This is a genomic window from Mangrovimonas aestuarii (genome assembly GCF_028767185.1).
GTDB classification, from domain to species: domain Bacteria; phylum Bacteroidota; class Bacteroidia; order Flavobacteriales; family Flavobacteriaceae; genus Mangrovimonas_B; species Mangrovimonas_B aestuarii.
Window position 1 is genome coordinate 230,687 of the sequence record NZ_JARACK010000004.1, and the last position, 57,671, is coordinate 288,357.

Sequence of the window (57,671 nt, forward strand, 5' to 3'; positions counted from 1 at the left end):
CGGTATCATACCTTTTAAGGCACGTTGTGCTAAGTTTCCGTGTCCTACTTCACGACGTGATGTACCACGAATTGGTCGTGCTTCACCTGTTGAAAAAGGAGGGAAGTTATAGTGTAAATAGAAACGCTCTTCTCCTTCAAAAGAAGGCATATCGATTTGATTAGCTTCACGAGAAGTTCCTAATGTTACTGTCGCCAATGCTTGGGTTTCCCCGCGGGTAAAGATAGCAGAGCCGTGTGTAGATGGCAGGTAATCTACCTCACACCAAATCGGTCTAATTTCGTCGGTCTTACGTCCGTCTAAGCGCAACCCTTCGTTTAAGGTTAAATCGCGTACCGCTGCTTTTTCGGCTTTGCTGTAATATTTAGAGATTAACCCGCCCAGGTCTTCTAGTTCTTCTTCAGAGAAGGTTGCGATAATTTCCTCTTTAATTTCAGCAAATGCAGCGCCGCGTTCGTGTTTTGAAGAGCCTGATTTTGCAACGGCATACACTTTATCGTAGGCCATATCGTGAATTTTTTGAGCTAAATCAGCATCTTCGCGTTCTGGCTCATATTCACGGGTTTCTTTTTTTCCAAAAGCTTCAGCCAATCTTAACTGAGCAGCACATTGTACTTTTATAGCTTCGTGTGCAAACTTGATGGCTTCGGTCATTTCTTCTTCAGAAATCTCATCCATTTCACCTTCTACCATCATAACCGAGTCTGCAGATGCTCCAATCATCATATCGATGTCTGATTCTTCTAATTGGGCACGAGTAGGGTTGATGATAAACTCTCCATTAATACGACCAACTCTGGCTTCAGAAATGGCACATTCAAAAGGGAAGTCTGATAGCTGAATAGCCGCAGAAGCTGCTAATCCAGCCATTGCATCTGGCATCACATCTTCGTCATGCGACATTAATTGAATCATCACCTGGGTTTCACTATGATAATCTTTTGGGAATAATGGACGCAAAACTCGGTCTACAAGACGCATCGTTAATACTTCTCCATCGCTTGGTCTTGCTTCTCTTTTGAAGAACCCACCCGGGTAACGTCCTGCGGCAGCAAATTTCTCACGGTAATCTACCGTTAATGGTAAGAAATCAACATCACTTTGTTTATAGTTGGAAACGACTGTACATAATAACATACATTTTCCTGATTGTACTACAACCGAGCCGTGTGCCTGTTTGGCCAATTTACCGGTTTCGATGGAAATTTGTCTACCATCACCAAGGTCGATGACCTCTTTAAAAACTTGTGGAATCATAAATTTTTTGTTCTAATTAAACATTGGTTTCCGTCTTACCAGACGGACAGGGTTGTGTTGTTGTGTAGTTGTTGTTTTGTACCAATGAAAAACTATGGAAAGCTCTTTTTTTTGTATAGATAGTTGTTAGTTGGTTAGTTCAGTGAAAAGTAGTGATTTTGTAGCGTTAAAACAAAAAACCACGCCAAAAGGCGTGGTTTTTCTTGAGATTATTTTCTCAATCCTAATTCTTTTACAATTGCACGGTATCTCATGATATCCTTTTTCATAAGGTAATCAAGTAAAGAACGACGCTTACCTACCAATTTTACCAATGAACGCTCAGTGTTGAAATCCTTACGGTTTTTCTTTAAGTGCCCAGTCAGGTGATTGATACGGTGAGTGAATAATGCAATTTGTCCTTCAGCAGACCCGGTATCGTTTTTTCCTTTTCCGTGTTTTGCGAAGATTTCTTCTTTAACCTCTTTAGTTAAATACATGCCAATATTGTTTTAATGATTTTTATGTATTTGAAAGTCTTTCTTTCAAGCGGCAAATATAGTGATTTTTGGTTACTTAGTATTTGGTTGTTTGATTTATTATGTTTTTTGCCATAAGCCGTTTTATTGTAAAGTTGTTAAGGTATAAAATTGTTAAGTTGAGATTAGTGAAAAGTTGAATGGTTGATTTGAGACATTATTTAATTCATCTGTTCTTTTAAAGAGGGACTGCTTTTTATTTTTGATGCTGGTTATAATATCAGCTGAAGGGATTTGTTAAGGAAGACGATTAGTTGTAAAGTTGGTAAGTTTTTATTGTTGAGTTTATGGTTTATATAAAAAATGTCATTTTCCCCAACCCTAAAGGGAGTGACATTTTTTTATTGTTGAATAGGTGGGATATTGATATATGCAATAAGCTTTTTTAATGTAAAGTTGTTAAGGTGTAAAATTTTTAAGATGTGATTGTTGGGTTGTAAATAGAATGATTAAGGGTGTATGGCTCTACAATTCAGGTGTGCAATTTTTGTCGAAAGTTTTCGTTGTATATTTGCACAAAACTTAAAACCCCCAAAGAATGAAAAAAAATCTATTTAAAGCAAGTATGGTTTCAGCTATATTCGCTTTTTCGCTAGCTTTTACTGGCTGTAGTAAGGAAGACACTTTATCCGAACAAAATCAGAATCAAGAGCAGAACATGGTCGAGGTAGTTTTGGCTGCGCAGATGGATCAAATAACTACGAGTATTGAAGACTTGATTATTGAAACCTACCAGAATCAAGAAAGTGAAACTTCCAGGCAAAACACAGAAAACCAGGTAATGAACTCAGATTGCATGTCAATTTCTGCAGTTATCCAAGCGGGGTTCAAACAGGTGACCATTGATTTTGGAAATGAAGGGTGTTCTATAAATGGATATGTTTATAAAGGAAAGATAATCATGACCTACGATCCAGACCTTGAGGCCATGGAAGACAGTATAAATTATACCCTCGAGGACTTTTACTTTGATGGGATTAACATTGATGGGAGTAGCAATATTTTAAGGCAATTATCCAATGAAAATGGTAATCCTCAATTTACACATACTGTAGATTTAACGGTAAGTTGGCCAAATGGTATGCAAGCCACACGTGATGGACAGGTTGTAAGAGAATGGGTGGAAGGTTTTGCAAGTGGTAGTTTTCAAGACAATGTATTTGAAGTTACTGGTTACTGGGATGCAAACTTCGTAAATGGAAATTCGCATACTTATGAAGTGCTTACTCCTCTTAGGAGAGAAGCTACTTGTTGGTACTTTGTGAGTGGAACACTTGATGTAGAACGCCCAAATTTTGGAGGTGTACTTGATTATGGAAGCGGAGAATGTGATAATCAAGCAGTTTTTACCTTAAACAGTGGTGTTGACGTTAATGTAACTTTGTAAAAGTTAACCTTTAAATTGAGTTGAAAACAAAAAGGGTGTTCGTATATGGAACACCCTTTTTGTTTTTAAAAATTATTTTATTCTATTACCAATCTTTTGGTTTGAATAACTTTAGATCCGTTTTTCAAACTTACTAAATAAACTCCAGCTTTTCCTGATAGATCCATTTGAATGGACGATTCACCTTGGTATACTGCCTTACTCATTATGTGTCTTCCAAGTAAATCATGGATTTCAATATTGTCTACTTTTGATTGAGGCTGAAAGTCAACAAAGAATTTTCCACCAGAAGGGTTCGGATATAAATGCATGTTGTTTGAGAATCCTATGTGCTCTTCAATGCTTAAATTATTTTCGGCAGGTAAGTTTGCATAAGAAATTAAATAGGAATTTACAATCAAGTGAGGGTTGAAGCCTTCATTGCAATTGTCGCAAGTTACTCCTGTTATACAGTCTGGGTTGTTTGGATGACAATAGTCGTTGTAGGATTCATCGAATACATAATCTAAATCGATACTGTTGCTATTAATAAAAGCAGTCATATCAAAATCGAAATACTGTGCAATGGTTCCTGGGCACCATCCAGCTCTATTGTATTGCCAAGTTCCAGCTTGTGGGCTGCAGTTATCTGGGTTAGGGTTACAAATAACCCAATTGTTTTGAGTGAAGGTTTGTTGTCCATTTACCCAAATATGGTGGGTATTATTGCTAAATTCTGCTGCGTTGCTTGTGTTCATGGCTCCCCATCCATGTCCAGTAGATACTAGTTTTATTTTTGCGGTTTGAGTGCCTTCAGAAAACGTTAGGTTGAAATCTTCTGTAGGTTGTAAGTTGGCCATATCTCCGAACTGATAGGTTTGGTTCCAAAGCTTTTTTACTGTACTGTAAGGGTAGTTAGGAGTGCCAGCTTGGTAATTTAACTGAAGCGTATATAAAAAGCCATTACCTGTAGTTCCCAGGTTTACCCTGAATTTTGTTCGTCCGCTTAACAGAGACATGAAATCGGTAAGGTCTATTTGGTGCTGGCAGCTAACACCATATGGGGTAATATATCTAATGATATTGTACCATTCACCATCTTTTCCTAAAACTTCAATTGAGGAAACTCTATCCCAAGGGTCGCACCCTCCATTGGGGCAATCAATAAATAAGGTAGCGGTAATTTGGTTAAAAGCACCAGTATAACTTGGTAAATCTGTTTCTACGGTTACAGATGGTACATCTGCATACACCCAAACATCGTCTGTAGCCAATACAGTTTGTGTTGTAGCGTTTTGGTTTAAGTTAAAAGTAGTGGTTTGATTCCCTGCAGCCCCAAAATTGTTAGTTGATGTAACAACTAAATTATGGCTTCCCCATGATGTAGGAGTCCACCAGCCTGTATAGTGGCCATTTCCATAATTTGTTAATTCAACATTTTCACCGTCAACTGAAGCAGATACACTTTCTATGGAGAATACATCTGTGTATTCAATACCTACTTTAAATGCAATTTGAATGGGAGTTAAGGAAGAGGCATATGCTGTTCCTGCTAATGGATGTAACGTTTCTGTTTGGGCTAAATTTAAGTTAGGGTCTACAACCGGAAAGGTCACAAATACATCGGGAGCTGGCAGATAATTTTCATCTCCTGATTGGCTAGCCTTAACCGTTACCTCACCAGCTAAACCAGTTAGAGTTACAATATTTCCATTAACAGTGGCAGGGCCTGAAATAATCTCGTAGCTAATGGGCAAGTTAGAGTTAACTGTTGCCTGAAGCGAAAAAGGATCATCTGTTGTAATTTTTGTTCCAACAAGAGGAAAGTCGATGGCTTGAAAATTACTATCCAAAATTCCACTGAAGTTTGAAGTGCTTCCTGTTAAGGCAAAGTTGTTTAAATCGGCATTCTTGTTAGCGGTGTTACTAAAATCCAATAATTGGGAAATACCGCTGTTGTTACCATCGGGTGTACCTTGGTTAAACTTATAATAAAGTTCTAGATTCGCTTCGTCTCCATTGAGTTCGTTGTTCATCATATTTTGGATTTCCGATTGCGTTAAAGCCTTACTCCACAATGAAACTTCGTCTGATCTTCCTTGAAGCAGAAAATTATACCCAGCTAAAATACACTTACCAATAGTGAAGGGTCTGTTTGTAGATGAAAAGGTACCAGAAGCTGTACTACTACCAATAGAAACTCCGTTAAGGAATATCTCTACTGTATTTTGGTTAAATACCCAAGCAAAATGTTGCCATTGTCCTGCCTGAATGATGCCCTCAGCGGTAGTAACTTGATGTAGCCCAGTGGTAGTTACCAATCTACATTGAAGTTTACCGTTACCTAATTGAATGAGGTACATTTCTCCACTACCCGTTCCCCCACCGCGAATACTCATCATGCCTTGACCGTAGCCTAGGACATCTGAGTAAAACCAGCCAGCCATGGAAATAGTATTATTGCCATTTACAAACTGGGCACCATTAGGTAATGAAACATAATCGTCTACACCATCGAAATGCAAATATTGATTTGATTGAGAAAACCCTAAAAGCGTTGTAAGCGATAGGGTTACTAGTATTAGTACTCTTTTTTTGATATGAATATTTTTCATATTGTTTTGGTTATGGTTTTTGTTATTAAAAAAGAGACCAAATATAGATTGTCCAATACACTCTAGGATTTTGTTAACTGTTGTTAACAACAAAAAAAGGGAGTCTTGTGGACTCCCTTTTGATAATTTTTTAAGTAATACTGCTTAAGCTCTTATCGGTTGATTCATGATCAAGTCGATGTAAAGGTTTACTTTGTTTTTAAGGTCTTTTCTATGAGTGATAAAATCAAGGAAGCCATGCTCTAGCAGGAATTCTGCTGTCTGGAAACCTTCAGGAAGTTCCTGACCTGTAGTATCTCTTACCACACGTGGTCCGGCAAAACCAATCAATGCTCCTGGTTCACTAATATTGATGTCGCCCAACATTGCAAACGAAGCGGTAGTACCTCCTGTTGTTGGATCGGTACAAAGGGAGATATAAGGTAGTTTAGCTTCTGCCAACTGAGCCAGTTTAACAGAAGTTTTAGCTAACTGCATCAACGAAAGAGCAGCCTCCATCATACGAGCACCTCCAGATTTGGAGATAATCATAAAAGGGAGTTTATTTTTTAAGGCATAGTCGGCAGCACGAGCTATTTTTTCACCAACTACGCTACCCATAGATCCTCCAATAAAGGCAAAGTCCATACAGGCAACAACTAAATCCTGACCTTTGGATTTACCAACGGCAGTACGAACAGCATCTTTAAGTTTTGTTTTTTCCTGAGCAGCTTTTAAGCGCACTGGATATTTTTTAGTGTCTTCAAACTTCAACGGGTCTTTTGAAGTAAGGTTTTCATCCAACTCGGTAAATTCGTTGTTGTCGAACAATATTTCAAAATATTCCTTACTTCCTATACGTACGTGATAACCATCTTCTGGGCTTACATAAAAATTACGTTCCAGCTCGTCGGTATCAACGATTTTTCCAGTTGGAGTTTTATACCACAATCCTTTAGGAGTGTCTTTTTTCTCCTCGGTGGTTGTGGTTATTCCTTTTGTTTTTCTTTTAAACCAAGCCATAGTCTTGTTTTTCTTTAAATAGTACTCAGTGATTTACCAAGTAATAAAGTCATGTTTTATTTGGAGGGCAAATATAGTTATAATGTGTTTACATTATTTAAATCTTCAAAAGCCTTTTTTAAGCGCTCAACAAAAGCCAATTCTCCTTTACGCAACCAAACTCTTGGGTCGTAGTGCTTTTTGTTTGGCACATCCTCACCTTCTGGGTTGCCAATTTGCGATTCTAAGTAAGGTGCCATATTCTTAAAATAATCGCGAACTCCGGTCATAAAAGCATATTGCATATCGGTATCGATATTCATTTTAATTACACCATAACCAATGGCTTCACGAATTTCTTCAACTGAAGACCCTGAACCACCATGGAATACAAAATCGATGTGATTATTACCTACGCCATATTTCTCTGAAATATACTCTTGAGAATTTTTTAGGATTTTAGGAGTCAATTTTACATTTCCTGGTTTGTATACTCCGTGTACATTTCCAAACGCTGCAGCAATTGTGAATTGGTCACTTACTTTGCTTAATTCTTCATAAGCATAAGCTACTTCTTCAGGTTGGGTGTACAATTTAGAATCGTCAACATCTGTGTTGTCTACCCCATCTTCCTCACCACCGGTGATTCCTAATTCTATTTCTAAGGTCATACCCATTTTGCTCATACGCTCAAGGTATTTTTTACAGATTTCAATGTTCTCTTCCAAGGGTTCTTCAGAAAGGTCGATCATGTGAGAACTATATAAAGGCTTACCTGTTTCTTTATAAAATTGTTCACCAGCATCTAAAAGACCGTCTATCCAAGGTAATAATTTTTTCGCACAATGGTCTGTATGAAGGATTACAGGAACACCATAAGCTTCTGCCATTAGGTGTACGTGTTTAGCTCCTGCAACACAACCAGCAATAGCTGCTTTTTGGTTTTCATTACTTAATCCTTTACCGGCATTGAAAACACCACCTCCGTTAGAAAACTGAATGATAACAGGTGCATTAAGTGCTGCTGCAGTTTCCAATACACCATTGATACTGCTAGAGCCAACAACGTTTACTGCAGGTAATGCAAATTGTTTTTCTTTAGCTAGTTTGAAAATTTCTTGGACCTCACGCCCTGTCGCCACTCCTGGTTTTATATTGTGCGCCATGTTTTTCTTTATTAGGTTGTTTAGGAGAACAAAAATAAGAAAATAATACGGCTTAGAAAGGGTAATTGATACCGATATTATAAACCGCACTTCCAAAGTTATAATCATTAAACCAGCGATCGTTTATAGGGTAGGTAGGATCGTAGGTTTTAAAACCGATATCAAAGCGGAATACAACAAACCCAAAGTCGTATCGGAGTCCAAAGCCAGATCCCAATGCAATATCTTCCAATGATTTTAAACTGGTAAATGTAGAGGCTTCGTCTGTAATGTTGTCGAGGACATTCCAAATATTGCCAGCATCAACAAAAAAAGCACCGTTGAGGTCTCCAAGCAGATTAAATCGTGTCTCAAGATTGAACGCAATTTTTAAGTTGGCTTCATTAAAGTCGTTATACGAACGGGTTCTACCGGGGCCAAGGCTATAGGCTGTCCAAGCTCTATTGTCGTTTGTCCCTCCAGCAAAGAAACTCTTTGAAAAAGGAATGTTATCTGAGTTTCCGTAGGGTATGGCAATCCCAAAAAAGGAACGAAAAGCAAGTACACGTTTACCGCCGAGATCCCAGTGTTTAATGTAGTCCAGTTCGGTTTTAACATATTGTGAGAAAGGAACATTCAATAATTCGTATTTGCCATTTTCGTTTTTTTGCTCATTCAGTAATTTAAAACCAGAGGATAACAAATTCCCTGCTAGTTCCAGCTTAAGTCGCAGATTGTAAAAGTTCTCGTCAAAAAAACTTCTACGACTATCTTTAAAGTAGGTAAAACTTGATGATACGATAAGGTTATTTTCGGTAAGGCGTTGTTCTCGTTCGTCAATGTCGTTAACCGTTTCTATTTGATCTTCAGTCATGCCCGGTGGAGGGTTATCGCTTAAAACAGTATTTATAAACTGGTTTGTTCCGTTGGGAATACCAAGATTTTCATCAGGCCCGATATATCCAATGTCCTTTGCAACATTGTTCAAGGATTGATAGGAGCTTTGATAAACATTAAAATAATTATCAGGGTTAAGGTTTCTAACATACTGGATGTTAAATAAATCCAGTCGATTGGTGATTCGTCTAGAAGGTTGCCATTTATAATTGAAAGTCCCGGTGATGGTTTGTTTGTCAAGACCAACATTGGTCTGGCTGGTTACCCCCATACTTATTCTAGTGGAGGGAAGCATGTATTTAGGTATAAGCTTGTCTGTTTTTACAGGGAATAAAAGACGAGGAATGTTTAAGGATAAATCGGCACCGAGTTCGCGTATGTCAAAAAAAGGATCTTCATCACTTTTGGTGTCTTTGGATGCACCAATAGATCCGTAAAGCGATAGTTGTAAAGTTTCTGCCCCTTTAAAAACATTCCTTGACAATACACTTGGACTAAATGAAATACCCAAAGCTTGAATGTTGCTTTGAGAGACCTCTGAGGTTAAGTTTAAGTTGAATTTTTCCAGCGGACTTAGGTAAATATTAACCGTAAGTGTGACATCTGTGTTTTCAATGTATTCAATGTTTGGGTATTTGAATGTTTTTAACTCACTTAAATGGCGATATGTTCTTGTGCGATCAATATCCCGGAATATTTTACCAGGACTAATGAAAACAGCATTGGTTATAGCTTTGGGTTTGTATTTTAATTTATCTACGGTATATATATTGTAACCATCATAATTAATCGTATCTCTAATGGTTGCGTTGCGATTTTCATGTGAGAAGTCTGGGTAAATGTTAACTTCTTTTACGGTATAAATTTTAAAGTCGACATGAGACGTTGAGTCCAGTGTTTTTATCGTGCGATCCTGAATTCTAATTTCGACATTGGCCTTTTTTGTTTTACCAATGGTATCTACACTAAAGCGTATGTATTCCTGACTGAAATGAAATACACCGTTATTTCTAAAAGAAGTGGTTAACCTTTCACGTTCTTTTTCAAAATTGGTTGAACGATATTGTTCTCCAGATTTTATGAGGGATTTCTTTATTGTTTTTTGATATAATGAGTCGATAATGGGGCTTTTAATCTGGGTTGAAATGGTATCTAGCTTGTAAGCTGCTCCCGTGTTTACATTGTATATTACGTTAGCCTTTTTATGTGCAACAGAGTCTATTGAATATTCTACTTGAGCATCGAACCATCCGTTGTTGAAAAAAAATGCTTTGAGGCGGTTGGCCGATTTTTCAGCTTTGTTATCATCAATAATAACTGGAGCCTCACCTTTTTCTTTCAGCCATTGATTGAACTTTATTTTCGATTGAATTAGCCGTTGGTGTTGTTTTTTTGACAAAAAAGCCTCTGTACGCTTTAAATGTTTAGGGTTGTGTTCCATCCTTTCTTTAAGTATGGAATCAATGTTAGGTCTTGCCGAATTATATACATGAAGTTTTATTGGTATTCCAAGTAGGGTTTTGTTGGGATGTTGTATAATAATATTATTAACACTGTCCTTTTTGTTAACGGTATTGTTTACGTAAAGCGTGTTTTTAGTTAGCAATTCTTGATCATTGCTAACCCTTTTTACAGAATTACAGGACGTGTAAAGTCCTGTAATTATCATAAATAATACTATTTTTGAGAGCTGATTTTTCAAATACGGCCTATTATTCAAATCAAAAATACATTTTTTGAATGTTATCAAAAAATCAAATAAAACATATCGTTCGGCTAAAACAAAAAAAGTACAGACAGCAGGAAGGACTGTTTGTGGCTGAAGGAGTTAAGGTAATTGAAGAGTTGCTAGAATCCTCATTGGAACTTGTTCATATCTATTCAGTTAAGCATCTTAATTATGATGAACAAAAGGAAACATTGATAAGTGAGGCTGAGCTCAAGAAAATCAGTTTTCTCACAACTCCCAATCAAGCATTAGCAGTTTTTAAGATTCCAACATTAAAAGGGGTAGATTTAAGTGAGTTGGTAGTGGCTCTTGACGATGTTAGGGATCCCGGTAATTTAGGGACAATTATAAGACTCTGCGATTGGTTTGGAATAAAGGATTTGATTTGTAGTAAGGCTACAGTAGATTGTTATAATCCTAAGGTAATACAGGCTACAATGGGGTCTATAGCGAGGGTGAACATTTCTTATTTGGATCTCGAAAGTTTTCTTAAGGATGTGAATGTGCCTGTTTTTGGTGCATTTATGGAAGGTGATAATGTTTATGGACAGTCTTTGCCCAGAAAAGGAGTGCTTGTTATGGGAAATGAAGCCAATGGTATTTCTGAGGGTGTTGAAGAAACAGTAACAAGCAAGTTGACTATTCCCAGGTTTGGACAATTACAAGCCACAGAGAGTTTAAATGTAGCTACGGCAACAGCCATTTTGTTAAGCGAGTTTAAACGGCGCTCTATTGAAATGTAAAATTGATGAAAACACCACGTGTTTTCATGCTTTCCACATTACTTGTCCAAGGGCTGTTAGCTTGGCTATCTTGAACAATTTCGTTGTTAAAAGCAAAGATTCCTCTAATGGAAGGCGTGAATTTGAAGTAGTATAAGTAAAAATCTATACCAAATCCTATTTCATAGAAGTACATGTTTTTCACAGTACGGAATTGTCCATTGAAATTGTCTTCAGGGTTCTTTTCGTTACTAGACAAGTTAATAGCAGTAGAAACACCTCCAACCACAAATGGTTTGAAGTTGTTTAATCGCTTAGTAGAGAATTTCACCAAAAAGGGGAGATGTATATAAGTAGATTTAACTTCTCGTTCTAAGTCTGAATCATTGAAATCCATTCCATCAAAATACGAAGGGTCGTAATTTAAAGTTCTGGTAGTAATGCAAAGTCCAGGTTCAATGCGAAAGTCGATATAATCATTAAGGCGCATGTCGCCAATTAGACCTACATTAAACCCCAAGGTTTTGGTTACGAGTATGTCTGGTTTGTCTGCATTGTAGTCAAAGTTAAAATCATAACTATTAAAACCAAGGTAGTATCCCCAGCTTAGGAACTTTTTGTCGAAGTTTTGGTTGTTTTGAACACGTTCTTTGCTAAACAATTGGGCAGACGCCGAATGGGAAACCAAAAGAAAGGTTATAAAAGCAATGATGTAGTGTTTCATAATTACGATTTAGATGATGTGTAAATAGTTGCAACACCAAAGGTCTGCGGCCTATCTTCAACATTTATAAACCCAATTTTACGTAAAATATTGTTTAGTTCCTCACCATAAGGAAAAACATTGGCTGATTCACTAAGGTAGTTGTAAGCGTCTCTATCTTTTGAGAACATACGCCCAATAGTTGGCAGTATGTATTTAGTATATATACCGTATCCTTGTTTAAAAGGTGTTTTGGTTGGAACGGAAGTTTCTAAAATTGAAAAAATGCCTCCTGGTTTAAGGATTCTAAGGATTTCAGTTAATCCTTTTTCAAGGTTTTCGAAATTACGCACCCCAAAGGCAACTGTTATGGCGTCGAAAGTATTGTCTTCAAACGGCATATCTTCAGAATCACCCAATACCATTTCAATACGATTCTCAAGGCCTTTCTTTTTTACTTTTTCTTTTCCCACATTAAGCATTCCAGGGCTAATATCAAGACCTGTAATTTTTTCAGCTTGAGTTGATTCTGCCAGAGTTATGGCCAAATCACCTGTTCCAGTCGCAATATCAAGAATGGTTTTTGGTTTGGTTTGTTCTACCAGTGCGACCACTTTATTACGCCATTTAATATCTATGCCAAATGAGATGACACGGTTTAGACCATCGTAGTCTGAAGAGATGGTGTCGAACATTTTGGTTACCTGTTCTTTTTTGCCTAAATCGCTGTCCTTATATGGGGTTATCTTGCTCAATGCTTAATTTTTTGGCAAATATACGCTATTGCCAGAGGATTAAGAAACTTGAAAACAAATAATTATATGGTATAAATCAGTAGGCAAAGTTTATTTTTGGAGTATATTTGTTACTCTTTTTATGATAAAACATCCATGAAAATAATTATTGCTGGTGCTGGTGAAGTGGGATTTCATCTTGCAAAATTATTGTCTTATGAATCCCAGGAAATCACATTGATTGATACCGATAAAGAAAGTTTGACATATGCCGAAAATCATTTGGATATTAAGGTGATTAAGGGGGATGCTACATCTATATCAATCTTAAAGGAGGGGCGCGTTGAAAACAGTGATTTGTTAATAGCGGTAACCTCTTCCGAGACTACGAACATTACTGTATGTGTACTCGCTAAACAATTGGGGGCTAAGCGAACTATTGCCCGCATATCCAATACAGAGTTTATCCACCATAAGGAGCAAGTTGGTTTTACTGGTTTTGGCATTGATGAATTGATTTCTCCGGAATCGTTAGCGGCTTCCGAAATAGAATTGTTGTTGGACCAATCTGCTTTTACCGACAGCTATGAATTTGAAGACGGAGCTCTTACTATGGTTGGGTTAAACCTTTCCAGAACGGCTTCCTTTGTAGGAAAAACCGTTAAAGAGGCTGCTCAGATTTTTCCTGAAATTCATTTTGTTCCTATAGCCATTCAAAGATTTGGAACACAATATACTATTATCCCCAGAGGTGATACCGAGTTTAGAGAGGGCGACAGTGTGTTTTTCATTACAAGTGAGGGTGGAGGAGAAGAGCTTTGTAAACTTACAGGGAAGATTAATGCCGAGATAAAACACGTTATGATTTTGGGAGGCAGTAAAATTGGTTATAAGTCGTCTCGTGATTTAAGCAAAAGTAGTTATAACGTAAAATTAATTGAGAGTAACAAGGACAGAGCTTTTGATTTGGCAGATGAGTTGGAGGATGTGCTTGTTATTCATGGGGACGGACGTAATGTAGATCTTTTGGAAGAAGAAAACATTAGGGATATGGATGCTTTTATTGCTGTTACCGGTAATTCGGAAACTAATATAATGTCATGTTTGGTGGCAAAATCAAAAGGTGTTCCTAAAACAATTGCTCTAGTTGAGAATATGGACTATTTTGAGCTTTCTCAATCCATAGGTATAGATACCCTTATCAATAAGAAGCTTTTGGCGGCTAACAATATTTTTAGGCATGTTAGAAAGGGGGAAGTGGTAGCCATGACCCAATTAAACAACATGAATGCAGAGCTTTTGGAGTTTATGGTGAAGGCCTCTTCTAATATCTGTAACAAGCTTATTAAAAATGTTGATTTTCCTAGGTCGGCTATTATCGGAGGGGTAATCCGCAACGATGAAGGCTTTATCGCTTTAGGAGATTTTAGAATTCAGGAAGGCGACCGAGTAGTGGTGTGTTGTTTGCCACGTTCTATAAAGCAAGTTGAGAAATTATTCCTTTAAAAGATGAAGCTTAACACTAAGATTATATTCCACTTTTTTGGACTTTTATTGGTGTTTAACGGCGGCTTTATGCTGCTCTCTGCACTTATAAGTTTGATTTATCAAGATGGGGTTACTTTGGAGATTACTATGGCAGGTTTGATGACTATTGTAATCGGTGCCATTAGTATGTATCTGACAAAGGATTACCACAAAGAACTTAATAAAAGGGACGGTTATTTGGTGGTGACCTTTGGTTGGATTATTATGGCTTTGTCTGGAACCTTGCCCTATGTTTTTACCGATGCAATACCCAGTTTTACCAATGCCTTTTTTGAAACTATGTCGGGGTATACAACTACTGGAGCAACCATTATAAATGATATTGAAGTGATGCCAGAAGGTGTGCTTTTTTGGCGTAGCTTGACGCACTGGATTGGTGGAATGGGTATTATTGTTCTGGCAATTGCGATACTTCCTTTGTTAGGGATTGGGGGCATGCAGTTATTTGCTGCCGAGGCACCAGGACCTAATGCCGATAAGCTGCATCCGAGAATTACCGACACAGCTAAGCGTTTGTGGTTAATTTATGTAGGGTATACAGCGGCAGAGACTTTGTTGCTGAAACTGGCAGGAATGTCTTTTTTTGATGCCATTAATCATGCGTTATCTACCTTGTCAACTGGAGGCTTCTCAACAAAGAATGCAAGTTTAGCCCATTGGAACCATGAGCCAATCATACAATATATCATTATTTTCTTTATGTTCTTGGCAGGCTCCAATTTTGTTTTGAGTTACTTTGCCTTTAAGGGTAGGGTGCAAAAAGTTATTAAGGATGAGGAGTTTAAGTTGTATTTTAGATTTGTAGCAATTTTCACCATAATTGCAGCACTTATTATCTATTTTAAGGCCGATGTTAGTACATCATCAATTCATCATCCAATGGTATGGGGTAGAGGTGAAAGTGCTTTCAGGCATGCCCTTTTTCAAGTGCTTACGGTTATTACTACCACAGGGTTTATTTCTGCAGATTATACTGTATGGACTCCTTTTTTAATGGTATTCTTTTTTGGGTTGATGTTTTTGGGAGGTTCTGCAGGAAGTACGTCTGGAGGTATCAAAGTGGTTCGCCATTTAATGCTTATAAAAAATGGGTTTTTAGAGTTCAAGCGGACGCTTCATCCCAATGCGATTTTGCCTGTTAGGTATAATTCTCGAGCTATTCGAGGTAAGATTGTATTTAATATCCAAGCTTTTTTTATTCTGTATATGTTGGCCTTTATTGTAGGCTCTTTGGTCTTTTCTATGCTAGGCATCGATTTTATGTCGGCTGTAGGTTTGGCGGCCTCAAGTCTTGGTAATATAGGTCCAGCATTGGGTAATTTTGGGCCAGTTGATAATTATGGGCAATTGCATAGTCTAGGTAAATGGTGGTGCAGTTTCCTTATGCTTATCGGTCGTTTGGAGTTGTTTACGGTTTTGATTCTTTTAACACCTTTCTTCTGGAGGAAGCGTTAATGATAATTGATTCGTTTAACAAACATATCAAAAAAGTCTTTTAGCGAACTAAGCTAAAATGTCCTGTTTTTTCGTGTCTTTTATTGTTCTTGTCCATTAGGATAGCTTTGAACCAGTAGTCGGTAGCGTTTAGCTTTTTTCCATTATAGATCCCATTCCAACCAATATTATTGTTCGAGTCTAGATCCATGATGAATAAAACTTTTCCATATCTGTCGTATATGCCGATGTCTACCCATAGGTATAATTCCTCAGATAGACCCTGTATATGCCAATAATCATTGTAGTTGTCACCATTTGGCGAGAGTATTTTAGGGTATTTTATTAAAGACACCTCAGTTGTGATAGTAGGCTCGCAGTTGTTTAAATCCCTAACATATACTGTATAAAGCCCAGGGTCTACATCGTTAAATGTGTAGCTGCTGCCTTGTCCCTCGTAATTATTGCCGTCAAGGGAAAATTCATAAACGCTATTTCCACTAACAGTAACCGATATTTGGTTGTTGTCACTGCTTACTCCAACAAATGAAGGTGGTGATACACTGTCTATGGTAAATGTTTTGGTTAAGCTACATTCAATGTTGTTTTCATAAGTATAAACTGTTATTGTAAAAGTTCCGGTTTGATTGACTTCAAAGAAGCGTTGGTTTGAAAGGATGTTTCCTGAAGAATCACTCCATTCCCAATAGTCGTTTGTTGAGCCTCCATCTAATACTATAGGAGGCTGAAGGCTAGGGTCGCATATAGTGTAGGAGTCTTGTAAATCCAGAAACATTTCAGGGTTAACAATAAGCTCTATTGGTTCTATCGCAAAGCAATCAAATTCATTGTTTGAAACTCTTACCCAAATAGTTGTGGATGAAGATTCGAAAAAAAGGGATATTGGATTTGATGTGGTTTGAGCATCAATGAATGATTGGTAGTAAGTAAGGTCATATGATTCTGGAATGTCAAATTCATCACGAATAGCACTGCCTTTCTCAATTAAATTGAAAAGAGCTTCATCGTTTCCATTATTATCATCAGAATTCTCACAGGAATACATGGGTGATATATCTCCTAGGTCGGTATATACAGCTTGTATAAAAAAACTACTAGACGAAGTGCAGTTCTCTGCACTTGTAATGCTAACAAAAATCTCTTGCGGATTGCTTAAGTTTAAATACTGCCCAGGGTTGCTTATTTCATTTGTTTGATTTACAAGGTCATCATAAGAGGTGTAAAAATCAAAATTATATTCGGATGACACTGGGTTCGTTAGTTTATCTTCAATATTATTAAGGTTAAAGTATGAGACTTCATCATTATCCAAATCGCATTGAGAAAGGAATTCTCCAGGTTGAAGATCTGGGATAGGGTAAACTTCCAGAGATTCATAAAGCGTTGTTAAATGATTGTTTATAGATATTGTGGCTTCGACGACATAATGACCAGGTTCTGAATATAGGTGGGAAGGTGTCATTGATGTATCTGTTGTTCCATCTCCAAAATCCCAAAAAATGGATTCGATTGGAGCATAGGTGTCTACGATAAAGTTTATTGGGGAAGAAACACAATCATTTCTTGTTATGATTCTGTTCCGTAAAAAGGAAGTAACAAAGTTAGGAAGTCCCTTTCTGGGGCCTTCGGGGCTAAGATCTATACTTAACTCTTCAAAACCACAATCAGCATCCGGAGTCTCTGGGTTATTAATTACCCCAATTTTATTGGGTGATGAGGTTGAAACATATATTTTACCATTTCTAGCCAGCTGTAATGAAGCATATCTTAATTGAGCAGTTTCCTTGACCAGGGTTGGACTTGGAACCTCATTTTCTTCAGGAATATCATCCATCGAAAATTTAAAGAGATAACTGGTTGAGCTCGTATTTGATGTATAATACAGAATTTTTGAATCCTGTGAAAATTCAACGCCATATGGATTGCGCCCATGAAAGCCCTGGCCTGCAAAGATGGTGGTGGCATGACTTATTGAGTTTTCATTTAGGTCTAAATGATATAAATGAACATAATGCTGTGGAGCGACACCATAGTCAACAACTGCAATATATTTGCCGTTCGGTGAAATTTTTAAGCTCCCTTTAGGGGAGAAGTTTACTTGTTGGGTTGCAGTTATTGTTTCAATGTACAAACCATTTTCATCTACTTTACAAATGAAAAAAGAATTAATAGGTGTGGTTTCAAGGTTGTTTAAACCTGCAAAGAACATGACTTTAATTGAGTTTGTCTCTGTATGATGGATTGCAGAGATTTTTTCTGAAGATGATTGGGTAAGGTAATTGTTTTTGGAGGTTACTTCACCCAATGAGTTTGAAGAGGAAAATTCAACAACCGAATAGTACACACCAGAATTAAATTCGCCAGAAGGGGTTACCCTTGTTGTGAACACATAGTAAACGCCTTCATGATTAGGTTTAGGGACAATAATACAAGATTGAGTATGATTTGGATCACCAGCTAGCTCTTCGCCGTTTTCCATAATTTCATGATTCCAACTCCAAACCGTTTGTCCGTTGGTGTAAAATAGTAAGTTGCCATTGTGGTCTGAAATTGACGAGCACCCTTCTGGAGTGTCCATGTTACTATCGTGCTGGGGGGTGACGGTGTGATTGGCAAAGTTCAAACTAGCATAATTTCCAAAATACCAATTATTAGTTTCGTTTTGCGAAATACATGTTAAGGAAAATAATAAGAAACTATGTAATATGTGTTTTAACATCTTTAAGATATAAAAACAGGAAAGTCATATAGTGGAATGATTTGAGGAATCAGGAGATAAAGATAGAAGGTTTTGTGGGATAAACGCTTTTTCTAGTAGAAAAGTACCGATATGCTATTTGGAATTTATACTGTCTTAATGGATAAAGTCAGCTGGATTAGGTTAGGGTTAGATTAAGAAATTCTTTATTGATTACATGTAACATTGTAAGAATAGTTCTGGACTTATAAATATGCTGTAGTTTTCAAAATCAATTTTATCTACATTAAATCTTTAAATAAAAAAGCCATCTCAAAAAGAGATGGCTTTTTTATTTATGATTATTTTCACTTTTTACTTGCTAAGTGCCTCTTTGATGCGTCTCATGGCTTCTTTAATTTGATCTTGTGAAGCAGCATAAGATATTCTCAAACAATTAGGGTTTCCAAAGGCTTCACCAGTAACGGTAGCTACATTCGCCTCTTCCAATAAGTACATTGATAAGTCTGAAGCGTTGTTTATGGTTATACCGTTAATCGTTTTTCCAAAGAAGTACGATACATTAGGGAATACATAAAAAGCACCTTCGGGCTTATTACAAATAAAGCCTTCAATACCGTTAAGAAGGTTTAAAATAAGGTCTCTACGTTCTTTGAATTCATCGATCATGTATTTAACACGATCAGGCGATTCGTTTAAAGCCGTAATAACAGCGCGTTGTGCAATACAGTTGGTTCCGCTTGTTATTTGCCCTTGAATTTTATTACAAGCTCGGGCAATCCAATCGGGAGCTCCTATATAACCAATACGCCATCCAGTCATAGCAAAAGCTTTAGATACCCCATTAACTGTAATGGTACGGTTGTACATGTCTTCAAACTGGGCAATGCTTTCATGTTTACCAACAAAGTTTATGTGCTCATAAATTTCATCGGAAACTATATAAATATCCGGGTACTTTACTAGTACATCGGCTAGAGCTCTTAATTCTTCTTTGTTGTATACAGAACCGCTAGGGTTACAAGGTGAGCTAAACCAAAGCATTTTTGTTTTTGGTGTAATGGCAGCTTCAAGTTGCTCAGCAGTCATTTTAAAATCGTTTTCAATTGAAGTTTGCACTTCTACGGGTACACCTTCGGCTAACTTAACGATTTCTGCATAGCTTACCCAATATGGACAAGGTAGGATGACTTCGTCTCCTTTGTTTAGCATTACCAAAGCGGCATTAGCAAGCGATTGTTTAGCACCTGTAGACACTACAATTTGAGGTAAAGTGTAATCTAAACCATTATCGCGCTTAAATTTTTTGATGATGGCTTCTTTGAGTTCTACATATCCGTCAACAGGAGTGTAGGAGTTGAAGTTATCATTTATTGCCTGAATGGCAGCATCTTTTATGAAATCTGGAGTATTGAAGTCTGGTTCGCCCAAACTTAATCCAATAATGTCTTTTCCTTCAGCTTTAAGTTCTCTTGCTTTGGCAGCCATCGCCAAAGTTTGTGAGGTAGACAGACTATTAATTCGATCTGATAGTTGTTTCATTAACTTTGTAAGTTGTTATGAGTTTAAAGCGGGTTTCATTCCCATTTCACGAAGATAACGGAAATGAGCAATAATGGCTTTTCGAGTTGTTGAATATTCGTTGTAAGGTAAATTGAATTCTTTTGCAGTTTCCTTGACAATTTTAGCGATTTTCCCATAGTGAATATGGCTTATATTTGGGAAAATATGGTGTTCAACCTGATGGTTTAATCCTCCTGTAAACCAGTTGATCAATCTGTTCTTAGTAGCAAAGTTTACCGTAGTTTTTAGCTGGTGAATAGCCCAAGTGTTTTTCATAGTTCCGTTTTCTTCTGGTAAAGGCATCTCTGCTTCTTCCATAACGTGAGCTAATTGAAAAATGACACTTAAGATTAGTCCTGCTGTATAATGCATGATAAAAAAGCCAAGTAAAATTTTCCACCAAGCAATATCTAAAATCAGCATAGGAATAAGAACCCAAATGCTTAGATAAATAATTTTGGAAATTACGAGCTTACTCCAGTTCCAAACTGGATTAGGTAATTTACCGTAAGCTAATCTGCGCTTCATATAGCGTTTCATTTGTAGAAAATCTGTTGTAATGGCCCAGTTTATTGTTAGAAGCCCATATAGCAAAACAGAGTAGAAATGTTGAAATTTATGGTGCCAATGCCATTTTGTATGTTCGGAAAATCGCAATACTCGACCAGCTTCCAAATCTTCATCATGGCCAGGGATATTAGTATATGTGTGGTGCAATACATTGTGTTGTACCTGCCAATTATAAACGTTTCCCGCAAGTATGTAAATGCTGCTTCCCATTAAACGATTTATCCATTCTTTATTTGAAAAAGAACCATGATTTCCATCGTGCATAACATTCATGCCAACTCCAGCCATCCCTATTCCCATGACAACGGTTAAAAGTAATTGGCTCCATCCAGGAATATCCAAGGTGAGTAGTAGGAAGTAAGGGGTAAGGAATATGGAAAACATTACAATGGTTTTTAACCAAAGTTGCCAGTTTCCCGTACGTTTAATATTGTTCTCCTTAAAGTAATTGTTAACACGCTTGTTCAGGGTTCTGAAAAACTTGGCAGAATCTGATCGTGAAAATGAAAGCGTTTGTTTTGACATAGTGTAATATTTTTCTGAAATACGCCGTGCAATGGCGTTTTATAGAGGCCAAAGATAGCTAAATCCCCAGTTTTAAGTTGAAAAGATTTTCATAAATGTGCCATTAAAATCCATACTTTTGCAGGAAAATTTGACAATATGGAGTTGATTCTAAAATACTTCCCGAATTTAACAGAAGATCAAATCGATAAATTTTCGAAACTCGAAACCTTATATCAAGACTGGAACCTTAAAATAAATGTGGTTTCAAGAAAAGATATAGATGAGTTGTATTTGAGACATGTGCTACACTCTCTAGGGATAGCTAAAGTGATGTCGTTTAATCCAGGAGCTAAAGTTATGGATGTTGGTACTGGAGGAGGTTTCCCAGGTATACCTTTGGCTATTCTATTTCCAGAAACTTCATTTCATTTGGTAGATAGTATTGGTAAAAAACTCAAGGTTGTTAATGAAGTGGTAGAAGGACTTGGGCTTACCAATGTAAAAACAAGTCATTGTAGGGTAGAGGAGATAAACGACACTTTCGATTTTATAGTAAGCCGTGCCGTAGCTGCCATGCCTACTTTTGTGCATTGGACAAAAGGTAAAATAGCGAAAAAGCAACAACACGAATTGAAAAATGGAATTTTATATCTTAAAGGAGGTGACTTAACTGAGGAGTTGCAAGATTTCCCTAATGCTACCATTTACGATTTAAAATCATTTTATGAAGAGGACTTCTATGATACCAAAAAGGTGGTTCATTTACCAATAAAGTATAAAGGTTAAAAATAAAAATCCCGCACTTAGAGAGCGGGATTTTTTATGTCGTTACAATAGTATTTGTGCCTTAGAAAGCTGTTGAAACGTTCAATGTTAGACCAGTTGTTTCGGGTACAAATCTACATACACCTCCTACACAAACCAATCCACCACGCTGTCTTCCATAGTTTAGGGCAATTCTTGTGGCTCCTTTTGTAAATCGTCCACCAACGTTGTAATAATGTATGCGGTTGTCTTCATTATCATTACCGTAGTTGTAACTGTCGGTTACGTAAATACCATATGTCGAGTTGAAGTTGTATTCTACGGTGGCAGCAGCCCAGTTCTTTTTGTCTTCTTTAGTCCAAAGATGTTGCCCTTCCAATCTTAAAGATCGGCCTTTGCCCATTTTATATGTTCCTTCTAATGTGGCAATGTCTGTTTTTATTTGTCCAGCTCTGTCCTCAATATATTTCTTGTTGTAATATTGGTTTACATATGTAGCAATAGTACTCCATGATTTAGACCATTTTTTTCTGATCTCAATGTTGATATCCGAGAAATATTTTTCGCCAAAACCTAAAAGGTCTGTACTAATGTTATATGACTGTAGATCAAACTCACCTCTTAAATTAGCCCAGTAAGATGCGTTGAAGGCTAGTTTTGTTCCATATTTCCCTCCTAGAGCAGATCCTTTTTTTATGGTGTAGTATACGTCAATTTGCCCACCTATTTCTCCATATTCAATATGGTTAGGTCCTAAGAATATAAAACCAGGCTGTGCTTGGTATACATATATGTTAGTTAAAGCGTAGTCGTGTTGTTTGGTCAAGGCAGGAAGGTAGTTCATTACGTCTTGATTGTATTCGTTTTCAATACTGTTTGCCTCTCTTTCAGAATAAAATGACATATTTTGCATACGTCTAACAGTTGTTTCTATCCCCAGACCTCTTTGTGAATACCCTGCATTTATTAAAAAAGCATTTCCGGCACTTATTAGGTCATTAGAAATCCCTTGCCCAAACAAAACTCCGTCTTCACTTTTGTTAACATATTCAATATTTGTATGGAAATTTTTATGGATGAAGTCGGCTCTTCCTGAAAACACATTGGTTAGGTCATCAAAATTAGAATCCTCGAAAGGAGACTTCTGGTCTCTGCCAACATAACTAGCGCCAAAAGCAAGTGAGCTGGTTTCCCATTTAAATAATTTCGATATATCATACCTAGAGTTTAGTCCGTAGATATCCCCTTCAGACACATCAAACCCTTCTCTCTGTCGAGCATATAGCGCCGTTAATTCAAAATTATCTGTTGGAGTGTATTTTACGCGACCTCCTCTCAAGGCATTATTAAGGCCTAACTGTCTGTTTTCCCATGAGCGAAGTGCTAATCCACTACCAAATTGTTCGTAAAAATAACCTGCCGTAACTTCAAGTTTTTCAGATCGGTACCCTCCATAATATAGACCAAGGCCCACTCCGTCAAGATCGGGAGAGTAATTAACCAGAGCATGAGGTAAATAACTTTCTGCTTGCATCCCAACGAACCAATTGTCTAAAAAATTGTAGTCAATCTTTAGGTACGTGTTAGAACGGATTTGGTCGTCCGGTCCCCAGATATCATCTGTAAAAGGCCCTGTTTTTTTGTCGTCGTTATACCATTGACCGTTCCCTTCAAACCCTACCGATAGACCATCAACAATTTGAGCAGAAGCTGTTAAAATGGGTAACCCAACCAGTAGGAGGGTTAATCCTAGTTTTTTCATAGTATTTTTCTTTTAAGCAATTTTAACAAACACAATGGATTTAGAAACCAAGGTTATTATGGTTTGCTAAATCCATTGAAAATATTGTTAGTTCAACTAACTTAGGAAAACGTTTCCCTAATGGTATTAGTTGACGTTGTTTTGTATTACTTCATAAAGCTCGTCTTCGGCTCCTGGAGAATAACCAGTATGTCTGTAGATGATTTCTCCATTTTTTACAACTACTACATGCGGTACGGTTGTAATGTTAAGGGCGCGCATTAAATCTTGGTTGTCATCCAAAACAATGGTATAATCCCAGTTTTTACCATTAACTAGAGGGCTCACACGTTTTTTTGTTCTGGCATCGTCTGTTGCAATAGCAATTATTTCTACGTTGGTTTCGTCTTGCCAGTCAGTATAAACATCGTTTATGGTATCTAGTTCATTGATACAAGGTACACACCAAGTAGCCCAAAAACTAAAAACTTTAATGGTGTCGCTATTGGCAACTTCCGATACGTTAAATGTATCTCCATCTAAAGTTGATAGAGTTATGTTTGGCATCTGACCTTGTGCAAATGTAGCAGTAAAAGCTAGTCCTAATAGGGCTGTAAATAGTTGTTTCATAAATCTTTCCTCTTTTTTTTTTTAAAATCATCCAAAAGAATAAAAAAATATTATCTTCGGCAAGATTTATTAACGATAATTTATTTTTAACGAATGAAAACAAAACAACTTTTTAAAATTTTATCGATTTGTTTAGCATTTATTGCTTTTAGTTGTAGTAGCGATGATGGAGAAAATAACAATACTCCAACTATTACTTCCATTTCAATTACAAGCTCTTCAACTTCGGTAATTGCAGGTGAAAGTTTGACTTTTACTGTTACTGCTAACACTGGTGAAGATTTAACAGGTACTTCTGAAATTACTTTCGGAGGAGACCTAGTAACAGGTGGCGTGTACGAAACAATTGTAGCTGGAGATTTTGAAGTAATGGCTACCTATGAAGGTATGGAAAGTAATGCAGTAACTGTTACGGTTGCTCCTAACGGAGAAGAGTTAACAAGCATTGTATTGGCTTCAAATTACCCTGCGGCTTCTATTGGTGATGAGGTTGTTTTCACCGTGGCTGGTAACAACGGTACCAATTTAACAGCAGATGCTACTATTACCGTTAATGGTATGGAAATTGAAGGTAATATTTATGTTGCTGAAGAATACGGAACTATCGAAGCTGTTGCAACTTATTTAGATCAAGAAAGCACAGAAACTTTTACTAGTAACTTAGTTAACGTTGAAGTAGCTCAATTGTTCACTCAAAACTCTTTGATAGAAGATTACACCGGTACATGGTGTGGATGGTGTCCTAGAATTTCTTATGCTATTGAGCAAGTAGAAGCGGCTTCAGAACAAGTTGCTATTGTTGCTATTCATAGAGGGACTACTGATTCTTCAAATCCTTATTACGATCCATTCCATTTTGAGCCAGCTACGGTTTTAGAAAACCAAATTAATTTGTCTGGATATCCTACAGCAATGATCAACAGAACTATTGATTGGGATTACCCAGAAGATACAAATATTGAACAACCTATAAGCTATACAGGAGATAATGCAACTTTAGGATTGGCAATTACTGCTAACCAAGACGGAAGCTATATGGATATTGATGTAAATGTTAAGTTTGCAATTGATTTGTCTTCTAATAACCTGAAGCTTGTAACTTATGTTGTTGAGGATGGGTTAGTAGCTTTCCAAGCTAACTATACTGACCATTACGGTGGAGTTGAATATATTGAAGAGTTTGACCATAATCACGTTTTAAGAGCTTCTTTAACTGATATATTGGGAGAAAGCATTCCTTCTGCAGATACAGAAGCTAATGATGTTTACACTAAAAATTTCTCAGTAGAAATTCCATCAAACGTAGCTAACTCTGCTAACATTGGTGTTGTTGCTTTTGTTGTTGATGGATCTGGAACTGTATTGAACGTTCGTACTGCTCACTTTGGTGATGATCAAGAATTTGAATTAGCTCAGTAAGCGAAATCAATTATATACATAAAAAAAAGCGGCCATTGGCCGCTTTTTTTTATAGGGTGTTTTTAGGGATTAACCTAAAAACGGATATCTATAATCTGTTGGGGTAACGAAGGTTTCCTTGATTAATCTAGGAGATACCCAACGCAATAAGTTTTGAGCGCTTCCTGCCTTATCATTCGTTCCAGAAGCTCTGGCGCCACCAAAAGGTTGTTGTCCTACAACAGCTCCCGTTGGCTTATCGTTGATATAGAAGTTACCTGCACAGTTTTGTAAAGCAGTTGTAGCCTCAGTAATTGCGTAACGATCTGTAGCAAGAATAGCTCCAGTTAAAGCGTACTCACTTGTACCGTCAACTAACCTTAAAGTTTCACTGTACTTGTCTTCGTCATAAACATAAATAGTAATTACAGGTCCAAAAAGTTCAGTACACATTGTTTCGTACTTTGGATTTGTAGTTACGATAACGGTTGGCTCTATGAAGTATCCTTTAGATTTATCGTAGTTTCCTCCAACAAGAATCTCTGCATCGCTATCAGCTTTTGCTTGGTCAATATATTTGGCAAGCTTATCAAAAGATCCTTCATGGATTACAGCCGTGATGAAATTGCTCATATCTTCTGGAGATCCCATTTTAAATGAGTTTACGTCTTCAACCACAAAGTTTTTAACCTCTTCCCAGATGTTAGAAGGAACATAAGCTCTGGAAGCTGCGCTACATTTTTGTCCTTGGAATTCGAATGCGCCACGAACAATTGCTGTTGCTACTTGTTTTGGAACTGCAGTTTTGTGCGCTACGATAAAGTCTTTACCTCCAGTTTCTCCAACAATTCTTGGGTAAGTTTTATAGTTGTGGATATTGTTTCCAATTTGTTTCCAAAGTTCTTTGAACACAAAAGTAGATCCTGTAAAGTGAAGACCAGAGAAATCTGAGTGAGATAATACAGTTTCAGTAATCATTACAGGGTCACCAAAAACAACATTAATTACACCAGCAGGAACACCAGCTTCCTTGAATACATCCATAATTACTTTAGCAGAGAAAATCTGACTGTCACTTGGCTTCCATACCACAACATTCCCCATTAGTGCCATACATGCTGGAAGGTTTCCTGCAATAGCTGTAAAGTTAAATGGCGTTACTGCATATGTAAACCCTTCTAATGGACGGTACTCTACACGGTTCCATGCATCAGAAGTGCTTTCAGGTTGCTCATGGTAAATGTCCGTCATGTATTGTACGTTGAAACGTAAAAAGTCGATAAGCTCACAAGCAGAGTCAATTTCAGCTTGGTGAATGGTTTTCGACTGAGCAATCATTGTTGCGGCATTAATCTTTGCGCGGTATGGTCCCGCAATTAATTCAGCGGCTTTTAGAAAGATCCCTGCACGTTGCTCCCATGGCATTAGTGCCCAAGCTTTTCTTGCTTCAAGTGCAGTGGCTATTGCATCTTCAACATGAGATTTCTCCGCTAAGTGATATTGTCCCACTACATGTTGATGGTCGTGAGGAGGAGACATTGTTCTAGTGTTTCCTGTAGTAACATCGTTACCGTTTATATATAAAGGTACATCGGTATTGCTGTTAAACATTTCTTTGTAAGCGGCCAAAACGGCTTCGCGCTCTGGAGAACCAGGAGCATAGCTCTTAACGGGCTCGTTTACAGCAATAGGCGTGTTGAAAAATCCTTTTCCCATAGTTTATTTGTTTAATAGTTTGTGAAAAATGATGCACAAAGGTACAATATTTATGTGATTTACTATGGGGAGCCGCTTCCTAAATGGGCGTTAAAGTATTTGGCAATATTTTTGTAAGTTGTTGATAATAAATTCTAAAGAACCTGTTATGTGTACTGTTACATTGGCAGCATTGCGAGCAAATGATTTCGTGCTTACTTCGAACCGAGATGAAGCACCTGGTAGATTTGCTTTTCATCCAATGGAGATAGTTTTTGACGGAGTGAAAATGCTATGTCCTATTGATGAGGAAGCTGGGGGCACCTGGATTGGAGTGAGTGAGAATAAGCGTGTTTTATGTTTGTTAAATGGAGGGTTTGTTATTCATCGTCGGGCCGATAGATATCGCAAAAGCAGGGGAGTGATGGTTAAGGATTTATTGGCTTTAGCTACTCTTGATGATTTTATTCAGTACGATTTCGATGGGATTGAGCCGTTTACATTGGTCGTAGTTGACTGGGGTTCAGGGTTACGCTTTTGTGAACTTGTGTGGGATTCAGGTCAATTGCACTTTTCAGATTTACCGCTTCTGCCTCACGTTTGGTCTTCAACAACATTATTTACCAGGGAAATGAAAGAGGAACGTAAATCTTGGTTTAATATGTTTAAAAAAGTGAGAGGGATAGATCCTGATCTATTACTGGAGTTCCATAATACGGCAGGATTTGGAAATGTAGACTATGGAGTTATCATGGATAGGGTTGTAGTTAAAACTACAAGCATTACACAGATCATTAAGTTTAGGGATAAGATTAGTATTGACTACAGTAGTTTAGTAGACAATACCAACGAAAGTAAGATATTGGTAATATAGTATGATTGTATTATGGAGAATAGCGGGTTAATGATTGTTATGAGTTATCCAGAGACTGTGGTAATGGTAGCTGACGAATGGTATTCTTCTTATTTAAAATATTTTGGTATAGGTAAAAAAGACTATGTCAGGGCTGGTCATGCAGCGCTTGTTCTTATTGATAAATCTACAGGTGAGTTAGAATATCACGATTTTGGAAGATATATTACTCCAGAGCCTTTTGGTAGGGTTAGAGGTAAGGATACAGATTGTGAGTTGGATTTTCCATTGAAAGCAGAGTTGAATGGAGATGAAATCGTAAATCTTACAAAACTATTGGTTTTCTTGGCGACTCATCCCAAATTAACTCATGGAGATGGAAGGCTCATTGCAACAGTTTGCACAGCTATAGACTATAGAGAGGCAAGGAAACATATTACAGATCAACAACACAAACACTTTATTCGCTATGCCGCCTTTATTAAAGATGCTTCTAATTGTGCTAGGTTTGTTACTCGTGCTCTTATTGCTTCAGTTACAGATGAAAAAATTAAAAGGAAATTAATTGCTTCCACAAGATTTACACCTAGTACTGTTGGAAATGTTTTGAATTCATGTACAGGCAACCCAATATATGAGGTGAGTCCATTGGGTGAGATTTCTGAATTAAATCAATCTTTATTTACGATTAATAGGCTATGTTTTTTAGATAAGTTAGAGGATTATGTCCCGGCGCTAATAGGCACAATGTATCCTAAGCGTGTTGATTCTTTACATCCTCATGCGCAATGGTTAAGTGGAATAGCTGCAGGAGCCTGGTATGAGCTTTATGAAACTGATATGGAAATGGAATATTTGTTCAGGAGAGTTTCTCCACATGGAAATGTTGATGTTCACGATAGATATTTGGTGGAAAATGATTTATTTGATTACAGTAAAAAATATGATTTTATACAATATTCAAATTGCAGTTTTTTTCATATTCTTCAGGGGGATGTTGTATATAGGTTTAATAGAAAGTAATTGGCCTAGTTAAGTGCGAAAGGAGCGCTTAGTTTAAAGGTAGGTACGGTTACTTTAAATTTCTTGGTGGTTGTGAAATTTACCATATTGTAGTGCCCCTGCATGGCTCCGAAAGGAGATGATAGTAAGCAACCTGAGTTATAGGTGTGTGACTCACCAGGCTTTAAAACGGGTTTCTTTCCAATGACACCTTCACCGGTTACAATTTCTGTATTATTAAGGGAGTCTAATATGGTCCAGTGTCTAGCATTGAGTTGGACTGAGTCCTTACTTTGGTTTTCAATGGTAATTTTATAGCCAAAGGCAAACTGTATTCTATAATTTCTATAGAATGTTCCCTCAAAACTCGTTTCAACTGAGATTTTTATGCCCTTTGTGATTTGTTGAACCATCTTAACTTACGTTGTACAAAGCAATTATAAATGCAAAAATAATAAATAATAAGATTTGTTGGGTAATTATTTAACGTTCTAAGTCGTTAAAAAATAAAATTAACCTTACACTAATTTGTAATATCTACAGAATTTCCTTCCCCAATACCTATCAATTTATCGTATCGCCCCCCTAATCTTCTGTAATAAACAAGAACTTTATAGTCGTTTTCGGTTTGGAAATAATTACCACTGATGGCGCCTTCATCGAGAACACCATCTTTTGAGAATTTAACATATTTATAATTGTAGAACCCTTGTTTTAAAAGTATTTTCTTTTCATAACGCCTTTTCGTCTCGTTGTATTCCATACGGTTTTCCTCAGTAAGCTGATAGTTGTTGTAATTTCCATAAACATAAATGTCCTCGGGCTGTTTTTCGAGTTGTAATGAAAAATGGATCCATACATAATCAGCCTCAGTACTTGGGTTGTCTCTGTCAATGGCCGTTACCAGGAAATTCCCGTTGATATCTGGGTTGTAGGTGTAAGGGGTATTGCGTCTAGGTACGTTAGTGAATAAGTAGTTATGGTATAATTCCTGTAAATCAATAAATTCAATTGTGTTTGTAGCAACCCTAACATCCTTGTTTTCAAAGAAAAGGTACTCGTTACCGCCCCAAAAACTGGATTCGTTGGTGTATTTGTAAATTAGCTCGTTACCCATGGTGTACATGGGTTTGAGGTTGCTAATTGCGGTGTTGAGGTTGTTGTTTTGAACAATTAAGGTTTTTATTGTTTGTTGTGGGTTGACAAATTGAATTGTAGCTGAATTTATCCTTATGTCTACAGATTGTTTTTCGTCTACATATTTTACATCACGCGACCGTTTTATATCCACGCCCACTTGTGCTTCAGGTTCATAAATCATAAACTTTCTTGAAAAAACAAGTTCATCATACTCATTGAATATTTTTAGCATGTAATTGCCCGAAACTCTTAGGGCTCTGGTGTACTGGTTTGGTATGGTTAGTGTGTAATGCGAATATATTTGATAGGAGTTTACAGAGTTTATGTAATTACGAAGGCGTTGATTGTCATAACCATCAATGTATTCCGATTTTACTAAAACCGAAGGGGTCCAGTCAAAGTTGTAATGTTCAATTTTATAGTAATAATCTTCCTCTAATGCATTTAGGGCATCAAACTCTAGAATAACCTGTTCGCCAAGGCGTAAAATAGGTAATTGACTTTCTTGGGTGTCTCCTTTAAACATGATTGTTTTTATGTAATCGGGTGGTGCAAGCTCTTGCTCAGCTTGTGAAAATCCAATGGTAGTGATAAATAAAAATAAGATTAGGGCTATGAATTTATTGACCATGTTTTGTGAGAATTGATGTGTAAATATAGATAATTTTTAAACCTTACTTTAACATATTATTTAGAATAGTTATAAATAGTTTAGGTCAGGGTATTTAAAATGGTTTTTAGGTATTAATTCGTAAATTTGCACGGATTTTTGAGTTGTAAAAAAATCAATCAGTATAACTGTATAACAAATAGATTCATAATATGTCAAACGACATTAAGATTAAAAAAGGTCTCGACATTAAACTCATAGGTGCTGCCGAAAAAGTTACAGAACAGGCAATAGTGAGTAATTACTACACCTTGAGGCCTGAAGACTTCCACGGGGTAACTCCTAAATTAGTTGCGAAGGTTGGAGCAAAAGTAAAGGCAGGGGAGACTGTTTTTTACGATAAGGCCAACGAGGATGTAAAATTCGTTTCTCCAGTTTCTGGAGAAGTTGTTGATGTAGTTCGCGGTGAAAAGCGACGCATTTTGGCGATTAAAATCCAGGCCGATAAGACCCAAGAGTATTTAGACCATGGTAAATTTAATATCGACGGCGCTAAAGCAGAAGACATCAAGTCGCATTTAATGGCAACAGGATGTTGGACTCTTATAAAGCAACGTCCGTACGATGTTATTGCAATTCCAAGTCGCACACCTAAAGCTATTTTTATTTCTGCTTATGCAAGTGCTCCTTTAGCTGCCGATTACGATTACGTACTTCAAGGGAAAGAGGCTGAGTTGCAAGCAGCAGTATCAGCTCTAGGTAAATTAACTGAAGGTAAAGTTCATGTGTCGGTAGAACATAATTCAAACTCGCCTATGGCTGGTTTGTCTGGTGTAACTTTGCACAAGGTTTCTGGGCCGCACCCTTCAGGGAATGTTGGAACCCAAATCAACAGAATAGATCCTGTAAACAAAGGAGAAACTGTTTGGACTATCACGCCTCAGGATTTGGTAATCATTGGTGAACTATTGCTTACCGGTAAGTTCAACGCAGAGCGTGTTGTTGCGTTAGTAGGTTCTTCTATTAAAAAGCCAAGATACTTCAAAACCAAATTAGGATGTGAAATAGCTTCTGTTATTTATGATAACGGTGTTGATAAAAACGATAATTTCCGTGTTATTTCTGGAAACGTTTTATCAGGGAAACAAATTCAGCCTGATGGTTCTTTAGACTATTACAGTAATACTATTACGGTTATTCCAGAAGGAGATGATTATGAATTCTTTGGATGGAACAAGCCTGTCTTTAATAAAGTATCTACATCAAGAGCCATGACTTTCTCATGGTTGTTCCCAAATAAAGAATTCGATCTGAATACCAATACTAATGGAGAGCATAGAGCCTTTGTAGTAACAGGAAATTATGAGGAGGTATTCCCTATGGATATATATCCGTTACAGATTTTAAAATCTTGTATGTATAAGGATCTTGATGAGATGGAAGCTTTAGGAATGTACGAAGTTGCTCCTGAAGATTTCGCTTTAACAGAATTTGTTTGTGTGTCTAAGCAACCTCACCAAAAAATTATCCGTGAAGGTTTAGACTTAATGATTAAAGAAATAGGATAGTAACCATGGGATTAAAAAGTAATTTACATAATCTGAAAGAAAAGTATAAAGGCACCAAAATGGCTCCTGCCTTTAATGCTTTACATACATTTTTATACCTACCAAACGAAACGACTCATGGCGGAACGCACATTAAGTCTGCAGACGACTTAAAGCGTACCATGAACACGGTTATCATGGCGTTGGTTCCATGTTTGATTTTTGGTATGTTCAATGCTGGATTCCAACACTTCCGTGCTTTGGGTACTCCAGTTGATTTCCTTTCTTGGGATGCATTTTGGGTTGGTATCATTAAGGTGTTGCCTCTTGTGGTAGTATCTTATGGTGTTGGTCTAGCTATTGAGTTCCTTTTTGCTGTAATTAAGGGACACGAAGTAGAGGAAGGTTACCTTGTAACAGGTATGTTGGTGCCATTAATTGTGCCAGTCGATATTCCATTATGGATGCTTGCCGTTGCTGTTGCCTTTGGTGTGGTTATCGGTAAAGAGGTTTTCGGTGGAACGGGAATGAACATTCTTAACCCAGCTTTAACTATTCGTGCGTTCTTATTCTTCGCTTATCCTACTTGGATGTCTGGAGATAAAGTATGGGTTCACGGAGCGGTTGAGCGTGCAAATGAAATTGCTGGCGGAGCTAATCTTGATGCAATTTCTGGAGAGACTATTTTAGGTAGCTTAGCTCAAGGTAATGAGGCTGGATATTCCATTGCTGATATGTTCTTCGGATTTATTCCAGGATCTGTTGGGGAGACATCTACACTTCTTATCCTATTAGGAGGTTTGTTCTTAATCTTTACTAAAATCGGTAGCTGGAGAATTATGTTATCTTCTGTTGTTGGTGCTTTAGTAATGGGATTGATTTTTAACGGTGTTGTTAACGCTGGTTGGATTGCAGAAGGTAGCAAGTTTTATGGATTGATGAGTACAGAGTACTGGCATCACCTATTAATTGGTGGTTTTGCATTCGGTACTGTATTTATGGCTACCGACCCTGTAACGGCTTCACAAACCAATAAAGGAAAATGGATTTACGGATTCTTGGTTGGATTTATTTCAATCCTTATTCGTGTATTCAACCCAGCCTACCCAGAAGGAGTAATGTTGGCCATCTTATTGATGAACGTATTCGCGCCAACAATAGACCATTATGTGGTACAAGGAAATGTTAAGAAAAGAATGAAACGTTTAAAAGCAAAAACAGCTTAAGATGAGTAATAAAACCGATAGTAACGTATACACCGTATTATTTGCCATAGGTATGGTTGTGGTTGTAGGGTCTTTATTAGCCTTCACAGCGTCATCACTTAAAGGTAAGATCAGTAATAATGTTGAGTTGGAAAAACAACAAAACATTTTATACGCCATGGGAGTTAACGAAAACGATGAGAGTAGTGCTGTTTTTGTTGATAAGACCCAGGCTCCAGATTTATTCAAAAAATACATCACCAAGCAGGTAGTGATTCAAGGTGGTGAGGTTTCTGAAGATAATGAAGCGTATTTAATAGATATTAAAAAAGCCAAGGAAGAAGCAAAAGGAGACGCCTCTAAAAGACGTTTGCCTTTGTTTATTGGTGAAAAGGATGGTAAGACATTCTATATAGCCCCTATTTATGGTAAAGGGCTTTGGGATGCCATCTGGGGATATGTATCTATGGACGAAAACATGGTAGTTCAAGGTGCGTATTTTGACCACAAAGGAGAAACTCCTGGTCTAGGTGCTAACATTAAAGAGCGTTTCTTTATGGACGACTTTATTGGTGAGCATTTATTGGATAGCAACAATAACTTTAAAGGTATTGATGTTGCCAAAGGAAATGCCGACCCTAAAAATGAAAACAAAACTGATAATGAGGTTGACGCTATTGCTGGAGCTACCATTACAGGTAATGGAGTAGCAGCCATGCTAAAAAGTGATTTACAGCTTTACAAGCCTTATTTCGATAATCTAAAAAATAATTAATCTATGGGACTATTATCTAAAAAAGACACAAAGTTAATTACAGACCCATTAGCAGACAATAACCCTATTACGATTCAGGTATTGGGGATTTGTTCGGCATTAGCGATTACGGCTCAATTAAAAGCCTCAATCGTAATGGCTGTTTCGGTATTGTTCGTATTAGGAGTAGGTAACGTAGTTATCTCATTAATGCGTAACATTATTCCATCCAAAATTAGAATTATCGTTCAGTTAACAGTAGTAGCCGCCTTGGTAATTATTGTAGACCAAGTGCTAAAAGCTTTTGCTTATGAGCTAAGTAAAACTCTATCGGTTTTCGTAGGGTTGATTATCACCAACTGTATTATTATGGGACGTTTTGAAGCTTTTGCTCTAGGAAACGGACCTTGGAAATCGTTCTTGGACGGTATTGGTAACGCATTGGGTTATGGTTTAATTCTAATTGTCGTTGGATTCTTTAGAGAGCTTTTAGGTTCTGGTACACTACTAGGATTTAAAGTATTAGGGGACCCTATCGAGAAAACAGGATTATATGCTTTAGGTTATGAAAACAACGGTTTCATGTTGTTGTCACCAATGGCTTTAATCGTAGTTGGAATCATTATTTGGGTACAACGAAGCAGAAACAAAGATTTAATAGAAGATTAAACCTAGGGTTTACTAAAAATATAGATTATGTTAGAACATATAGAATTATTTTTCAAATCAATATTTATAGACAACATGGTATTTGCCACGTTCCTTGGGATGTGTTCTTACCTAGCGGTGTCTAAAAAAGTGTCTACAGCTGTAGGTCTTGGAGCTGCTGTAATTTTTGTATTGGCTGTTACAGTACCTGTAAACTGGTTGTTAGATCAGTATATATTACAACCTGGAGCACTTAAATGGTTAGGAGCTGAGTACGCTGATTTTGATCTAAGCTTCCTGTCGTTTATTATGTTTATTGCTACCATTGCAACTATGGTACAATTGGTAGAGATTGTAGTAGAGAAGTTTTCTCCTGCTTTATATAATTCTTTGGGTATCTTCTTACCACTTATCGCAGTAAACTGTGCTATTCTAGGTGGGTCATTATTTATGCAGTCTCGTGAGATTCCTTCTTTAGGATTAGCATTAAATTATGGTTTGGCTTCAGGGATAGGATGGTTTTTAGCTATTTTGGCTATTGCTGCTATTCGTGAGAAGATTAGATATTCAAACGTTCCAGCTCCTTTAAGAGGATTGGGAATCACTTTCATTATCACTGGACTTATGGCAATTGGTTTCATGAGCTTTGGAGGTATGTTAACTGGAGGTGACGATAGCGGTAAAGAAGCTAAAGAGAAGACTGTTAAGGTTGAAGAAAAGACCAACGAGGAGCAAACTAAGGCACTAGCTAATAACACAAAAGTAAACGAGTAACATGATATTAGTCGCAAGTACAACAGGAACAATAGCAGCAACCGTAGTAGCCTTCTTGGTAATTACACTTTTATTGGTTGGATTGCTGTTATTTGTAAAGCAAAAATTGTCACCATCTGGTCCTGTAAAGATCAAGATTAACGGTGAAAAAGAAATAGAAGTTGCCTCTGGAGGTAGCTTATTGTCAACATTGGGTAACTCAAAAATCTTTTTGCCATCGGCTTGTGGTGGTGGAGGTACTTGTATCCAATGTGAGTGTCACGTATTAGAAGGAGGTGGTGAAGCGCTTCCAACTGAGACGCCTCACTTTACCCGTAAAGAGCTTCAGCACGGTGCGCGTTTAGCGTGTCAGGTTAAGGTAAAGCAGGATATGGAAATAACTATTCCTGAAGAAGTTTTCGGAATCAAGAAATGGGAAGCTGAGGTTGTACGTAACTACAACGTAGCATCTTTCATTAAGGAGTTCGTAGTACGTATTCCTGAGGATATGAACTACAAAGCTGGTGGATATATTCAAATTGAAATTCCACAATGTGAGATTAAGTATTCTGATATCGATATTACCGCTCACCCTGAAGAGCACGAAAGACCTGATAAATTTCAAGAAGAGTGGGATAAATTCAACCTTTGGCCACTAGTAATGAAGAATGATGAAACTGTAGAGCGTGCTTACTCTATGGCTTCTTACCCTGCAGAAGGACGTGATATCATGCTTAACGTTCGTATCGCTACCCCGCCATGGGATAGAGCTAAAAATGGATGGATGGATGTTAACCCTGGGGTTGCTTCATCTTACATTTTCTCTAGAAAACCAGGTGATAAAGTCGTGATTTCAGGACCTTACGGTGAATTCTTTATCAACGAATCTGATGCAGAAATGCTTTATGTTGGTGGAGGAGCTGGTATGGCGCCAATGCGTTCGCATTTGTACCACTTGTTCAAAACCTTGAAGACAGGTAGAACAGTTACTTATTGGTATGGTGGACGTTCTAAGCGTGAGTTGTTCTATATTGAGCACTTTAGAGAATTAGAGAGAAGTTTCCCTAACTTTAAATTCTTCATGGCGCTATCTGAACCAATGGAAGAAGATAACTGGAAAGTTAAGAAAGATATCCATGATACAGAAGGAGATGGTTTCGTTGGATTTATCCACAATGTGGTTATCGATAACTATTTGAACCATCATGATTCTCCGGAAGATATTGAATTGTACTTCTGTGGACCACCGCTAATGAACAAAGCGGTACAGAAAATGGGTGAGGATTTTGGTCTTCCAGATGAGAATATCCGTTTTGATGACTTTGGAGGATAATCTCAAATCAAAAAGAAAAAAAACCGACACTTTAAAGTGTCGGTTTTTTTTTTTGATGTTAAGTGAGCTTTTGCAAGCTGCTATACTAAAATGTTGCTAGGTTTATCACTTTTCAATTCATGTTCAAACAATTTTGTGTAATCCATTACATTGGTAATTCCATCCATTGCGCATAGTTGTTCAATAACTGCACAGAGACCTTTAAACAAGCGTTCTTTATCCGTTGGGTTAGCTGGTCTGTAGTTTTGGTAGTTCAATGGCAATTGATAGCCACAGGCCTTTAAAAAAGTAGACTCAATTGTTAAAAGTTCCAAAGGAGTGTATCCATTAAACCGTTTCCCTAATTTTTGGTTCACCGTGCCAACGTAATTCAATTGAGTTATGCCGTGTTGATCCGATAAATGTTTCCAAAAATCTTTATTGTCCAAAATATTCCCAACAGCACAACTCTTACAACATTCAGGATGTAAAGTGTTATTATGAAAAGCTGTGTAGAGTTTAGTTATGGCTTGCTCTAATCTATATGGTGTTTTCATGGCTTTTAACTTAGTTATCTTAATATACGAAAATTGGAGGAAACAAAAAAGGCAGCCGAATGGCTGCCTTTTTTGTTTTTTAGGGGATTATTCTTTACATTTTAGAACCAAGTCCCATAGCTTTCATTTCCTCCTTGGTCAACACTTTGTAACCTTCAGGAATGCTCATGTTAAATATGTTCTCTTCATTTTCTATAGTTTTTTCAATGCTCACTATTTTCATTGATGTCATAATTCCATTAAAAACCCCTTCCATTTCCATAGTGCATCCAGGTATCTGCTGATTCATAATTTGTTGTCCTGTTGTATCTATTATAATATCTTCTGTGTACCAGCAGTTAATAACAACTTCATTTGTTAGAGTGTCTGTTAAAATTACCTTTTTACATTCGTATCCTTGAATGTCTTTTTGTTCATCAACCAGTTCGATATTATAGGTAGGTTGATTTTTAGCAAATTCTTTTATTTCATCCGAACTCATGCTGTAAGCAATTTTCATTCCCATGCTACTTGCAAGGGCTAGAGTTTTCTTGTTTTTTATATCAACAATTGCTTCAGCTTGTGACACAATTCCCATATTCATAATAGACTTAGTATAGTGCTCATTGAAATATATTTCAACAGTAGAGCCTTTCATCGTTTCCATTGACAGTTGCATTTGTGGATTGTCTGAGCTAAACTCCATAGAGTATTTTAAATGCCCTTTTTTTAGTTGAGCTTGCATGCTGATGCCTGTAACCAAAAGCATAGCAAATAACATGAGTGTCTTTTTCATTGTGACTTAGTTTAAATAGTTATTTTTTAGGCTCTAAATTTAGAACTTATAATTTGAACTTTCTTTTTATCTAATACATCATTTTTATTTTCTCCAATAGCTTCCGCAGAATTTTTCCTACCTTCACTCGCTACAATGAAACAAGAGACAAGAAAAGAAGAGATTATAAAAACAGCTGCTAAGTTGTTCAAGGAAAAGGGGTATAGTGCTGTGACCATGCGTGATTTAGCTGGTTCCATGGGGATGAAAGCTGCAAGTTTATATAACCATATAAATTCTAAACAGCAGATTCTAAAGGAAATAATAATTGCATTAGCCGAGCAGTTTACTGCTGGTATGGAAGTTATTAAGGCGTCTGATGAAAATAGTATAGGCAAGCTTAAGCAGGTAGTAGCCTTGCATGTTGATATTGCTGGAAGCAATGTTTATGGAATGGCTGCACTGAATAATGATTGGATGCATTTGGAAGACCAACTGGAATACTACTTAAAACTGCGAGCCAATTATGAAGATGATTTTCGAGAAATTTTGTTGGAAGGAATAAAGGGAGGGGAGATTATAGACGAAAATCCTGAAGTGATGCTCTTTTCTATGCTTTCTACGTTACGTTCACTGTACGTTTGGATACCTAAAAAAGAAGACGTAACCCCAGTTGAACTCGCCAACAGTCTCAGTAAAGTGTTAATTCAAGGCATTAACATTTAGGTATTGATTTATTTCGTAAATTTGGCTGCAAACTAACGATTGTTAGTTTAAAGATTTACGAAATACAATGACAGACTTTTATAAAATAGCGGTAAAGGACATTTACAAAGAAACGAAGGATTGTTCGGTAGTGTCATTCGATATTCCGGAAGACCTTCATGAGGAGTTTGCCTTTAAGCAAGGGCAGCATTTAACCTTAAAGAAGGAAATCAACGGAGAGGAAGTACGCCGTACTTATTCTTTATGTTCGGCTCCTCAGGATAAGGCGTGGAAGGTAGCCATTAAACAAATTCCGGGCGGCGTATTTTCAACCTATGCCAATACAGAATTGAAAGTAGGGGATACTTTGGAGATAATGCACCCATCGGGACATTTTTACGTTGATGTAGATCCGTCTACGCCCAAGAATTATTTGGCTTTCGCTGCAGGTAGTGGAATCACGCCTGTTCTTTCAATGATCAAGACGCATTTGGCTATGGAGCCAAACAGTACATTCAAGTTGTTTTACTTGAATCGTAAGGTGAAATCAATTATCTTTAAAGAAGAGATTGAGCAGCTTAAAAACGAATATTTTGAGCGTTTTCATACCTTTTATTTTCTTACACAGGAGCATCGCGATATCGACTTTTTAAACGGTCGTTTCGATGAAGATAAAATGAAAGTGTTGACAGACACTTTTATTGATATCGAAGATACAGCCGATTGCTTCATATGTGGTCCCCAGGAAATGATCTTCTTGATCCGTGACGCCTTGCAGGAAGCTGGATTGCCAAAAGATAAAATTCATTACGAATTGTTCTTCTCAGGCAATACCGATGAGACCAATAAACACATAGCAGAAATACTGGACCAAAAGATTGACGGTACCGATGTTACTATAATTGACGGAGGTAAGGAATTCCATTTCATTATGGATGAAGATTATGATAATATCTTGGATGGTGCCCTGGCAGCTGGTGCAGACCTACCTTTTGCCTGTAAAGGCGGGGTGTGTAGTACCTGTAAATGTAAGGTCGTAGAAGGTTCTGTAGAAATGAAGATTAATTACGCCTTAGAAGAGGATGAAGTAGCCAACAACTACGTATTGAGTTGCCAGGCGGTACCAACCAGTGAAAAGGTGGTTGTAGATTTTGATGTATAAGAAGACAATGGGTTTTAACCCTGAGTGAATATTAAAGCTTAAAACTATGAGTGAAGAGCAAATTAAAAGTTTAGAGGAAGCGTTTGAAGCACGTATTGCACGTGATGAAAAGATAGAGCCTAAAGATTGGATGCCGGAAAAATACCGTCAAACCCACATCAGGCAAATTTCCCAGCATGCCCATTCGGAAATTGTTGGGATGCTTCCGGAAGGGAACTGGATTACACGTGCCCCTTCGTTACGTCGTAAAGTAGCCCTTTTGGCTAAGGTACAGGATGAAGCAGGACACGGATTATACTTGTATAGTGCCTGTGAAACATTGGGGATATCAAGAGACGAATTGTATGAGCAATTACATACTGGTAAGGCAAAATACTCGAGTATATTTAATTACCCGACAGTAACCTGGGCCGATATAGGTGCTATTGGTTGGTTGGTAGATGGTGCTGCGATTATCAATCAAGTGCCATTGTGTAATACGTCTTTCGGACCCTATGCCCGTGCTATGGTGCGTGTATGTAAGGAAGAGAGTTTCCACCAACGTCAGGGTTACGAAATTATGCTAACCCTATCTAGAGGAACAGAGGAGCAAAAAGCTTTGGCTCAGGATGCACTTAACCGCTGGTGGTGGCCATCATTAATGATGTTCGGTCCTACAGATGCGGAGTCTGTTCACACAGAGCAATCCATGAAATGGAAGTTGAAGCGTAAAACCAACGATGAATTACGTCAACAGTTTATTGACCAAACAATTCCACAGGCTGAAATTTTAGGATTAACAGTTCCTGATCCAGATTTAAAATGGAATGAGGAACGCGGTAGTTATGATTTCGGAGAAATTGATTGGGATGAGTTCTGGCAAGTTGTTAAAGGTTATGGACCCTGTAACAAAAAGCGTATGGATGCCAGGGTAGGTGCATGGGAGCGTGGAGAATGGGTTCGTGATGCGGCCTTGGCTTACGCAGATAAGCAAGAAGACAAAAAAGAAAAACAAGCAGTTTAATAGAGTCTGAAAGATATTCAGATTCTAAATACAATATACAGATGAAGAAAAATTGGCCACTTTGGGAAGTTTTTGTAAGAAGTAAAAACGGATTAGAACACCGCCACTTTGGTAGTCTTCACGCTGCCGATGCAGAAATGGCTTTGGAGAATGCTCGTGATGTGTATACCCGCAGAAGTGAAGGTGTGAGCATTTGGGTGGTAGAGTCTAAACATATTAAGGCTTCAAACCCAGATCACAATGGAGAAATGTTTGAGCCAGCTCAAGACAAAGTATACCGTCACCCAACTTTTTACGATCTACCAGACGAAGTAAAGCACATGTAATTCGCTTTGCCGAATTGCATTTCTCAATAAAGAGGGAACTTAAAACTTGATGTTCAATTAATGAGATACCTGCTTTGCAGGCATGAACTATGAAAAACGAAAATTTATATAACTATATTCTTGGTATTGCTGACAATTGCTTAATTCTAGGGCAGCGATTGGGAGAGCTTTGTGGTCATGGTCCTAGTTTGGAAACCGATATCGCTTGTACCAATGTGTCTTTAGACCTTTTAGGACAGGTGCGCAGTTACTATCAATATGCAGCAAAAGTAAAAGGTGACGAAACAACTGAGGATGATATCGCTTTCTTAAGAAGTGAACGTGAGTATGTAAACGTATTGCTGGTTGAACAACCTAATACAGATTTTGGATACACTATTGCACGTCAGTTTTTGTTCGATGCATTTCACCTTTTATTCCTTAAACAATTGCAAGGGAGCAAGGATATGACTTTGGCAGCAATAGCTAATAAGGGAATTAAAGAGGTGAGTTATCATTTCCGTTTCTCTTCAGATTGGATTAAGCGTCTTGGTGACGGAACTGAAGAAAGTCATGATAGAATCCAAACAGCGATTAATGATTTTTGGACATATACAGACGAATTATTCCATCAAACTGCAGCTGATAAGGCAATGATTGAAGAAGGTGTTGGTGTTGATACACTGGCCCTGAAAGAAGAGTATTACCGTATGGTTTCTGAAGTATTGGAGGAAGCTACTTTGACTGTTCCAGAATCTAAGTGGTTCCAAAAAGGAGGGAAGCAAGGAATCCATACAGAGCATATGGGGTATTTGCTATCCGATTTGCAGTATATGCAACGCACTTATCCAAATATGAAGTGGTAGTAACGTGCTAAGCGTTACGTCGAGTGATTTTCTGTCAGATTGAGCGTAGTCGAAATCAAAGAAAATTTGTATCGAGAAGTAATATAAAAACCTCCGCTTTTGCTGAGAAAAAATATGATAACAGAAGAACAACATATCGACCAAGAATTAATTCCAATTTTGGAGCAGGTTTCAGACCCTGAAATCCCTGTATTGTCCATTATGGAAATGGGAGTGGTACGTTCTGCTATTATAAAACAAGGAGAGGTATTCGTACAAATCACACCTACCTATAGCGGTTGTCCGGCTATGGATGTTATTGGAGAAGATATCACCAAAGCATTGGAAGAGGCAGGTTATAAGTGTCATGTTGAATTAGTACTCTCACCAGCTTGGACTACAGATTGGATAACCGAAAAGGGAAGAAAAGCACTAGCAGAATATGGTATTGCTCCACCCTTGGAACCTAATGCTGATAAAGAGGCTCTGTTGGGAGGGAAACGCATTGTGAAATGCACTAACTGTGGTTCCACGAATACCAGAATGGTAAGTCAGTTTGGATCTACAGCTTGTAAAGCGATGTTTCAATGTGAGGATTGTCACGAGCCTTTTGATTATTTCAAGTGTTTGAAATAATGTTTAAAATAATTGGAAGTTGACATTGGTTTGAAATCTTCCGTCTAAAAAGTGAAAATACATGAGCAACAATTCTATTGCCTTAAGTATAAAAGATGGTGTAGCCTATATTACACTAAATAGACCAGAAGTATTTAATAGCTTTAACCGAGAAATGGCCTTGGAATTACAGGATACTTTAGATACCTGTAACGAAAATGAAGAAGTTCGTGCGATGGTGATTACTGGAAGTGGTAAAGCTTTTTGTGCTGGTCAGGATTTAAAAGAAGTAACTACACCAGAGCTAAACCCAGGTTTCAAAAAAATATTGGAAGAACACTACAATCCAATAATCACAAGAATTAGAAGTATAGAAAAGCCAATAATTGCAGCAGTGAACGGTGTAGCGGCAGGAGCAGGAGCGAATATTGCTTTGTCTTGCGATGTGGTAGTTGCAAATGAGCATGCAAGCTTTATTCAAGCGTTTTCTAAAATTGGATTGGTTCCCGATAGTGCGGGGACATTTTTTTTACCACGCTTGATAGGTTTCCAAAAAGCATCGGCTTTAATGCTATTGGGCGACAAAGTATCGGCTCAAGAAGCAGAACGTATGGGGATGGTGTATAAAACAGTTTCTTCAGGCGATTTTAATGCCGAGGTTGAGAACCTTGCAGAAACTATGGCTAATATGCCTACTCAGGCGTTGGGCTTTACTAAAAGATTGCTAAACGAGTCTATGACAAACAATTTAGAGCAACAACTAGATTTGGAATCTGAGTTACAAATAACATCGGCCCAAAGTGAAGATTATGCTGAAGGTGTCGCTGCATTTATAGAAAAGAGAAAACCAATTTTTAAAGGTAAATAAATGAAAGTAGGTATTATTGGTTCGGGAACAATGGGAAGCGGAATAGCTCAGGTAGCTGCAACCGCTGGATGTACCGTAAAAATATATGATACCAATGAAGCTGCTTTGGAAAAGGCTAGGCTTTCATTGGAAAAAATATTGACCAGATTGGTCGAAAAGGGAAGAATAGAAACTAATGAAAAACTAAGAATCCAAAGTAGTATTCGTTATGTGGATACTTTAAAGGAATTAGCTGATTCGAATCTTACCATTGAAGCAATTGTAGAGAATATAGATGTTAAGAAGAAGGTGTTTTCAGAATTGGAAACTTATGTTGCCGATAACTGTATCATAGCGTCAAACACTTCCTCTTTATCCATTGCTTCCATTGCAGCATCATTGAAAAAGCCTGAGCGTTGTATCGGGATACACTTTTTCAATCCTGCACCACTGATGAAATTGGTAGAGGTAATTCCTGCTGTTCAAACTTCAAAAGAAGTTTTGGAAGCTTCTGTAAAGACTATTTCAGATTGGAAAAAAACTGTTGCAGTAGCTAAAGATACACCAGGGTTTATTGTAAACCGTGTGGCGCGTCCGTTTTATGGCGAGGCTTTGAGAATTTACGAAGAAGGCGTTGCCGATTTCGCGACAATCGACAGGAGTTTAAAAACTCTTGGAGGATTCCGTATGGGGCCATTTGAGCTAATGGATTTTATTGGAAACGATGTTAATTATACTGTTACAGAAACTGTATTCACTTCATTCTATTTCGATCCAAGATACAAGCCATCATTTACCCAAAAGCGTTTGAGTGAGGCTGGTTATTTAGGAAGAAAAACAGGTAAAGGATATTACGATTATTCCGCAGGAGTAGAAGTGCCAAAACCAAATGAGGATAAAGCATTGGCTCAACAAATATTCGATCGTGTTTTGGTAATGCTTATAAATGAGGCTGCAGATGCATTGTTCTTAAACATTGCTTCGGCAGAGGATATCGATAATGCTATGACCAAAGGTGTTAATTATCCTAAAGGGTTATTAGCATGGGCAGATGAGAAAGGTATTGATTGGTGTGTAGCAACTTTAGATGGGCTTTACAATGAGTATCACGAAGATCGTTACAGGTGTAGTCCACTGTTGCGCAAAATGGATGCTGAAGGGAAAACATTTTTTTAATGACTCCGGAAGCTATTGTAAATAAAATGTTCGAAAACGATGCTTTTAGTCAATGGCTGGGTATTGCAATCGATGATGTTAAAGAAGGGTATTGCCAATTAAGCATGACTGTTAGGGCAGAAATGCTCAATGGGTTTAAAATTGCCCATGGAGGCATTACCTATAGTTTAGCCGATAGTGCTCTGGCATTTGCTGCTAATTCAAGGGGAAAACAAGCTTTATCAATAGATACGTCTATCAACCATATGGAAAAGTTGGTTGAAGGCGATAAAATTGTGGCTATAGCATCGGAAGAGTCGGTTAAGAACAGATTCGGATTTTATAGAATAGAAATAAAAAAAGATGATGTACTGGTAGCCTTGTTTAAGGGGACTGTATATCGTACTAATAACGATTGGAAAGAGGATTAGTCCTATTTCAGTTAGGTTAAAATAATAATATGGAAGCTTATATCATAGATGGGGTTCGTACTCCAATAGGAAGTTATAAAGGCACGTTGTCAGCTGTTCGTACAGACGATTTAGCGGCTATGGTAATCGAGGAATTAGTTAAACGTAATCCAGATATTCCAAAGGGAGCTTACGACGATGTAATTTTAGGGTGCGCTAACCAAGCGGGAGAAGATAACCGTAACGTGGCACGCATGGCATCGCTTTTAGCTGGATTGCCATTTACTGTGCCGGGGGAAACGGTAAATCGTTTATGTAGCTCTGGTCTATCGGCTATTATTCATGCCAATAGAGCGATTAAAGCTGGTGATGGTGATGTTTTTATCTCTGGAGGCGTAGAGAACATGACACGTGGGCCATTAGTGATTTCAAAACCATCTTCAGGTTTTGGAACCGATTCAAAAATGTATGACTCTAGTTTTGGGTGGCGTTTTGTTAACCCAAAAATGCACGAGATGTATGGGACAGACGGAATGGGAAATACGGCTGAAAACTTAGTAGAGAAATACAATATTTCAAGAGAAGACCAAGATGCTTTTGCACATTGGAGTCAGATGAAGGCGACCAAAGCTCAAGAGAATGGAAGACTGGCAAAGGAGATCATGACTGTTGAGATTCCTCAACGCAAAAAGGATCCTATTCAGTTTTCAAAAGATGAGTTTGTGAAGCCTACAACTACACTGGATATTTTAGGGAATTTAAGACCGGCTTTTAAAAAAGACGGAAGTGTAACGGCTGGTAATTCATCCGGGTTGAATGATGGAGCAGCTGCAACCATTATTGCATCGGGTAATGCCGTAGAAAAATACAATCTTAAACCATTGGCGCGAATTGTAAGTTCGGCTGTGGTTGGTGTAGAACCCCGCATCATGGGGATTGGTCCTGTGGAGGCTTCCAATAAAGCTTTGGTAAAAGCTGGATTGACCATGGATGATATCGATATCATTGAGCTTAACGAGGCGTTCGCAGCTCAGGCATTAGCGTGTACTCGTGCTTGGGGATTAGCTGATGACGATCCAAGGATAAATCCTAACGGAGGTTCTATAGCAATAGGACACCCTCTTGGCGTTACTGGAGCAAGAATTTGTTATTCTGCAGCTTTAGAGTTGCATGAGCAACAAAAACGCTATGCTTTGGTAACCATGTGTATTGGAGTAGGACAAGGCTATGCAGCAATAATTGAGAGAGTATAATAGCTCAAACAAAAATCTTTAAAGAACTCAACTATGAAAAAAATACCACATTATGTAACTGGGCAATGGATTGAAGGGAATGATGAAGGAATGCCTATTTATGATGCTATTACAGGAGAGCATTTTGCAACTACTGCTGTTGATGGATTGGATATCCCAGAAATACTAAACTACGGTAGAACCAAAGGAGGCGAAGTACTACGTAAAATGACTTTTCAAGAGCGTGGAAATATGCTTAAGAAATTAGCCTTTTACTTAGTGAAAAGAAAAGAGGCTTTTTATGAGTTGAGCTACCGTACAGGAGCGACTCGTATTGATAGCTGGATAGATATAGAAGGAGGGTTTGGTAACTTGTTTGCAAACGCCTCATTGAGAAAATTATTCCCGAACCAACCTTACCATGTTGAGGGGGAACCAATAGATTTATCTCGTGGCGGACGTTTTATGGCACACCACATTATGGTGCCTAAGCAAGGTGTTGCCGTTCATATTAATGCATTCAACTTCCCAGTATGGGGAATGCTGGAAAAATGTGCCGTTAACTGGATGGCAGGGGTGCCTGCAGTAGTTTTACCAGCTCCGTCTTCATCATATTTGGCTGAGGCTGTAGCTCGTGAAATTATCAATTCTGGAATTCTTCCAGAAGGCGCACTTCAGATAATAAACGGAACTGTAAAAACGATCTTAGATACAGTAGAATCTCAAGATGTAGTAACCTTTACAGGGTCGGCTGCAACGGGAAGATTGTTAAAAGTTCATCCGCAAATCATTCAGGAATCAGTTCCGTTCAATATGGAAGCCGATTCATTGAACGCATCTATCCTTGGAGAAGATGCAGTTCCAGGAACTCCTGAATTCGATATTTTCATAAAAGAAGTTCGTAAGGAAATGACGGTGAAAGCAGGGCAGAAATGTACAGCTATCCGTCGAATCATTGTTCCTGAAAACTTGGTGGAAGATGTACAAATTGCCTTAGGAAAAGCGCTTGACAAGGTAACAATAGGAGACCCAAGACTTAAGGAAGTTAGAATGGGATCGCTTATCAGCAAAGAACAGGTTCAGGCAGTTCGTAACAGTGTGACCGATATTGCCAAACAAGCTCAAATCGTTTATGGCGACTTAGATAAAATAGAAACTGTTGGTGCAGATGCTTCAAAAGGGGCATTCATTAGCCCAATATTACTGCGTGCAGACAACCCGCTTGATTCGATTGCTGTTCACGAAAGAGAAGCTTTTGGTCCGGTGAGTACCATTATGCCATACAAGACTTTGGATGAAGCCATCCAGTTATCTAAAATGGGTAAAGGATCGTTGGTGTCTTCAATCATCACTAACAATGATTCTATCGCAAAAGAATATGTTGTAGGTGCGGCAAGTCACCACGGACGTATTTTGGTACTTAACCGTGAAAATGCTAAAGAAAGTACAGGACACGGATCACCACTTCCAACCTTGGTTCACGGAGGACCAGGTCGTGCCGGAGGAGGTGAAGAAATGGGAGGTGTACGCGGTGTGAAGCACTATTTACAGCGTACAGCTATTCAGGGGACTCCAACAACACTAACGGAAGTTACTGGTATTTATCAGCCAAATGCAAAATACAAGGAGGCTGAACAGCATCCGTTTAAATACCATTGGGAAGATATCCAACCAGGAATGTCGCTTAAAACACATAAGCGTACTTTAACCGATGCGGATATCATCAACTTTGCGAACCTAACTTGGGATCATTTCTACGCCCATACCGATATTACTTCTCTAGATGGAAGTATTTTCGAAAAGCGTACTGCTCACGGATATTTCATTATTTCGGCTGCAGCGGGGTTATTTGTTTATCCAAATAAAGGGCCTGTAGCGGCAAACTATGGTTTGGAAGAGTGTCGTTTCTTAAGACCGTTGTACCATAACGATACTATTTATGTTCGTTTAACGTGTAAGCAAAAAGTTGACCGTGATGTAGCGGGCGATGAGCACCCAAGCGGTATTGTAAAATGGTTCGTTGAGGTATTCGATGCAGAAGATGAATTAGTAGCTGTTGCAACTATTTTGACCATGGTTCAGAAGAAGCAAGAAACCTTTGTTGAAATGACAGATGCTAAAATTACCGAGTGTTTGAACAAACTTACAGTAGACAGCAAAGCACAATGGGGTGGATTAACACCGCAGCATATGATAGAGCATTTGGAATATACCTATAGAATTGCTTCTGGTGAAATCCAAGATTTCGAGGTGGCAACTCCAGAAAAGATTTTGGAGAAAGTTCATGCTACGCTGTATAACTATGACAAAATGCCTAGACAGTATGATTTTCCATTAGCTGAAAAATCTAAAATCACCGAGTTGGAACATGCAGATTTAGAAACGGCTAAAGAAAAGCTTAACGAAGCACGTCAGGCATATTTACAATATTTTAAAGAAAACCCAGAAGCCAAAACGAAGAATGTCGTTTTTGGTGAATTGAACCGATATGAGTGGTATTTATTAGAGCGTAAGCATCTAAACCATCATTTCGAGCAGTTCGGATTATTATAAAAAATAAATGCCACCTCATGTTTAGAAGAGAGGTGCTATCATTAGATAAAATAAAGATATAATTGTCATTCGCTTACAAAGCGAAGGGAACACTAGAAAAAGATTGCCACGCTTGCGCTCGCAATGACAAAAAGTAAAAAATATGAGTGATCCATACGTAAAACAAAGTATAGATAACGGGATAGGAACTATTGAGTTTTTCCACCCAGCACACAATTCGCTTCCAGGCGATATCTTGGCTAAGTTGGCAGAGACCATTAACGATGCAGGACAAAATGATGATATAAAAGTAATTGTTCTTAAAAGTGGAGGAGACAGAACCTTCTGTGCGGGAGCTAGCTTTAAGGAGTTAATCCACATTAACGATGCAGAAACAGGGCGTGTATTTTTTTCTGGGTTTGCTAATGTGATTAACGCTATGCGTAAGTGTCCTAAGTTTATCATTGGGCGTATACAAGGTAAAACCGTAGGAGGTGGAGTTGGATTGGCTTCGGCTACCGATTACTGTATGGCAACTAAGTTTGCATCAATTAAGTTAAGTGAGCTTAATGTAGGTATCGGACCTTTTGTGGTAGGTCCTGCAGTTGAGCGCAAATTGGGGCTAACAGGAATGTCTCAAATAGCAATCGATGCCAATACATTTTACGATGCTGAGTGGGCAAGAAATAAAGGATTGTTTGCTCAGGTATACGATACAACGGAGGAACTGGATGAAGCTGTTCAGGCGTTCGCAGAAAACTTATGCAACTATAACCCAGAGGCTATGAAAGAGATGAAGCAAGTGTTCTGGCAAGGAACCGATCATTGGGATACCTTATTGGCAGAGCGTGCAGAAATTAGTGGGCGCTTGGTGTTAAGTGATTTTACAAAAGAAACTCTTAAGAGGTTTAAGTAGAACAGCTGTGTAAAAAGTGCTCCTAATGTCAATTCGAGCGAAGTCGAGAATAATGTTACTGTTCGAAAACTACGATTTCGACTCCGCTCAATCTGACAAAGAGGAATAAAATGTTACTTTTTTACCCCCACCTTAGAGTGTGAAAACTAACTGATTGATGACTATTGGTTGTAATTCAACAATCGTCAATCAACAATCTAAAATCAGATGATTTATTCTTTTAAAGGTTATATCCCAGTAGTACACGAAAGCAGTTTTGTGCATCCATTGGCAGCAGTTACCGGTAATGTTATTATCGGTAAAAACTGTTATATAGGTCCTGGAGCTGCAATTCGAGGAGATTGGGGGCAGATTGTTTTAGAGGATGGAGTGAACGTACAGGAAAACTGCACTGTGCATATGTTTCCGGGGAAATCTATCACTTTAAAGGAGAGTGCTCACATTGGTCACGGTGCAATTATTCACGGTGCTAATATTGGTAGAAACGTATTGGTAGGTATGAATACCGTAATTATGGACGATGCCCAAATTGGAGATGAGTGTATTGTTGGAGCGATGGCATTTGTAAAGGCAGAAACCGTCATTCCTAATCGTAGTTTAGTAGTGGGTAATCCAGCGAAGGTGATTAAGGAAGTAAGCGATGAGATGATTGCCTGGAAAACCAAGGGAACTCAACTTTATCAGCAGTTACCATTAGATTGCCATGATAGCCTAAGGGAAGTAGAACCGTTAAGAGAAGTACCTAAAGATCAACAGATGCAGGAAGCATTTTATGATACTTTAAGGGATTTTATGAAGAAATAGTATTCCTGTATATAGGAATGAATAACAATATAGAATAAAGAAAGATGTCGACTTTTGAATTGAAAATGCCCAAAATGGGCGAGAGTATTACCGAAGGAACCATTATTAAGTGGATGGTGAATGAGGGTGACAGTTTTGAAGAAGGTGATGTGTTGCTTGAAGTAGCAACCGATAAAGTGGATAATGAAGTGCCAGCGCCTGCTTCTGGAACTTTGGTGAAAACCCATTTTCAACCTAAGGATGTCGTTCCTGTTGGTCAGGTTATAGCCATTTTGGAAGTATCCAATGATGTAGCTCAAAATTCCAAGCCAAAGGAAGAAGAGAAGTCTTCTGCAGCAAAAGAAGAGAAGAAGACGCCTAAACGTCCTAAAATTGCATCTGCTTCAATTGATGGGCAAGCATCGACTTTTAGCGTAAACAATAATACAAACACTTTCTTTTCTCCACTAGTCATTAGTATTGCAAAGCAACATCATATTAGTTTTGAAGAATTGGCTAGAATACCAGCTACAGGTGCCGAGGGGCGATTAAGAAAAAGCGATATTTTCAGATATCTAGAAGACGGTCGTCCGTATCAGTTTGCACAACCAGCTGCACAACCAGACCCTACGGCTTACAGAATTCCACAGTTGAAACTGGACAAGGGTACTGGTAAAGTTGTAGAGATGGACCGTATGCGCCAAATGATTGCAGATCATATGGTGTATTCCAAACATACATCGCCACACGTTACTGCTTATGTAGAAGCGGATTTAACCGATATGGTAAATTGGCGTAAAGACAATAAAGGTGCTTTTCAAGATAAGTACGGTAAGAAACTGACGTTTACTCCTTTGTTTGTTGAGGCGGTAGCAAAAGCTATTCAGGATTTTCCAAATATCAATGCATCGGTAGACGGAAACAACATTATTGTTAAGGAAAATATCAACATCGGGATGGCAACAGCATTGCCTTCAGGAAACTTGATTGTTCCAGTGGTAAAGGATGCCGATAAGAAGGACTTAAATGGGCTTGCGGGAGAAGTGAATGAATTGGCTTCTAAAGCCCGTGATAATAAATTGAACGGTGACGATATTAAAGGGAGTACTTTCACCATTTCCAATGTGGGAACATTTGGAAGCTTGATGGGAACCCCTATTATCAACCAGCCTGAAGTTGCCATTTTAGCTTTGGGGATCATTAAGAAACGCGCAGAGGTTATTGAAACTGAAAAAGGGGATGAAATCGCTATCAGAAGTATGATGTATTTATCATTGTCCTTTGACCATCGTGTAGTGGATGGTTATTTAGGAGGGTCGTTTTTACGCCGCGTAGCCGATTACTTAGAAAAATTTGATACCAATAGAACCATATAAGATTATGTCATATCAAATCAATATAACAAAAGTAGAAAAGTCAAAAGTAGATGCTTTAGACTTTAACGATATACCATTGGGAAGAACCTTTACCGATCACATGTTTATTTGTGAATATGAAAACGGAGAGTGGAATAACCCAAGAATTGAGCCATTGGCTCCCATTGCAACTCATCCTGCAGCTATGGCTATCCACTATGGGCAGGCTATATTTGAAGGAATGAAAGCTTCTGTTGATACAGATGGTTCGCCAATGTTGTTCCGTCCGGACAAGAATGCAGAGCGCATGAATTTTAGTGCAGATCGTATGGGAATGCCACATTTCCCTGAAGATCTATTTGTAGAAGGATTGAAGCAGTTAGTTGCTTTGGAGCAAAACTGGATTCCTCCTCAGCCAGGAAGTGCATTGTATTTAAGACCGTTCATGTATGCCGATGAAGCTTTTATCGGGATGCGTGCAGCAACCAATTATAAGTTTATCATCATAGCTTCACCGGCAGGACCATTCTTCACCAAGCGAATTCGTTTATATGCAGAAACACAATTTATCCGTGCTGTAGAAGGTGGAACAGGAGAGGCTAAGGCAGCTGGAAATTACGCGGCAGCTATCCGTCCAACTGAATTGGCAAAAGCAAAAGGTTTCGATCAGGTATTGTGGTTGGATGCTCACGATTTTAATTTCATTCAGGAAGTAGGTACGATGAATATCTTTTTCAAAATAGGAGATGAATTTATTACACCTAGTCTTGATGGTGCTATCCTTAATGGAATCACTAGAATGAGCGTTATTGAACTTTTACGTGATAAAGGATATGTAGTAACCGAAAGGCCAATTTCCATTGAAGAGGTTATAGCAGCATCAAAAGACGGAAGCTTAAAGGAAGCTTTCGGAACAGGGACTGCTGTTGGCATTGCCATGATCCAGGATATTGGGTTTAAAGATGAGGTAATCCACGTTTCAGATGAAAGCCCTGTTGGGCAAATGGTGTTCGATACCATCAATGGAGTGCGTGCAGGAGAATTAGAGGATACTCATAACTGGATGGTTAAAATAGAAAATGAATTAGTTTAATGAAGAAAGATATATTAAAAAAAGGGTTTTTAAACCTTTGTACGGCCAAGGCTATGGCCGAACTTTACGAAGAGAACTTTCAAACAGTATCAAAATACGTTCACGCTACCTCAAGAGGTCACGAAGCCATTCAAACAGCTTTGGGAATGCAATTGTTTCCTCAAGATTATGCCTTTCCTTATTATAGGGATGATGCAATGCTATTAGCTTTTGGAATGCAACCTTACGATTTAATGTTGCAGTTATTGGCTAAAAAGGACGATCCGTTTTCTGGAGGACGTACTTATTATTCTCATCCAAGTTTAAAGGATGATGATAAACCTAAAATTCCACATCAATCATCGGCAACGGGAATGCAGGCTATTCCTGCTACCGGAGTTGCAATGGGGATGCAGTATAAGGAAAAGGTAGGTTTACAAGATGAAGGAGAAAACCCGATAGCAGTATGTTCTTTGGGAGATGCATCGGTAACCGAAGGAGAAATAGCCGAAGCACTTCAGATGGCAGCACTAAAGCAAATGCCAATTCTTTACTTAGTTCAAGATAATGGATGGGATATTTCGGCTAACGAAGCCGAGACACGCGCTCAAAGCGCTTTCGAATATGCTCAAGGATTTAAAGGTCTTGAAGCAATTTCGATTGACGGAGCAAACTTTATTGAAAGTTATGAGGCGGTAGAAAAGGTTATTGCAACCATCCGTAAGGAGCGTCGTCCGTTTTTGGTTCACGCCAAAGTACCATTACTGAACCACCATACTTCTGGTGTTCGTATGGAATGGTACCGAGACGATTTAGAAGAAGCACGCTCTAGAGATCCCTACCCAGTAATTAAGCAACAATTGTTGGATAATGGTTTTACAGCTGATGATATAGCCGAAATAGAAGCCGAAGCTAAAGCTAAGGTACAAGCTGATTACGAAAGAGCATTAAAAGCTGAAGACCCTTCACCAGAGGATTTGTTTACTCATGATTATGCACCCACACCAGTTACGGCTGAAGTGGGAGAGCGTTCTCCTGAGGGAAGTGACAAAGTAGTCATGGTTGACTGTGCTCTGTTTGCAGTTGAAGAGCTGATGAAAAAGCATAAAGAGTGTTTGCTTTACGGTCAGGATGTTGGAGGTCGATTGGGTGGAGTATTCCGTGAAGCAGCGACATTAGCTCAAAAGTTTGGAGACGACAGAGTATTTAATACGCCTATTCAGGAAGCCTTCATTGTTGGTTCTACCGTAGGGATGAGTGCCGTTGGATTGAAACCTATTGTTGAGGTTCAGTTTGCCGATTATATCTGGCCAGGATTAAACCAATTGTTTACCGAGGTTAGCCGTAGTTGCTACTTGTCAAACGGAAAATGGCCTGTAAGCATGATTTTACGTGTTCCTATTGGAGCTTATGGTAGTGGTGGGCCTTACCACTCGTCATCTGTAGAAAGTGTTGTAACAAACATTAGAGGCGTTAAAATCGCTTACCCAAGTAACGGTGCAGATCTTAAAGGTTTGATGAAAGCCGCTTATTACGATCCTAATCCAGTAGTTATTTTTGAACACAAAGGGTTGTATTGGAGTAAAGTTCCGGGAACCAAAGGAGCTACTTCAGTAGAACCTTCAGAAGATTATATGTTACCATTTGGTCAGGCTAACGTGCTACAGGAAATATGGAAGCAGGATGATGTTGAAACCATGACAATTGTTAGTTATGGAATGGGAGTACATTGGGCTATGAATGCTTCTAAAGGGATGCGAGATCAAATTGAAGTTATCGATTTGAGAACATTGTCTCCGTTAGATGAGGAAACGATTATGAAATCGGTTAAGAAAACAGGAAAGTGTCTTGTTGTAACCGAAGAGCCTAGTAATAATAGTTTTTCCCGTGCTCTTGCGGGCAAAATTCAGGAAGAATGCTTTAAATATTTAGATGCTCCGGTAATGACTATTGGTAGTGAAAATATGCCTGCAATTCCTTTGAATAGTACTTTGGAACAAACCATGATTCCTTCAACAGAAAAGGTGAAAGCTAAAATAGAAGAAATTTTGGCGTACTAAGAAAGTATAATAGTAAAATTAAGAAAAGCACTGAACTTTTGGTTTGGTGCTTTTTCTTTTTGGTTAATATAGAAAATAAAAAAGCCCGTCTATTTATAGACGAGCTTTAGCAAAAAAGTTAAAAAGTATATATTAGATTACTTTTACGTTTACCGCGTTTAAACCTTTTTTTCCTTCTTTTAGATCGAATTCTACTTCGTCACCTTCTCTAATCTCGTCGATCAATCCAGAAATGTGTACAAAATGCTCTTTACTTGAATCGCTTTCTGTAATGAATCCAAAGCCTTTAGAGTCATTGAAAAATTTTACTGTACCTGTAATACTCATGTTGTAATATATTTAATTATGCTACAAATGTATACTAATCATTTGAATGGCAATTGTTTTTTGGGAAATAATTATTAATAAAATTTTTGTTATTTATCAGATGGAGGATATCGTTCCATTATTTTATTGACAAATTCTTTTATTCGTTCATCTTTTTTGTCCATGTTTTGAGATAAATACCCGCTTCCAACGCCCTGCCAAACGAGTTCCTTTTTATTAGCATCTATAAGGTCTACATAAAGCATACCTTCAGTAGAAGTTGATACCGATGTGTAATAATTGTTCCAGTACCAAGGACTCCAGCCCCAGCCATAACCATAAGGTCCCCATCCGTCGTTGTAAACATTAATTTGTTCACGAGACTTTGTAAAAATGCTAACCAACAAATCTGGGCTTTCAGATTTTGTAAAGCCCTTACTAGTAAGTTCAGATTCGATGGCTCTTAAGATTCTACGTTTGTCAAGATCGCTTATTTCAGCTTTGTCTATGCCAGGCTTATAAAAGGCAAAGGTTTTGAAATTGTTGAAATCAACATTCTTGTCGTAGTCAGAGGCTACTTTTACCGAACTGCAGGAGGTTACAATCACTAATACCAGTAACAGCGCAATAGTTTTTAAGAATGTTTTCATAATTGTATCAGTTTGGTTTACTACTAATTTAGCAAATTATCATCAACCAAGTTGGGCAATGTCACCTTTAAATTAGGTTCTACTTCCATAGCTCTCTTAATAGCAAAAATAGCTTCATCATTTCTGGCCCAACTACGTCTTGCAATACCGTTGTTTACATCCCAGAAAAGCATTGATTTTAAGCGTCTTTCTGCGTCAGAAGAACCATCAATAACCATACCAAATCCACCGTTCATTACTTCTCCCCAGCCTACGCCACCTCCATTATGTATACTTACCCAAGTGGCACCTCTAAAGCTGTCTCCAATAACATTGTGGATGGCCATATCTGATGTAAATCGTGATCCATCATATATGTTTGATGTTTCGCGGAATGGAGAGTCTGTTCCAGACACATCGTGGTGATCGCGACCAAGAACAACATATCCTATTTCACCTTTTGCTATAGCATCGTTGAAAGCTTTGGCAATTTTCATTCGGCCTTCTGCATCGGCGTAAAGAATTCTAGCCTGAGAGCCTACAACCAATTTGTTTTCTTGGGCTCCCTTAATCCATTGAATGTTATCGGCCATTTGTTGCTGGATTTCCTGAGGGGAATTCTCCATGATTTCCTCTAAAACCTCACAAGCAATTGTATCTGTTTTTGCTAAGTCTTCTGGATTTCCTGAGGCACACACCCAACGGAAGGGGCCAAAACCATAATCGAAACACATTGGTCCCATAATATCCTGAACGTAACTAGGGTATTTAAATTCTCTTCCTAAAGTTGGGTTTTCGGCCATAACATCGGCTCCAGCGCGTGATGCTTCTAAAAGGAAGGCGTTTCCATAGTCAAAGAAATAAGTTCCTTTGGCAGTGTGTTTGTTTATAGCTTTCGCTTGACGACGTAAGGATTCCTGAACCTTTTCTTTGAATAGTTCAGGTTGGTTAGCCATCATATCATTAGCTTCTTCAAAGTCTAGTCCTGCAGGATAGTATCCTCCAGCCCAAGGATTATGCAATGATGTTTGATCGCTTCCTAAATCGACATAAACATCAGCCTCTGCAAACTTCTCCCATACATCTACTACATTTCCTTGATAAGCGATAGAAACAGTTTCCTTATTCTCTTGAGCTTCTTTAACACGTGTTACAAGTTCGTTTAAATCTTTTATTACTTCGTCTACCCAGCCTTGTGAATGACGTGTATGAACAGCTTTAGGGTTCACTTCCGCGCAAACGGTAACACAGCCAGCAATGTTTCCTGCTTTTGGTTGTGCACCACTCATACCTCCCAATCCTGATGTTACGAATAAGTTCCCTTGAGGAGATTTATTGATCTTTCTGAATCCATTCAAAACAGTAAT

Annotated in this window: 51 protein-coding genes (2 of these 51 running past the window's edge); 30 read left to right on the plus strand and 21 right to left on the minus strand. The window is 38.1% G+C overall.

What is annotated here, in order from left to right:
* Both PWU04_RS07165 and rpsO read right to left on the minus strand, forming a co-directional pair.
* Nucleotides 1–1,257 carry the 5' portion of a polyribonucleotide nucleotidyltransferase gene (locus PWU04_RS07165; RefSeq protein WP_274475290.1) on the minus strand. 975 nt of this gene lie to the left of the window's left edge, so only the first 1,257 of its 2,232 coding nucleotides appear in the window; its start codon is at nt 1,255–1,257; its stop codon lies beyond the left edge, outside the window.
* 209 nt (nt 1,258–1,466) lie between these two features.
* Complete coding sequence (gene rpsO / locus PWU04_RS07170) at nt 1,467–1,736, minus strand: 30S ribosomal protein S15 (protein ID WP_274475291.1); 270 nt, start codon at nt 1,734–1,736, stop codon at nt 1,467–1,469.
* A gap of 577 nt (nt 1,737–2,313) precedes the next feature.
* On the opposite strand from rpsO, the gene PWU04_RS07175 reads away from it, so the two are divergent.
* Nucleotides 2,314–3,162 (plus strand): hypothetical protein, encoded by an 849-nt coding sequence (locus PWU04_RS07175; RefSeq protein WP_274475292.1) that lies wholly within the window; start codon nt 2,314–2,316, stop codon nt 3,160–3,162.
* Nucleotides 3,163–3,239: 77 nt separating this feature from the next.
* Here PWU04_RS07175 and PWU04_RS07180 read toward each other — a convergent pair whose 3' ends face one another.
* From PWU04_RS07180 to tamL, 4 genes are all read right to left on the minus strand, one after another.
* On the minus strand, nt 3,240–5,756 hold the full coding sequence (locus tag PWU04_RS07180) for a LamG-like jellyroll fold domain-containing protein (protein WP_274475293.1): 2,517 nt from the start codon (nt 5,754–5,756) through the stop codon (nt 3,240–3,242).
* Between the two features lie 144 nt (nt 5,757–5,900).
* Nucleotides 5,901–6,758: an acetyl-CoA carboxylase, carboxyltransferase subunit beta gene (gene accD, locus PWU04_RS07185; RefSeq protein ID WP_274475294.1), complete on the minus strand. Its 858-nt coding sequence runs from the start codon at nt 6,756–6,758 to the stop codon at nt 5,901–5,903.
* A 77-nt stretch (nt 6,759–6,835) separates the two neighbouring features.
* Nucleotides 6,836–7,903 carry a class II fructose-bisphosphate aldolase gene (gene fbaA, locus PWU04_RS07190; RefSeq protein ID WP_274475296.1) on the minus strand — a complete coding sequence of 356 codons (1,068 nt, stop codon included), beginning with the start codon at nt 7,901–7,903 and terminating at the stop codon, nt 6,836–6,838.
* A 52-nt stretch (nt 7,904–7,955) separates the two neighbouring features.
* Nucleotides 7,956–10,448, minus strand: coding sequence for a translocation and assembly module lipoprotein TamL (gene tamL / locus PWU04_RS07195; protein ID WP_274475297.1), 2,493 nt, complete (start codon nt 10,446–10,448; stop codon nt 7,956–7,958).
* A 71-nt stretch (nt 10,449–10,519) separates the two neighbouring features.
* Here tamL and PWU04_RS07200 point away from each other — a divergent pair, with 71 nt between their 5' ends.
* Complete coding sequence (locus tag PWU04_RS07200) at nt 10,520–11,251, plus strand: RNA methyltransferase (RefSeq protein WP_274475298.1); 732 nt, start codon at nt 10,520–10,522, stop codon at nt 11,249–11,251.
* Here PWU04_RS07200 and porT read toward each other — a convergent pair.
* Nucleotides 11,238–11,954, minus strand: coding sequence for a type IX secretion/gliding motility protein PorT/SprT (gene porT, locus PWU04_RS07205; protein WP_274475299.1), 717 nt, complete (start codon nt 11,952–11,954; stop codon nt 11,238–11,240). The genes PWU04_RS07200 and porT overlap by 14 nt on opposite strands.
* Nucleotides 11,955–11,956: 2 nt before the next feature.
* Entirely contained in the window at nt 11,957–12,688 is a 732-nt protein-coding gene (gene ubiE / locus PWU04_RS07210; protein WP_274475300.1) for a bifunctional demethylmenaquinone methyltransferase/2-methoxy-6-polyprenyl-1,4-benzoquinol methylase UbiE, read from the minus strand.
* A gap of 135 nt (nt 12,689–12,823) precedes the next feature.
* Here ubiE and trkA point away from each other — a divergent pair, with 135 nt between their 5' ends.
* Complete coding sequence (gene trkA / locus PWU04_RS07215; RefSeq protein ID WP_274475301.1) at nt 12,824–14,173, plus strand: Trk system potassium transporter TrkA; 1,350 nt, start codon at nt 12,824–12,826, stop codon at nt 14,171–14,173.
* Nucleotides 14,174–14,176: 3 nt separating this feature from the next.
* Nucleotides 14,177–15,670 (plus strand): TrkH family potassium uptake protein, encoded by a 1,494-nt coding sequence (locus tag PWU04_RS07220; protein WP_274475302.1) that lies wholly within the window; start codon nt 14,177–14,179, stop codon nt 15,668–15,670.
* Nucleotides 15,671–15,710: 40 nt separating this feature from the next.
* Here PWU04_RS07220 and PWU04_RS07225 read toward each other — a convergent pair whose 3' ends face one another.
* The 3 genes from PWU04_RS07225 to PWU04_RS07235 all read right to left on the minus strand — a co-directional run bounded on the left by PWU04_RS07225 (nt 15,711) and on the right by PWU04_RS07235 (nt 21,026).
* Complete coding sequence (locus tag PWU04_RS07225) at nt 15,711–18,389, minus strand: T9SS type B sorting domain-containing protein (RefSeq protein WP_274475303.1); 2,679 nt, start codon at nt 18,387–18,389, stop codon at nt 15,711–15,713.
* A gap of 333 nt (nt 18,390–18,722) precedes the next feature.
* Nucleotides 18,723–19,910, minus strand: coding sequence for a pyridoxal phosphate-dependent aminotransferase (locus tag PWU04_RS07230; protein WP_274475304.1), 1,188 nt, complete (start codon nt 19,908–19,910; stop codon nt 18,723–18,725).
* A 15-nt stretch (nt 19,911–19,925) separates the two neighbouring features.
* Nucleotides 19,926–21,026, minus strand: a complete 1,101-nt coding sequence (locus PWU04_RS07235; RefSeq protein WP_274475305.1) for a fatty acid desaturase family protein — start codon at nt 21,024–21,026, stop codon at nt 19,926–19,928.
* Nucleotides 21,027–21,164: 138 nt separating this feature from the next.
* On the opposite strand from PWU04_RS07235, the gene rsmG reads away from it, so the two are divergent.
* Nucleotides 21,165–21,794: a 16S rRNA (guanine(527)-N(7))-methyltransferase RsmG gene (gene rsmG, locus PWU04_RS07240; protein WP_274475307.1), complete on the plus strand. Its 630-nt coding sequence runs from the start codon at nt 21,165–21,167 to the stop codon at nt 21,792–21,794.
* Between the two features lie 61 nt (nt 21,795–21,855).
* On the opposite strand, the gene PWU04_RS07245 is transcribed toward rsmG, so the two are convergent.
* Nucleotides 21,856–23,535: a DUF6029 family protein gene (locus PWU04_RS07245; RefSeq protein WP_274475308.1), complete on the minus strand. Its 1,680-nt coding sequence runs from the start codon at nt 23,533–23,535 to the stop codon at nt 21,856–21,858.
* 126 nt (nt 23,536–23,661) lie between these two features.
* On the minus strand, nt 23,662–24,144 hold the full coding sequence (locus tag PWU04_RS07250) for a TlpA family protein disulfide reductase (protein ID WP_274475309.1): 483 nt from the start codon (nt 24,142–24,144) through the stop codon (nt 23,662–23,664).
* A gap of 93 nt (nt 24,145–24,237) precedes the next feature.
* On the opposite strand from PWU04_RS07250, the gene PWU04_RS07255 reads away from it, so the two are divergent.
* Nucleotides 24,238–25,563, plus strand: coding sequence for an Omp28-related outer membrane protein (locus PWU04_RS07255; RefSeq protein WP_274475310.1), 1,326 nt, complete (start codon nt 24,238–24,240; stop codon nt 25,561–25,563).
* A gap of 69 nt (nt 25,564–25,632) precedes the next feature.
* Here the strand turns inward: PWU04_RS07255 and pruA are convergent, their stop codons facing one another.
* Nucleotides 25,633–27,258, minus strand: a complete 1,626-nt coding sequence (gene pruA, locus PWU04_RS07260; RefSeq protein ID WP_274475311.1) for an L-glutamate gamma-semialdehyde dehydrogenase — start codon at nt 27,256–27,258, stop codon at nt 25,633–25,635.
* 148 nt (nt 27,259–27,406) lie between these two features.
* On the opposite strand from pruA, the gene PWU04_RS07265 reads away from it, so the two are divergent.
* Together PWU04_RS07265 and PWU04_RS07270 are read left to right on the plus strand one after the other, a co-directional pair.
* The gene (locus PWU04_RS07265) at nt 27,407–28,111 is read left to right on the plus strand and encodes an NRDE family protein (RefSeq protein ID WP_274475312.1); all 705 of its coding nucleotides are present in this window, start codon (nt 27,407–27,409) and stop codon (nt 28,109–28,111) included.
* A 12-nt stretch (nt 28,112–28,123) separates the two neighbouring features.
* Nucleotides 28,124–29,113, plus strand: coding sequence for a DUF6695 family protein (locus tag PWU04_RS07270; RefSeq protein ID WP_274475314.1), 990 nt, complete (start codon nt 28,124–28,126; stop codon nt 29,111–29,113).
* Nucleotides 29,114–29,118: 5 nt separating this feature from the next.
* Here PWU04_RS07270 and apaG read toward each other — a convergent pair whose 3' ends face one another.
* Nucleotides 29,119–29,505, minus strand: coding sequence for a Co2+/Mg2+ efflux protein ApaG (gene apaG / locus PWU04_RS07275; RefSeq protein ID WP_274475315.1), 387 nt, complete (start codon nt 29,503–29,505; stop codon nt 29,119–29,121).
* A 110-nt stretch (nt 29,506–29,615) separates the two neighbouring features.
* On the minus strand, nt 29,616–30,863 hold the full coding sequence (locus PWU04_RS07280) for a type IX secretion system plug protein (RefSeq protein WP_274475316.1): 1,248 nt from the start codon (nt 30,861–30,863) through the stop codon (nt 29,616–29,618).
* Nucleotides 30,864–31,054: 191 nt separating this feature from the next.
* Here PWU04_RS07280 and PWU04_RS07285 point away from each other — a divergent pair, with 191 nt between their 5' ends.
* From PWU04_RS07285 to nqrF, 6 genes are read left to right on the plus strand one after another with little or no spacing between them, the layout of a single operon-like run.
* A complete protein-coding gene (locus PWU04_RS07285) occupies nt 31,055–32,410 on the plus strand; it encodes a Na(+)-translocating NADH-quinone reductase subunit A (RefSeq protein ID WP_274475317.1) in 1,356 nt (451 codons plus the stop codon).
* A gap of 5 nt (nt 32,411–32,415) precedes the next feature.
* Nucleotides 32,416–33,615: an NADH:ubiquinone reductase (Na(+)-transporting) subunit B gene (locus PWU04_RS07290; RefSeq protein WP_274475318.1), complete on the plus strand. Its 1,200-nt coding sequence runs from the start codon at nt 32,416–32,418 to the stop codon at nt 33,613–33,615.
* Between the two features lies 1 nt (nt 33,616).
* Nucleotides 33,617–34,369, plus strand: coding sequence for a Na(+)-translocating NADH-quinone reductase subunit C (locus tag PWU04_RS07295; protein WP_274475320.1), 753 nt, complete (start codon nt 33,617–33,619; stop codon nt 34,367–34,369).
* Between the two features lie 3 nt (nt 34,370–34,372).
* Nucleotides 34,373–35,017: an NADH:ubiquinone reductase (Na(+)-transporting) subunit D gene (locus PWU04_RS07300; RefSeq protein ID WP_274475321.1), complete on the plus strand. Its 645-nt coding sequence runs from the start codon at nt 34,373–34,375 to the stop codon at nt 35,015–35,017.
* Between the two features lie 27 nt (nt 35,018–35,044).
* The gene (gene nqrE, locus PWU04_RS07305; protein WP_274475322.1) at nt 35,045–35,770 is read left to right on the plus strand and encodes an NADH:ubiquinone reductase (Na(+)-transporting) subunit E; all 726 of its coding nucleotides are present in this window, start codon (nt 35,045–35,047) and stop codon (nt 35,768–35,770) included.
* Nucleotide 35,771: 1 nt separating this feature from the next.
* Nucleotides 35,772–37,082 carry an NADH:ubiquinone reductase (Na(+)-transporting) subunit F gene (nqrF, locus tag PWU04_RS07310; protein ID WP_274475324.1) on the plus strand — a complete coding sequence of 437 codons (1,311 nt, stop codon included), beginning with the start codon at nt 35,772–35,774 and terminating at the stop codon, nt 37,080–37,082.
* A gap of 80 nt (nt 37,083–37,162) precedes the next feature.
* On the opposite strand, the gene PWU04_RS07315 is transcribed toward nqrF, so the two are convergent.
* Together PWU04_RS07315 and PWU04_RS07320 are read right to left on the minus strand one after the other, a co-directional pair.
* A complete protein-coding gene (locus PWU04_RS07315; protein ID WP_274475325.1) occupies nt 37,163–37,618 on the minus strand; it encodes a Na(+)-translocating NADH-quinone reductase subunit F in 456 nt (151 codons plus the stop codon).
* A 94-nt stretch (nt 37,619–37,712) separates the two neighbouring features.
* Nucleotides 37,713–38,393 (minus strand): hypothetical protein, encoded by a 681-nt coding sequence (locus PWU04_RS07320; RefSeq protein ID WP_274475326.1) that lies wholly within the window; start codon nt 38,391–38,393, stop codon nt 37,713–37,715.
* Nucleotides 38,394–38,528: 135 nt separating this feature from the next.
* Here PWU04_RS07320 and PWU04_RS07325 point away from each other — a divergent pair, with 135 nt between their 5' ends.
* The 16 genes from PWU04_RS07325 (at nt 38,529) to PWU04_RS07400 (ending at nt 55,369) form a co-directional block, all read left to right on the plus strand.
* Nucleotides 38,529–39,098, plus strand: a complete 570-nt coding sequence (locus tag PWU04_RS07325; protein ID WP_274475327.1) for a TetR/AcrR family transcriptional regulator — start codon at nt 38,529–38,531, stop codon at nt 39,096–39,098.
* Nucleotides 39,099–39,165: 67 nt separating this feature from the next.
* Nucleotides 39,166–40,239 (plus strand): 1,2-phenylacetyl-CoA epoxidase subunit PaaE, encoded by a 1,074-nt coding sequence (paaE, locus tag PWU04_RS07330; protein WP_274475328.1) that lies wholly within the window; start codon nt 39,166–39,168, stop codon nt 40,237–40,239.
* Nucleotides 40,240–40,285: 46 nt separating this feature from the next.
* On the plus strand, nt 40,286–41,242 hold the full coding sequence (gene paaA, locus PWU04_RS07335; RefSeq protein ID WP_274475329.1) for a 1,2-phenylacetyl-CoA epoxidase subunit PaaA: 957 nt from the start codon (nt 40,286–40,288) through the stop codon (nt 41,240–41,242).
* Nucleotides 41,243–41,283: 41 nt separating this feature from the next.
* Nucleotides 41,284–41,568 carry a 1,2-phenylacetyl-CoA epoxidase subunit PaaB gene (paaB, locus tag PWU04_RS07340; RefSeq protein ID WP_274475331.1) on the plus strand — a complete coding sequence of 95 codons (285 nt, stop codon included), beginning with the start codon at nt 41,284–41,286 and terminating at the stop codon, nt 41,566–41,568.
* Between the two features lie 89 nt (nt 41,569–41,657).
* The gene (gene paaC / locus PWU04_RS07345) at nt 41,658–42,413 is read left to right on the plus strand and encodes a 1,2-phenylacetyl-CoA epoxidase subunit PaaC (RefSeq protein ID WP_274475332.1); all 756 of its coding nucleotides are present in this window, start codon (nt 41,658–41,660) and stop codon (nt 42,411–42,413) included.
* Nucleotides 42,414–42,527: 114 nt separating this feature from the next.
* Complete coding sequence (paaD, locus tag PWU04_RS07350) at nt 42,528–43,028, plus strand: 1,2-phenylacetyl-CoA epoxidase subunit PaaD (protein ID WP_274475333.1); 501 nt, start codon at nt 42,528–42,530, stop codon at nt 43,026–43,028.
* Nucleotides 43,029–43,089: 61 nt separating this feature from the next.
* On the plus strand, nt 43,090–43,875 hold the full coding sequence (locus PWU04_RS07355; RefSeq protein ID WP_274475334.1) for an enoyl-CoA hydratase-related protein: 786 nt from the start codon (nt 43,090–43,092) through the stop codon (nt 43,873–43,875).
* Nucleotides 43,876–45,030: a 3-hydroxyacyl-CoA dehydrogenase NAD-binding domain-containing protein gene (locus PWU04_RS07360; protein ID WP_274475335.1), complete on the plus strand. Its 1,155-nt coding sequence runs from the start codon at nt 43,876–43,878 to the stop codon at nt 45,028–45,030.
* The gene (locus PWU04_RS07365) at nt 45,030–45,440 is read left to right on the plus strand and encodes a hotdog fold thioesterase (RefSeq protein WP_274475336.1); all 411 of its coding nucleotides are present in this window, start codon (nt 45,030–45,032) and stop codon (nt 45,438–45,440) included. Before PWU04_RS07360 ends, PWU04_RS07365 begins: the two co-directional genes overlap by 1 nt.
* Nucleotides 45,441–45,469: 29 nt before the next feature.
* On the plus strand, nt 45,470–46,672 hold the full coding sequence (locus PWU04_RS07370) for an acetyl-CoA C-acyltransferase (RefSeq protein WP_274475337.1): 1,203 nt from the start codon (nt 45,470–45,472) through the stop codon (nt 46,670–46,672).
* A 33-nt stretch (nt 46,673–46,705) separates the two neighbouring features.
* Entirely contained in the window at nt 46,706–49,204 is a 2,499-nt protein-coding gene (gene paaZ / locus PWU04_RS07375) for a phenylacetic acid degradation bifunctional protein PaaZ (RefSeq protein WP_274475338.1), read from the plus strand.
* Between the two features lie 142 nt (nt 49,205–49,346).
* On the plus strand, nt 49,347–50,099 hold the full coding sequence (locus PWU04_RS07380) for an enoyl-CoA hydratase/isomerase family protein (RefSeq protein ID WP_274475339.1): 753 nt from the start codon (nt 49,347–49,349) through the stop codon (nt 50,097–50,099).
* Nucleotides 50,100–50,306: 207 nt separating this feature from the next.
* Complete coding sequence (locus tag PWU04_RS07385; RefSeq protein ID WP_274475340.1) at nt 50,307–50,903, plus strand: acyltransferase; 597 nt, start codon at nt 50,307–50,309, stop codon at nt 50,901–50,903.
* 74 nt (nt 50,904–50,977) lie between these two features.
* The gene (locus PWU04_RS07390; RefSeq protein ID WP_406600943.1) at nt 50,978–52,258 is read left to right on the plus strand and encodes a dihydrolipoamide acetyltransferase family protein; all 1,281 of its coding nucleotides are present in this window, start codon (nt 50,978–50,980) and stop codon (nt 52,256–52,258) included.
* 4 nt (nt 52,259–52,262) lie between these two features.
* Nucleotides 52,263–53,330: a branched-chain amino acid aminotransferase gene (locus tag PWU04_RS07395; RefSeq protein ID WP_274475342.1), complete on the plus strand. Its 1,068-nt coding sequence runs from the start codon at nt 52,263–52,265 to the stop codon at nt 53,328–53,330.
* Nucleotides 53,330–55,369 (plus strand): alpha-ketoacid dehydrogenase subunit alpha/beta, encoded by a 2,040-nt coding sequence (locus PWU04_RS07400; RefSeq protein WP_274475343.1) that lies wholly within the window; start codon nt 53,330–53,332, stop codon nt 55,367–55,369. Before PWU04_RS07395 ends, PWU04_RS07400 begins: the two co-directional genes overlap by 1 nt.
* A 132-nt stretch (nt 55,370–55,501) precedes the next feature.
* Here the strand turns inward: PWU04_RS07400 and PWU04_RS07405 are convergent, their stop codons facing one another.
* The 3 genes from PWU04_RS07405 to PWU04_RS07415 form a co-directional block, all read right to left on the minus strand.
* On the minus strand, nt 55,502–55,696 hold the full coding sequence (locus tag PWU04_RS07405) for a cold-shock protein (RefSeq protein WP_274475344.1): 195 nt from the start codon (nt 55,694–55,696) through the stop codon (nt 55,502–55,504).
* An 89-nt stretch (nt 55,697–55,785) separates the two neighbouring features.
* Nucleotides 55,786–56,325 (minus strand): DUF4136 domain-containing protein, encoded by a 540-nt coding sequence (locus tag PWU04_RS07410; RefSeq protein ID WP_274475345.1) that lies wholly within the window; start codon nt 56,323–56,325, stop codon nt 55,786–55,788.
* 23 nt (nt 56,326–56,348) lie between these two features.
* Nucleotides 56,349–57,671, minus strand: the 3' portion of a protein-coding gene (locus PWU04_RS07415) for a urocanate hydratase (RefSeq protein WP_274475346.1). 666 nt of this gene lie beyond the right edge of the window; the window shows 1,323 of its 1,989 coding nt (coding positions 667–1,989); its start codon lies off the right edge, out of view; its stop codon occupies nt 56,349–56,351.

Bases quoted from the DNA above. Each gene is read 5' to 3' on its own strand.
- rpsO (WP_274475291.1), bottom strand. From the start codon at position 1,736: ATGTATTTAACTAAAGAGGTTAAAGAAGAAATCTTCGCAAAACACGGA.
- PWU04_RS07175 (WP_274475292.1), top strand. From the start codon at position 2,314: ATGAAAAAAAATCTATTTAAAGCAAGTATGGTTTCAGCTATATTCGCT.
- PWU04_RS07180 (WP_274475293.1), bottom strand. From the start codon at position 5,756: ATGAAAAATATTCATATCAAAAAAAGAGTACTAATACTAGTAACCCTA.
- accD (WP_274475294.1), bottom strand. From the start codon at position 6,758: ATGGCTTGGTTTAAAAGAAAAACAAAAGGAATAACCACAACCACCGAG.
- fbaA (WP_274475296.1), bottom strand. From the start codon at position 7,903: ATGGCGCACAATATAAAACCAGGAGTGGCGACAGGGCGTGAGGTCCAA.
- tamL (WP_274475297.1), bottom strand. From the start codon at position 10,448: ATGATAATTACAGGACTTTACACGTCCTGTAATTCTGTAAAAAGGGTT.
- PWU04_RS07200 (WP_274475298.1), top strand. From the start codon at position 10,520: ATGTTATCAAAAAATCAAATAAAACATATCGTTCGGCTAAAACAAAAA.
- porT (WP_274475299.1), bottom strand. From the start codon at position 11,954: ATGAAACACTACATCATTGCTTTTATAACCTTTCTTTTGGTTTCCCAT.
- trkA (WP_274475301.1), top strand. From the start codon at position 12,824: ATGAAAATAATTATTGCTGGTGCTGGTGAAGTGGGATTTCATCTTGCA.
- PWU04_RS07220 (WP_274475302.1), top strand. From the start codon at position 14,177: ATGAAGCTTAACACTAAGATTATATTCCACTTTTTTGGACTTTTATTG.
- PWU04_RS07225 (WP_274475303.1), bottom strand. From the start codon at position 18,389: ATGTTAAAACACATATTACATAGTTTCTTATTATTTTCCTTAACATGT.
- PWU04_RS07230 (WP_274475304.1), bottom strand. From the start codon at position 19,910: ATGAAACAACTATCAGATCGAATTAATAGTCTGTCTACCTCACAAACT.
- PWU04_RS07235 (WP_274475305.1), bottom strand. From the start codon at position 21,026: ATGTCAAAACAAACGCTTTCATTTTCACGATCAGATTCTGCCAAGTTT.
- rsmG (WP_274475307.1), top strand. From the start codon at position 21,165: ATGGAGTTGATTCTAAAATACTTCCCGAATTTAACAGAAGATCAAATC.
- PWU04_RS07245 (WP_274475308.1), bottom strand. From the start codon at position 23,535: ATGAAAAAACTAGGATTAACCCTCCTACTGGTTGGGTTACCCATTTTA.
- PWU04_RS07250 (WP_274475309.1), bottom strand. From the start codon at position 24,144: ATGAAACAACTATTTACAGCCCTATTAGGACTAGCTTTTACTGCTACA.
- PWU04_RS07255 (WP_274475310.1), top strand. From the start codon at position 24,238: ATGAAAACAAAACAACTTTTTAAAATTTTATCGATTTGTTTAGCATTT.
- pruA (WP_274475311.1), bottom strand. From the start codon at position 27,258: ATGGGAAAAGGATTTTTCAACACGCCTATTGCTGTAAACGAGCCCGTT.
- PWU04_RS07265 (WP_274475312.1), top strand. From the start codon at position 27,407: ATGTGTACTGTTACATTGGCAGCATTGCGAGCAAATGATTTCGTGCTT.
- PWU04_RS07270 (WP_274475314.1), top strand. From the start codon at position 28,124: ATGGAGAATAGCGGGTTAATGATTGTTATGAGTTATCCAGAGACTGTG.
- apaG (WP_274475315.1), bottom strand. From the start codon at position 29,505: ATGGTTCAACAAATCACAAAGGGCATAAAAATCTCAGTTGAAACGAGT.
- PWU04_RS07280 (WP_274475316.1), bottom strand. From the start codon at position 30,863: ATGGTCAATAAATTCATAGCCCTAATCTTATTTTTATTTATCACTACC.
- PWU04_RS07285 (WP_274475317.1), top strand. From the start codon at position 31,055: ATGTCAAACGACATTAAGATTAAAAAAGGTCTCGACATTAAACTCATA.
- PWU04_RS07290 (WP_274475318.1), top strand. From the start codon at position 32,416: ATGGGATTAAAAAGTAATTTACATAATCTGAAAGAAAAGTATAAAGGC.
- PWU04_RS07295 (WP_274475320.1), top strand. From the start codon at position 33,617: ATGAGTAATAAAACCGATAGTAACGTATACACCGTATTATTTGCCATA.
- PWU04_RS07300 (WP_274475321.1), top strand. From the start codon at position 34,373: ATGGGACTATTATCTAAAAAAGACACAAAGTTAATTACAGACCCATTA.
- nqrE (WP_274475322.1), top strand. From the start codon at position 35,045: ATGTTAGAACATATAGAATTATTTTTCAAATCAATATTTATAGACAAC.
- nqrF (WP_274475324.1), top strand. From the start codon at position 35,772: ATGATATTAGTCGCAAGTACAACAGGAACAATAGCAGCAACCGTAGTA.
- PWU04_RS07315 (WP_274475325.1), bottom strand. From the start codon at position 37,618: ATGAAAACACCATATAGATTAGAGCAAGCCATAACTAAACTCTACACA.
- PWU04_RS07320 (WP_274475326.1), bottom strand. From the start codon at position 38,393: ATGAAAAAGACACTCATGTTATTTGCTATGCTTTTGGTTACAGGCATC.
- PWU04_RS07325 (WP_274475327.1), top strand. From the start codon at position 38,529: ATGAAACAAGAGACAAGAAAAGAAGAGATTATAAAAACAGCTGCTAAG.
- paaE (WP_274475328.1), top strand. From the start codon at position 39,166: ATGACAGACTTTTATAAAATAGCGGTAAAGGACATTTACAAAGAAACG.
- paaA (WP_274475329.1), top strand. From the start codon at position 40,286: ATGAGTGAAGAGCAAATTAAAAGTTTAGAGGAAGCGTTTGAAGCACGT.
- paaB (WP_274475331.1), top strand. From the start codon at position 41,284: ATGAAGAAAAATTGGCCACTTTGGGAAGTTTTTGTAAGAAGTAAAAAC.
- paaC (WP_274475332.1), top strand. From the start codon at position 41,658: ATGAAAAACGAAAATTTATATAACTATATTCTTGGTATTGCTGACAAT.
- paaD (WP_274475333.1), top strand. From the start codon at position 42,528: ATGATAACAGAAGAACAACATATCGACCAAGAATTAATTCCAATTTTG.
- PWU04_RS07355 (WP_274475334.1), top strand. From the start codon at position 43,090: ATGAGCAACAATTCTATTGCCTTAAGTATAAAAGATGGTGTAGCCTAT.
- PWU04_RS07360 (WP_274475335.1), top strand. From the start codon at position 43,876: ATGAAAGTAGGTATTATTGGTTCGGGAACAATGGGAAGCGGAATAGCT.
- PWU04_RS07365 (WP_274475336.1), top strand. From the start codon at position 45,030: ATGACTCCGGAAGCTATTGTAAATAAAATGTTCGAAAACGATGCTTTT.
- PWU04_RS07370 (WP_274475337.1), top strand. From the start codon at position 45,470: ATGGAAGCTTATATCATAGATGGGGTTCGTACTCCAATAGGAAGTTAT.
- paaZ (WP_274475338.1), top strand. From the start codon at position 46,706: ATGAAAAAAATACCACATTATGTAACTGGGCAATGGATTGAAGGGAAT.
- PWU04_RS07380 (WP_274475339.1), top strand. From the start codon at position 49,347: ATGAGTGATCCATACGTAAAACAAAGTATAGATAACGGGATAGGAACT.
- PWU04_RS07385 (WP_274475340.1), top strand. From the start codon at position 50,307: ATGATTTATTCTTTTAAAGGTTATATCCCAGTAGTACACGAAAGCAGT.
- PWU04_RS07390 (WP_406600943.1), top strand. From the start codon at position 50,978: ATGGGCGAGAGTATTACCGAAGGAACCATTATTAAGTGGATGGTGAAT.
- PWU04_RS07395 (WP_274475342.1), top strand. From the start codon at position 52,263: ATGTCATATCAAATCAATATAACAAAAGTAGAAAAGTCAAAAGTAGAT.
- PWU04_RS07400 (WP_274475343.1), top strand. From the start codon at position 53,330: ATGAAGAAAGATATATTAAAAAAAGGGTTTTTAAACCTTTGTACGGCC.
- PWU04_RS07405 (WP_274475344.1), bottom strand. From the start codon at position 55,696: ATGAGTATTACAGGTACAGTAAAATTTTTCAATGACTCTAAAGGCTTT.
- PWU04_RS07410 (WP_274475345.1), bottom strand. From the start codon at position 56,325: ATGAAAACATTCTTAAAAACTATTGCGCTGTTACTGGTATTAGTGATT.